The organism is Sphingoaurantiacus capsulatus, assembly GCF_042648405.1.
GTDB classification, from domain to species: domain Bacteria; phylum Pseudomonadota; class Alphaproteobacteria; order Sphingomonadales; family Sphingomonadaceae; genus Sphingoaurantiacus; species Sphingoaurantiacus capsulatus.
The window spans coordinates 274282-331034 of sequence record NZ_JBHRXV010000003.1; the positions used below are offsets into that span (position 1 = coordinate 274282).

Sequence of the window (56753 nt, forward strand, 5' to 3'; positions counted from 1 at the left end):
CTGGGCGAGGCCGACGCGCGCGCCATCGGCCGCGGCTTCGGCACGCGGGTGCGCCGCGCCGGCGGCAATCGCGTTTCGGTCGGTTATGACGGCCGCCTGTCGTCGCCAGCGATGGAGGCGGCGCTTGTCGAAGGTCTGCGCGCTTCGGGCTGCGACGTGGTGCGCATCGGCCTCGGGCCGACGCCGATGCTCTATTATTCGGTGTACGCGCTGAAGTGCGACGGCGGCATCATGATCACCGGCAGCCATAACCCGCCCGATTACAACGGCTTCAAGATGATGCTCGGTTCGGCGCCCTTCTACGGCGACGATATCCGCAACATCGGCGAGCTGGCGGCGGCGGGCGACTGGGAAGACGGCGCCGGCGGTGTCGAGAGCGTCGATATCAAGGAACAGTATGTCGACCGGCTGCTGCAGAATTTCGACGGCCAGGCCTTCAACATCGCCTGGGACGCCGGCAACGGTGCGGCGGGCGAGATCCTCGAAATGCTGGTCGCCAAGCTGCCCGGCAAGCATCACCTTCTCTACACCGAGATCGACGGCACTTTCCCCAACCATCACCCCGATCCGACCGTCGAGGCCAATCTCGTCGATCTGAAGAAGGTCGTCGCCGACCATCAGCTCGACTTCGGCATCGCCTTCGACGGCGACGGCGACCGCATCGGGGCGATCGACGGCAAGGGCCGCGTCGTCTGGGGCGACCAGTTGCTGATGGTGCTGTCGGAGGCGGTGCTCGCCGCAGTGCCGGGCGGCACGATCATCGCCGACGTGAAGGCCAGCCAGGCGCTGTTCGACCATGTCGCGGCGCGCGGTGGCAAGCCGCTGATGTGGAAGACCGGCCACTCGCTGATCAAGGCGAAGATGAGGGAGGTCGACTCTCCGCTCGCCGGCGAGATGAGCGGCCACATCTTCTTCGCACATGATTATTATGGCTTCGACGACGCGCTCTACGCCGCCGTGCGCCTGATCCGCGCCGTCTCGCAACTCGGCGGCTCGCTGACCCGCCTGCGCGACGCGATGCCCGAACTGGTCAACACGCCGGAGATGCGCTTCCAATGTTCGGAGGAGCGCAAGTTCGAGGTGGTGAAGGAGGTGCTCGCCCGCCTGAAGGCCGCCGGTGCGCAGATCGACGAGACCGATGGCGCGCGCGTCAACACCCCCGACGGCTGGTGGCTGCTTCGCGCCTCCAACACGCAGGACGTACTGGTCGCCCGCGCCGAGGCGAACAACGAGCCGGCGCTGAAGCGACTGATGGCGGAAATCAACGCGCAGCTTGAGGCGTCGGGCGTCGCGCCAGTGGAAGTCGACCACTAAATCATTGATTTATCTCGCATCACACAATTTATTGTGCAGTGCACAAAAATGCATTGAAACGGAAACAATCCGGGCTTATGTTGCACCGCAGCATAGCCGTCGAAATATGCGGCTGACCTGAAACGATCTGGAAGGATAGTATCATGGCTACCGCCACCAAGACCGAGAAGACCGCCGAGACGATCAAGGCGACCGCGCAGACCGCGATCGACCAGGGCAAGGCTGCTTTCGAGCAGGCCTCGACCCGCACCCGCGAGGCGATGGACCGCGGCGTGAAGTCGCTCGAGGAGATCAACGAATTCAACCGCGGCAACGTCGAAGCGCTCGTGCAGTCGGGCAAGGCCGCCGCGCAGGGCTTCGAAAAGCTGGCGCAGGGCGCCGTCGCGTTCTCGAAGAAGAACCTTGAGGAAGGCACCGCCGTCGTCCGCACGCTGACCGCCGCGAAGACCCCGAACGAGTTCTTCGCCGCCTCGAACGAGTATGCGAAGTCCTACTTCGACAGCCTCGTCGCCGAGATGTCGCGCGTCACCGAGACCTCGATGAAGGTCATGGGCGAAGTGTTCGAGCCGATCTCGAACCGCGCTGCTCTCGCCGCCGACAAGATCAAGACCGCGGCCGTCGCGCGCTAAGCGCTGACAGCTCAGTCTGACCGGAAGGGCGGGCGCCGCAAGGCCCCGCCCTTCTTCGTTTCGCGCCCGTGACCGCGCAACCTCTTGTCCCCGGGCGGCGGCGTGCCATATCATGGACGTTCCCAGAGCAAGCGTGAGCGAATTACCGGCGATGATCGATCCACGGCTGTATCCGATCACGATGGCGCGTCCCGACGACGCGGACGTCGGCGACGGCCAGACCGGCGTCGCCACCAAGACGGCGCCAAAGACCAAGCGCCCGTCGCTCTACAAGGTGCTGATGCTCAACGACGACTACACGCCGATGGAGTTCGTCGTCCTCTGCCTGCAGCGCTTCTTCCGCATGGATATGGAGGACGCGACGCGGGTGATGCTGCACGTCCACCAGAAGGGCGTCGGCGTCTGCGGCGTGTTCACCTACGAGGTCGCCGAGACCAAGGTGAACCAGGTGCTCGACTTCGCGCGTGAGCACCAGCATCCGCTGCAATGCACGCTGGAAAAGGCCTGAGCCTTCTACCGCCGGCGATCAGATCGCCACTTCGTTGAAATCCTCGAACAGCCGGTCGACGATCAGCTCGGCCGCCTCCACCGGTGACAGCCGCGTCGTGTCGATGCGGATTTCCGGTGCCTCGGGCGCCTCATAGGGCGAATCGATGCCGGTGAAGTTCTTCAGTTCGCCCGACCGCGCCTTCTTGTAGAGCCCCTTCACGTCGCGCTTCTCGGCATCGGCCAGCGGCGTATCGACGAACACCTCAATGAACTCGCCCGCGCCCATCAGGTCGCGCGCCAGCTGACGTTCCGCACGGAACGGCGAGATGAAGCTGGTGATGACGATAAGCCCGGCGTCAAGCATCAGCTTCGCCACCTCGGCGACGCGACGGATATTCTCGACGCGGTCGGCGTCGGTAAAGCCGAGGTCGCGGTTGAGGCCGTGGCGGACATTGTCGCCGTCGAGCGTGTAGGTGCGCCGGCCGAGCGCGTGCAGCCGTTTCTCGACGAGGTTGGCGATCGTCGACTTGCCGGCGCCCGACAGACCGGTGAACCACAGCACCGCCGGCCGCTGGCCGTTCATCGCGGCGCGCGCCGCCTTCGACACGTCGAGCGCCTGCCAGTGGATGTTGTGCGCGCGGCGCAGCGCGAAGTGGATGAGGCCGGCGCCGACGGTGGCGTTGGTCATCCGGTCGATGAGGATGAAGCCGCCGGTGTCGCGGTTCGCCTCATAGGGGTCGAAGGCGACCGGCTGGTCGACCTGCACATTGCAGGTGCCGATGGCGTTGAGGCCGAGCGTCTTCGCCGAGGCCTTCTCCAGCGTGTTGACGTTCACCTGGTGCTTGATCTCGGTCACCGTCGCCGTGACCGTCCGCGCGCCGATCTTCAGCCAATAGGGCCGGCCGGCGAGCAGCGGTTCGTCCGCCATCCAGATCAGCGTCGTCTCGAACTGGTCCGCGACCTCGGCCGGCGCGTCGGCACTGACGATCATGTCGCCCCGCGACACGTCCACTTCGCGATCAAGGGTCAGCGTCACCGACTGGCCCGTCACCGCTTCGGCCAGATCGCTGTCCTGCGTGACGATCCGCGCGATCACCGCTTCGCGGCCCGACGGCAGGATACGCACCCGGTCGCCCGGCCGCACCGCGCCGCCGGCGACCAGGCCGGCATAGCCGCGAAAATCGAGGTTGGGCCGGTTCACCCATTGTACCGGGAAGCGCAGTGGCGCGTCGCCGGCCGCCTCGGCCACCTCGACGGTTTCCAGATGCGCCATCAGCGACGGGCCGCCATACCAGGGTGTGTTCGGCGACGGCGCGGTGATGTTGTCGCCCTTGAAACCCGAAATCGGGATCGCGACCGGATCGGGCAGGCCGATCTCGGCGGCGAACGCGCGATACTCCGCGACGATGGCGTCGAAGACCGCCTGATCGTAGCCGACCAGGTCCATCTTGTTCACCGCCAGCACGATTTGGCGGATGCCGAGCAGCCCGACGAGATAGGAATGCCGCCGCGTCTGCGTCAGCACGCCCTTGCGCGCATCGACGAGGATAACGGCGAGGTCGGCGGTCGAGGCGCCGGTGACCATGTTGCGCGTATACTGCTCATGCCCCGGCGTATCGGCGACGATGAACTTGCGCCGGTCGGTCGAGAAGAAGCGGTAGGCGACGTCGATGGTGATGCCCTGCTCGCGCTCGGCGGCGAGGCCGTCGACGAGCAGCGCGAAGTCGATCTCCTGCCCCTGCGTGCCGTGGCGCTTCGAATCCGCCGCCAGCGCCGCGAGCTGATCCTCGAAGATCATCTTCGAATCGTAGAGCAGCCGGCCGATCAGGGTCGACTTGCCGTCGTCGACCGAGCCGCAGGTGATGAAACGCAGCAGCGACTTGTGCCGGTGCTGGTCGAGATAGGCGTCGATGTCCTCGGCGATGAGGTCGGAGATATGAGCCATCAGAAATAGCCCTCCGCCTTCTTCTTCTCCATCGACGCGGCCTGATCGTGATCGATCGCCCGCCCCTGCCGCTCCGAGGTGGTGGTCAGCAGCATTTCCTGGATGATCTCCGGCAAGGTGGCCGCCTCGCTCTCGACCGCGCCGGTCAGCGGGTAGCAGCCGAGCGTGCGGAAGCGCACCGTCCGCGTCTCCGGCGTCTCGCCATCGCGCAGCGGCAGCCGCGCGTCGTCGACCATGATCAGCAGGCCGCCCCGCTCCACCACCGGTCGCGGCGCCGCGAAATAGAGCGGCACGATCGGGATGTTTTCGAGGTGGATGTACTGCCAGACGTCGAGCTCGGTCCAGTTGGAGATCGGGAACACCCGGATGCTCTCGCCCGGCCGCTTCTTCGCATTGTAGAGCCGCCACAGCTCGGGCCGCTGGTTCTTCGGGTCCCAGCGATGGCTGTCCGAGCGGAAGGAGAACACCCGCTCCTTGGCGCGGCTCTTCTCCTCGTCGCGCCGCGCGCCGCCGAAGGCCGCGTCGAAGCCGTACTTGTCGAGCGCCTGCCGCAGCCCCTCGGTCTTCCACAGATCGGTGTGCAGCGAGCCATGGTCGAACGGGTTGATGCCGCGCGCCTCGGCCTCCGGGTTGCGATGGACCAGCAGCTCCATCCCCGCCGCCGCCGCGCTGCTCTCGCGCATCGCGTACATGTCGCGGAATTTCCACGTCGTATCGACGTGCAGCAGCGGGAACGGCGGCGGCGCGGGGAAGAAGGCCTTCCGCGCCAGATGCAGCATCACGGCTGAATCCTTGCCGATCGAATAGAGCATCACCGGCTTGGTCGCCTCGGCGGCGACCTCCCGCATGATGTGGATCGCCTCGGCTTCGAGGCGCTGGAGATGCGTTAGGCGGTGGCCGGCTGCCGCGGTCATGGCAATGTTCATAGCCCGGCCCGTGTCGGAGCGCGACCGCCTGTCCTCAACGGAGATTTTCTTGCCCGCGGCAAACCTTATTGCTGCGGCTCGCGGGTGGCTTCCTCGGCCGCCTGCGCCGCAGCCTGAATCTGCTCGCGCGCCTGTTCGATCGCCGCGGCTGCCTCTTCGCCGCCAACCGCCGCCGCCTGACCGATCAGCTCCTCGAGTGCGGCGGCCGACGCGGCGTTCAGTTCGGCGGTGGTGTCGATCTCGTCGCCCTCTTCTGCCCCATCGTCGTCATTCGACGCCGCGGCGGCGCGGGTACGAAGCTGCGGCAGCGCCTGCATCATGAACTTGCGCCAGGTCTCGGCCGGCAGGCCGCGGCCGGTCACGCCGTTCATCGGCGAATTGTCGTCGTTGCCGAACCAGACGCCCACAATGAGATCGCCCGCGAATCCAACGAACAGCGCGTCGCGGAAATTCTGCGTGGTGCCGGTCTTGCCATAGGCATCGACGCCGGGAAGCCGTGCCGAATTGCCGGTACCGCGCGCCACCGCGACCTCGAGCAGCTTCTTCATGTCCGCTGCCTCGGGGAAGCCGCGCGTCGCCCGCGCCGCACCGCTCACCCGCTCGCGCCAGCCCGGCTGGCGATCAGCGAGACCGATCGGCGTGATCGGATAGCGCTCGGCAGCGACGGCGGCATAGGCCGAGGTCAGTTCGAGCAAGGTCATCCGCGAGGTGCCGAGCGACAGCGCCGGCCACGGGTTGAGGTAGGATTTGACGCCGAGGTCGCGGGCGACGCGGATCACCTCGCGCGTGCCGACATCCTGGGTGATGCGCGCGGCCGCAACGTTGCTGGAGGCGGCGACCGCCCGATAGAGGGTGATGCCCGGCCCGCGATACTTGCCCTCGTCGTTGCGCGGCTTCCAGCCGTCGATCTCGACCGGCGTGTCGTCGACCGTCGAATTGGGGTCGTAGCCGTTCCGCAGCGCCGCCAGATAGACGAACAGCTTGAACGACGAGCCCGGCTGGCGCTTCGCCTGCGCGGCGCGGTTGTACTGATTGTCCTTGTAGCTGCGCCCGCCGACCATCGCGACGACGCGGCCGTCGGGGCGCATCGCGATCAGCGCGCCCTGATTGGCGTGCAGCCAGGTGCCCGGGCCGTCGGTCGCCTCGCGAACCACCTTCTCGGCGATCGCCTGGAGTTCGGGGTCGAGCGTGGTGCGGACGCGCACCTCGCCATAGTGCCTGCCATCCATCTCCTCGCGCGCCTGCCCCATCACCCAGTCGGCGAAATAGGAGCCGGTGGGGAGCTGCGGGCGGCCACGGGTGAAGGTCGCGGGGCGGGTGCGGTCGGCCTGCGCCTGCGTCAGCGTGCCGGCATCGACCATCGTCTGGAGAACGACTTCCGACCGGTCCTGTGCGCGCTTCAGGTGCCGGCTGGGCGCCAGCGCCGAGGGCGCCTTGATGATGCCGGCGAGCATCGCCGACTGGGCCAAGGTCAGGCTTTCAGGCTCGCGGTCGAAATAGGTGCGCGCGGCGGCGCGCAGCCCATAGGCGCCCTCGCCGAAATAGACGCTGGAAAGATAGCGCGACAGGATCTCGTCCTTGGTCAGCCAGGTTTCCAGCCACAGCGCGATGATCACTTCCTGCGCCTTGCGGCGGTAGCTGCGCTCGTGGGTCAGGAAAGAGGTTTTGGCGAGCTGCTGGGTGACTGTGGAGCCGCCCTGTACCACCTCGCCCGCCTGCATGTTGGCGAGGAAGGCGCGGCTGAGGCCGCGAATGTCGATGCCGATATGATCGTAGAAGCGCCGGTCCTCGGTCGACAGCACCGCATCGATAACGTGCGGCGGCAGCTTCGCGATATCGACCGGCTCTTCCTTGAAATCGCCGCGCCGCGCGAACGGCGTGCCTTCGTCGTCGAGCAGCACCAGCGCCGGCTGGTCGAGCGGTTCGAGCGCGCGCCCCAGCGGCGCGGTCCACGCCAGCCAGGCGACCATCAGCACGAACAGCGCGAACAGGCCAGCGAAGATGCGCTTCCACGGCAAGCGGCGCTTGGCCGGCGGCTGGCCCTGCGGGTCGATGCCCTCGAGCTCTGGATCGTCGGCGACGGGGGACGAAAACGACATGGGCGTCCTCAATACAGGCCCGCGATGCGCGCCGCCAGCGGCCGTATCAGTGCGCCGCCTTGGGCGTTTCCATCAACTCGACGAGCACGCCACCCATGTTCTTCGGATGGACGAAGATCACCGGGGTGCCGTGCGCGCCGATGCGCGGCTCGCCGAGCACGGTGGCGCCCTTCTCCTTCATGTCGGCGGCGGCGACATGGATGTCGGCGACCTCGAAGCACACATGATGCTGGCCGCCGGAAGGGTTCTTTTCGAGGAACTTGTGGATCGGCGAGGCTTCGCCCAGCGGCTCGATCAACTCGATCTGGCTGTTCGGCAGGTCGACGAAGCAGACGCGCACGCCCTGCGGCGGCAGGTCGAAGGCATCGTGGATCTTGGTTGCGCCAAGCAGGTCGCGATACGTCTTCACCGACTCCTCGATCGAGGGCGTGGCAACGCCAACGTGATTCAGGCGGCCGATCATCAGGCGATTCCCCCGGACTGTTCGTCGTGACGGATGCGCTATGCCGGGGCGGAAAGGTGCATGCAACGGGCGTTTTGGCGCGCTTTCCGGCCCCTTAATCATGAAAAACGCACAAGGAGGGGGCTACCCCTCCACAGGGGGATTGCTAAGTCGCCGCCTTCGCGCCTACGAAAAGGGAAGCCCCGCTGCGATTTGCCGAGCAAACGGCACCCGCAGAGCAGGCTTAGAACTTCGGAGTGGGAGGACTGAATGGCCGAAAAGAAACCCAACGCGCTTCAGACCAAGCTGACCCCGTCGGCCGAGCTCGGCGCCGTCGTCGGCACCGGGCCGATCGCCCGTGGCGAGTGCGTCAGCAAGATGTGGGAATACATCAAGAAGAACGACCTCCAGAACCCCGCCAACAAGCGCGAGATTCTGGCTGATGCCAAGCTGAAGCCGATCTTCGGCGGCAAGGACAAGGTGTCGATGTTCGAGATGAACAAGCACCTGGCCGGCCACCTCAAGTAGGATTTGGCCGCGCGCTGCCGCCAAGGCAGCGACGCCAACGAGAAAGCCCGGCTTCACCGCCGGGCTTTTTCATTTTGAGGAGGAGCGCCGCCTCAATTGTAGTTGAAGGTGATGTTGATCGTGCCGTTGTATTGGCCGGTCGTCGTCGTCGTGGTCAGCGGGATCGAGCCGCCGATGCCGAAGGTGCCCGTTCCGGCTGCCCCCGCTGCCCCGCTGAGCGTCAGATTACCGGTCGGACTGCGCGTCCAGGTCAGCGCCAGCGTCTGCGAGCCCCCCACGCGGGTCAGCGTCACCGGGTTGGCCGGCGACACCGAAATGCCGATCACCCGCCCGCCCTCGCCATCGACGGTGAACTGAGCGCGCGAGGCGGCCGTGCCGATCAGCACCGCGTCGCCTGCCGATTTGGTGCGCGCGCCAGTGGTCGCGTTGACGAGGATATTGCCGCCCGTCGCGGTGGGTTTGAGGATCGAGCCGAAATTGAGGTCGCTGACCTTGGTGATCTTGAGCGACCGGTAGACGGTCATCGTCGCATTGGAGTCGGTTCCCGGCGTTGCGGGTGGCGCCGGCGCGACCGAAACGCGGACGTTGATCTGCGACGTTGCTGCCCCCGACGCCGCCGCCGACTCATCGCCTTCGACCGGCAGGTCACCGCCGACGAAGAAGGTCTTGTTGACGTTGCGGCCGATCGGCTGAAGCTGGAAGCTGATCGGGCTGCCGGCAGCGGGGGCGGAGACCAGGGTCGCGGTGCCCGATGCGACGGTGAAATTGACCATCGGGTCGGCGCGCAACGTCGAGGTGCCGGTGTTGCCGACCCGCACATTGACCGTCGCGCCATCGCATTGCGCCACGGTACCGGTGCACCGCACCGTGACGGTGAAGCGCACCGGGGTCGTCGTGGTGATCCGCGCGCCGCCGCCGGTCTTGGTCACCGCGCCTGTGCTGGGGTTGATGGTGAAGGTGGTGAGGCCGCTGGTCGCCGCCGCGACATTGCCGAGCGCGAGAGCGGTGATCGACTGGATGGCGATGGTCTGTGCGGCCGCCGGGGTCGCACCGGCATAGAGCATGAGCCCGACCAGCCAGAGCAGGTACCGCAAACGCCTCATCGCCGGCACTTTCCATTGCGGCGCCGCCACGCCTGAACCTCGTGAGAATAGATACGACGAACGAGGCCGCGAAGTTGCCTTCTATTTTTACGGTCGGTCATTGCGCGGGCTTCTCGGCGCGCGCGAACTCGACGGTGGCGAGAACGTCGGGGACGAAGCCGCCGTCGGGCGGCACCGCGAAGGCGATCTTGCCCGTCAAGGTCATGCCGAGCCGCGACGCCTGCGCGGTATCCAGCTCGAACGTGTAGCGGCCGGTGGGCAGTCGCTCGAACACGACGCTGCCGTCGAATTCGGTGGTTGCCTCGGTCACCTTGCCGTCCTCGCGCACCGCGCGGACCTTCACCGACGAAAGACCGGTGAGGCGCCCGCCGCCGTCACGGAAGCGCACCCGCGCCAGCACCTCGCCGACCGGCTTCAGCGGGTAGAGAATCTCCGAGACGACGCCGGCGCGCGGCGTGAATTCGATCGTCGACGGCGGCGAGGCGACATAGGGGTTGTCGATATTGTCGAGATTGACCTCCAGCCGCGCCGTCGACGCATAGCCGAGGCCGGTGACGAGCGTCGTGCCGCTCTCGCCCGTCACGGCTTCCTCGCCACCGCCGGTCAGCGCTACGCCGGCCACAGGCTCGTCGATCTTGGGGTCGAAGCGGTCGTCGCCGTCGCGGTCGATGAAGGCGCGCAACGCCGCGTTGCCGCCGATGCCGGGGCCGGGGCGGGTCATCCGGTAGCGGCCGGCAAACGGGTCGTGGACGAGGCCGAAGGCGAGCTGGACACCCACCCGCCATTCGTCGCGCGGCGTCACATAGTCGCCGGCAAAGGACAGGTCGGCGAACGGCAGCCGCAGGATCGCGCTCGCCTGGAACGAGGTATCGCTGCTGCCGCCGAACGAGTGGCCGACGCCGAAGCGCAGCGCCAGCTTCTCCGAAATGTTGCGGTCGGCGGTGATCGAGGCGGAAGTGACCTTCAGGTCGGGCACCAGATCATAGTCGACGGTGCCGCGCAGCTGCCAGGGCAGCCCATAGCTCGATGCCGCGAAGTTGCCGACCCAGCGCTCGATCGTCGGCGCGCCGCCCGGCAGGGTGGTGCGATCGAAGTCGACACCCGCCGATAGCAGCATCACCTTGGTGGTGGTCGACGTGCGGAAGCCGCCGATCAGCGCCACCCGCCCGTCGGCGAATTCGTCACGCTGGGCGCGGAGCGAAAAGGGGAAGGTCAGGCCGAGGGTCGGGCCCACACTGAAGTCGAAGGTCGCCTCGCTGTGGCGGACGAGTTCGCGGCCGTCGCCACCCGTCGGTAGCGATTCGTCGATGAACCCGCCGCCATATTCGACGTGGCGAAGGATCGTCGACACGCCGAGCGGCGTACCGGCAACGCCGAGGCCGGCGGCACGCCCCCCTTCATCGTCATGGGCGGCATCGAGCTGCACCGCATAGCCGAGCAGCGAGGTGCGCAGGCCGAGCGTGCCGAGCTTGCGGTCGCCTCCATCGGTGGCGCTCGGTGCATAAAGCGCCATGCCCCCGACGACAGTCAGCGTCTCGGTAAGGCCGTGCGCAACATTGGCGGTGACGCGCAACGCGCCGACGCCGGGGTTCAAAGACAGGCCGTCGTCACCGCGCAGGTCGACCAGCGGCACGTCCTGCTCGACTGCGCCGACCTCGACGGTCGTCTCGCCCTTGGCCAGCGCGCCGCCGGCGACGTTGATGACGCGCGTCTCCTCCGAACGCTCGCCGCGCGGGCCGTAGGAGACGATGCGGATGACGTTGACGCCGCGCACCAGCGGCACGCTGAGGAACTCGTATCGCCCCTGCACCGGCGTCTGCTGGCCGCCGCGCAGCACATCGTTGATATAGAGTTCGACGTCATAGCCGATCGGCAGCTCGCCGCGCAGGTCAACGCGGTCGAACACACTGGTCTGTTCGAGCGGCGCGCTGGTGATCGCGATGCCGCGGCCGCCGACGCTGCGCGGGCCGAGCGCCAGCGACGGCGTATAGACATCCCCAAAGCCGAAGCGGGAGGCGCGCAGCGGCCCGAGCAGGCCGCGATCACGGTCGCGCCGCTCGAAGGTGAAGCGCGACGCGGTCGGCCGCCCGCGCTCATCGGAGCCGACATAGCCCTGGAAGCCCATGTACAGCAGGTCGGCGCCGGCGCGGATGTCATAGCGGTAGCGAAAGCGCGGCGAGGTCGCCTCAAGGCTGCTTTCGAGTGCGATATCGAAGCCGGGCAGCGACCAGAGGCCGGGCTTGGTTCCCGCCCACAGCAGGTCCTCCTGCACGTCGATGTCGGGCCGCAGCTCGCGCATTCGGCCTGAACGCGCCAGCTTCGCCTGGATCGGCAGCTCCTCAGTGGCGGTCAGCGCGACGACCAGCGCCTCGTGATCGGTGACGATGCGCAGCGGCAGGATCTGCTCGATGAACTTCACGCTGAGGAAGATGTCGGTGAGCGCCACGTCCGCCGCACCCGCTGGCACGGTGAAGTTGCGCCCGTCGACACGCGCGGTACCGGTCGCGAGATCGACGAGGAGCGAGCGCTGGCCATTGCCCAGCCGCCCGACGATCCGCCGTTCGCGCGGCAGCACATCGACATTCAGGTCGAGCAGGCGCGTCAGCTCGCCGATCGGCAGCAGCACGACGCCGTTACGCTCATAGGCCTGGATCGAATCGGAGAGCGTGGCGCGGTCGAGCGTCAGCTCGAACAGCAGCACTTCCTCCTCGGCGAGGTCGACGGCCGCGGCAGGCGGCGGGGGCGCCGGAATCGGATCGGCCGCGGCGAGCTGCTGCTGCGCGCGCGCGGGTACGGCCGCGGCGAGCAGCAAGGCAAGCGCGGCGGCCCGCTTCACGGAACTTTGATAGTCGTCCTCGCCAGCTGTTTGCCGGGCGCAACGTCATCGTCGCGGAACACGACCTCCAGCTCTTCGCCGGGGGCGGGCGCGCGAGTCAACTGAACTTGCAGGGTACGACGGGCAATCTCGGGATAGACGCCGACACCGCGCACGAACCCGAGCGGATTGCCCGAGCCGCGCTCGGCGGCGCCACGAATTTCAACGTTGCCGAAAAGCGAACTGGCACCGACGCGAACCAGATCGAGCGACAGCACCGGCGTGCGTCGCGGCTGCGAATTGCCGTCGGGCGCGATCTGCTCGTAGGTCAGCTTGACGTTCTCGACGCCCGCGCGCACGTCGGCCGGGCCGACGCGCAGGATCAGCGGGATCGACACGCCAAGCACCGAGTTGACCCGAAAGCGCAGCTCGCCTTCGCTCGCCGCCGCGGCTTCCTCGGCGGTGATGCCGGCATCGGCCGGGGGCACGGCGGTTATCGTCAGATGGGTGCGATACTCGCCCTGCGGCACTTCGGCGGGCGCGCCGGCGCGGATGCGGATCGTCTGGCCCTTGCCCGGCAGCAGGCGGGCGCGGCGCGGCGTCGTCAGCATCATTTCGCGCGCCGACTTCAGCTGGTCGGCGACCGGCTTGTATTCAGGATGCTGCTCCAGATCCGACATCGGCACGATCTGCCCATTCGGCAGCATGATGCGGTCGATCAGCTGAATATCGAAGGTGCCAGCATCGGTACCTTGATTGTAGATGTAGACTGACGAGGTGCGGCCGAGACTGTTGAAGACAACACGCTTCGGCGAAATGTTGATGTTGGCGCTGACCGCGAGGTTCGCGGGCACGTCGGGCGTCTGCGCAACCGCACCCGGCGCGGCGAACAGCGCCACACCCGCAAGCAGGCTGCCGGCAATGAGACGGGCGCGATGGCGCGCGAGAGCCATCCGGACGCTACGATCGACGCGCTTCATGCCACCCCCCGGCGGTACCCTCCACCCTGCCTGACGCAGGGCGTACGCAACCTACAGCAGCGCCACCACCCCGGCAAGCGGCGTGGCAAGGCCGAATTTCAATCAGTTATATTGGGCGACGACCGCCATGACGCCGGTGAGTTCACCCGAGGTGACACTGGCGCTCGCCAGCGTAACCTGCCCGCCCACCGCGAAGCTCAGCGTCCCGCCGCCGGCGAAGGTGCCGCCAAGAAATTGCGGGCCATCGGAGAGATTGTTGGTCGTCGTCAGCAGCGCGGTCTCCGCCCCGCCGCCGTTGCGCGCCAGATCGACCGTCTGCGGCACGGTAACCGAAATCGCCTGCCCCGCCTCGCCGGACACCGTGAAGGTCGCCTGCGCCGCGGCCGGGACCGCCGCGGAGAGCGACGTCACGCTGGTCCGCGACAGCGCGCCGGTCGGCCCCGTGGCCGCCGTCGAGCCGGTCGGCGCGACACGCGACGCCGTTGCGGTGGCCGACGCCGCGGAAGCTGCCGCGCTGCTGATCCCCGCCGGCGCGATGCTCAACGCCGCGGCCAACGGGGTCTGCAACGCGAAGACGAGGTCCTGCGAGCTGGTAATCGCCGCCGGCTGGTCGATGCGCGTCGTCGCCGAGGTGCGCGACATCGCCACCATCGCAGACGACTGCACCTGCGCGAACGCGGGTGCGGTGACGGCGACAATGGCCATCGTGATCAGCGGACGCGGAACGGAAGCCTTCATGGTTCCTCGCATCGATCGGCGGCGAACCGGCGCAATCTAACTTGCGCCGGTTTCACCGACTATCGCCTAATTGTAGGCGACGGTGACGTCGAAATTGCCGGTATAGTTGCCGGTAACCGTCGCGTTGGTCACCGGGAACGAGCCACCGACGCCGAAGGTCGCGGTGCCGGCCGAGCCGAGCGTGCCGCTGATCGTGCCGGTCGCCGCCGACGTGGTCGGGGTGACGGTGATCGTCTCCGCGCCGCCCGAGCGGGTCATGTTGAACGTACCCGGCACGGAGACCGAAAAGGTCTGTGCGCCTTCGCCGTCGACCGTGTAGGTCGCGCGGCCCGAGGTCGAGGTGGCGAGCGCACCGCCGCCGGCGCCGCTGATGGCGCGCGCGCCGCTCGTCGCGTCGATGGTGACGGTGTTGGTGCCGACAGCGGCCGACCGGACGACCGAACCGAACGCGATGTCGGTGTTCTTGGTCAGGGTGATCGCCTGGACGACACGGCCCGTGCTGGTCGTCGACTGAGTAGCCGAGGCCTGCGCGAACGCGGCACCCGACGTCGCCGCCATCGCAACGGCAGCCGCAAACGCAATCTTATTCATAAGCCCCCAACAGCCTCCAAAAGCATGTCGACAGACCGGATGGCCGCCACCACGTGGATCTGCAAAAACGTCACCCGGCAGAATACGCCTTGCCCACGGAGCCCTTACATCTGCCCCGACTACCGGAAAACTACGGTGTGGATATCCGATCCGGATGCAAAGAAACAGCAATTTAACGGCAGTTACTGTGCCGTAATCTTTAAACCACTGAATCTGAATGCAATTCAAAATGTAAAAAAGTGCAAAATCTTCCAAGCGGCGCTCATATTGACGACGTACCGTCGCCGATATCGAACGGCTCGCCGAGTCGCCGCCCAAAGAAAGGGCCGGCAACCGCCGGCCCGAAGTCATGCATTAAGGGTCAGAGAAAGAAGTACGCAACCTACTCGTATCGGAGCGCGTGGATGGGATTGGCGCGTGCGACTTTGAGCGCGTGGCCGACGATCGTGCCCGCGGCGATCACCATCGCCAGCAGCCCGGCACCGATGAACAGCATCGGGTTGAGCGAGATGCGCGTGTCGAAGCCGTTCAGCCAGTCACGCATCAGCCACCAGGCCACCGGCCAGGCGACGAGGTTGGCGATGATGACGGGCTGGCTGAACTGCCATACCAGCAGCCGCACGATGTCGCGCGTCCGCGCGCCCAGCACCTTGCGGATGCCGATCTCCTTCGTCCGCCGCTCGGCGGTGAAGGCGGCGAGCCCGAACAGGCCGAGGCAGCCGACGACCACCGACAGCAGCGCGAACGCCGCAAAGGTTTTCGCCCGCGCATCCTCGGCTTCGTACAGCTCCTGGATGATGTCGTCGCTGAACTCCGCCTCGAACGGCACGTCGCTGGTGATCGTCTTCCACGCCGCCTCGATGCGCGCGCGCACCTCGGCCGGGTTGCCGTCGTAGCGCGCCATCAGGAAGGTGTGGCCGATCTCGGTATTGAGGAACATGATCGGGTCGACCTGGTCGCGCACCGAGCGGAAGCGCGAATCCTGCACGACGCCGACGATGGTCACCGGCACCAGCCCGAACTCATTGTCGACGAGGCCGGCGCGCAACGTCTTGCCGACCGCCTCCTGCGGCGACTTGAAGCCGAGGCGGCGGATGGCGAGCTCGTTCATCACCACATTGGTGCCGCGCGCCGCCAGCGCCTGCTGCGATTCAGGCGTCGCCGGGAACGGGATCGTCGCATCATCGGCAGGCCGCGACGGATCGAAATTGCGCCCCGCCAGCAGCTTCACCCCCATCGCCTGGAAGAAGCCCTCGTCGATCGGATAGATGCCGATGACCACCGGCTCCGGATTGCCGGGCACCATGATGCCGGTGTTGTTATTGTTGTCGGTGGCGACGCCGATGCCGGTGCGGCCGACGGCGGTCACGCCCTCCACCCGCTTGATACGCTCGGTCACCGCCTCGCCCTTGTTGATGAGCTGGTAGCGCGAGAGATTGTCGACCTGGATGATGCCGTCGCGCTGATAGCCCGGATCGGCGGTGCGGGCGTAGACGGTCTGCGCGTAGACGACCGCGGTGCAGATGATCAGCCCGATCGACACCGCGAACTGCGCCACCACGAGGAGGTTGCGCAGCCGCCCCGACCCCGGCGTTTCCGCCGACGACTTGTTCGCCTTCAGCACCATCGCCGGCTGAAAGCGCGACAGGAAGAAGGCAGGGTACAGCCCGCCGACGACGCCGACGACCAGCACCAGCAGCAGCACCGGTGGCAGGATGCCGCCCTCGCCAAGGTAGCTGGTTGCGATATCGGCATCGAGGAAGCGGGCGAAGGCCGGCATCAGCAGCTCGACGAGCGCCAGCGCGACCACCATCGCCAGCGCCGCGACGATCACCGATTCCCCGACGAACTGGATGATGAGCTGCCTCCTGTGCGCGCCGAGCACTTTCCGCAGCGCCACTTCGCGCGCGCGCTGGCTGGCCCGGGCGGTGGCGAGGTTGGTGAAGTTCACCACTGCCATGCCGAGGATCAGCACTGCGATGACCGCGAAGGTGATGATCGACTGGCGGTCGTTGCCCGGCCGCATCGCGCCGAGCTGCGCCTTGCCGAGGTGCACGTCGGCGACGTTGACCAGATGCCAGTCGGCTTCGTCGCCGGCGTTGAAGCGCGCCTCGCCGGCATTCTGGTCGGGGATCGCGCGCTTTTCCCAGGCCGGGAGCTGCGCCTCGATCGCCTTGGCGTCGCTGCCCGCCTTCAGCTTCATGTAGACATGACCATTCTGGCAGCCCCAGCAGGTCATGAAATTCGGCTCCTGCGCCATGTAGCTGTTCATGTCGACGCGCACGATAGCCGCCATCGCCATGTGCGAATTCTTGGGCAGGTCCTTATAGATGACGCCGACGCGATGATCGGTGGTGATGCCCTTGCTGATCAGCGACAGCGTCTTGCCGATCACGTCTGTGCTGCCGAAGCGCCGGATCGCCTCGCCCTCGCTGAGCGCGATGGTGCCGGGATGCTCGAGCGCCTCGGGGTCACCGGCGACAACCGGGAATTCGAGCACGTCGAGCAGGTCGCCGTCGGTATACATATAATCTTCGGTCGACGAGGCGACGCCGTCCTTCGTCGCTACCGGTACCGAGGGGAGGACGTAGACCTCCTGCTCGATCTGCGGGAAATCCTTCTTCAGCGACTTCGACGAGATATAGGGCGTCATCTGCACGAACCCCGGATCGCCGTTCGACGGGTTCGGATACCAGGTCTGCAGCTGGTAGAGATTTTCCGAATTGGGAAGCCAGCGGTCGTAGCTGAGCTCGTAGCGCACGAACATCAGGATCATCAGGCAGGCGGCCATGCCGATGGCAAGGCCGCCGATGATGATGGCGCTGTACGTCTTGTTCTTGGCCAGCGAACGCAAACCCACGGTCAGATAGTTGCGCCACATGGCCCGTCTCCCTCTCGTGACTATCCCCGGAAAAGATCAGCACCGGCGGGCGCGGGCCCGCCGGTGCTGCGAAGGTTACTCGTAACGCAAGGCGTGGATCGGGTTGGCCCGGGCCACCTTCAGCGCGTGGCCGACGATGGTGCCGGCAGCGATGACCATCGCCAGCAGGCCCGCCCCGACGAACAGCGCCGGGTTGAGGTCGACGCGGGTGTCGAAGCCGTTCAGCCAGTCCCGCATCAGCCACCAGGCGATCGGCCAGGCGATCAGGTTGGCGATGATGACGGGCTGCGAGAACTGCCACACCAGCAGGCGCACGATATCCTTGGTGCGGGCGCCGAGCACCTTGCGGATGCCGATCTCCTTCGTGCGGCGTTCCGCGGTGAAGGCGGCGAGGCCGAAGAGCCCGAGGCAGCCGACCACGATCGACAGGCCGGCGAAGGCCGCGAAGATCGTCGCGCGCGCTTCCTCCGCCTCGTACAGCTCCCGCACGATGTCGTCGCTGAACTCGGCTTCGAACGGCACTTCCGGCGCGACGCGCTTCCACACCGCCTCGATGCGGGCGCGGACGTCGCTGGGGTTGCCCTCATAGCGGACCAGCAGCTGGCCGTGGCCGAACTGGTTCAGGAGGAACATGATCGAGTCGACCGGTTCGCGAACCGAGCGGAAGCGCGAGTCCTGGACGACGCCGACGATGGTGACCGGCACCACGCCGCCATATTCCTCGTCGACCAGCGCCGCCTTCAGCGTCTTGCCGATTGCCTCCTGCGGCGTCTTGTAGCCAAGGCGCTTGGTCGCCAGCTCGTTCATCACCACGTTGACGCCGCGAGCCGCGAAGGCGCGCTCCGCTTCCGGCACTTCCGGGAACGGCGTGGTGGCATCGTCCATGGCGCGGCTGTCGTCGAACGTGCGGCCGGCGAGCAGCTTGATGCCCATGGTGTCGAAGAAGCCGCTGTCGACGGCATAGTTGCCGATCGACACGGGTTCGGTGCGGCCGGGCATCTGGATGCCGGTGTTCGAGTTGTTCTGCGTCGCGATACCGATGCCGGTGCGGCCGATCGACTTCACGCCCTCGACGTTGCGGACCTCGTTAAGCAGCGTGTCGATCATCGGCTGCAACTGGCGGCGGCCGACGCCGTCGATCTGCATCAAGCCGTCACGCTTATAGCCCGGCTCCGCAGTGCGGGCGTAGACGGTCTGCGCGTAGACCACGGCGGTGCAGATGATCAGGCCGATCGACACCGCGAACTGCGCGACGACGAGGATGTTGCGAAGACGGCCCGAGCCGTGCGCATCGGCGCTCGACTTGTTGGCCTTCAGCACCTTCGCCGGTTGGAAGCGCGACAGATAGAAGGCCGGGTAGAGGCCGCCCGCCGCACCGACCAGCAGCACGAGGCCGATGATCGGCAGCAGCAGGCCGCCTTCACCGACATAGGACATGGTGAAGTCGGCGTTGAGGAAGGCGGCGAAGGCCGGCATCGTCAGCTCGACTAAGGTCAGCGCCAGCAGCATTGCGAAGGCGGCGACGAGGATCGATTCACCGAGGAACTGCAGGATAAGCTGGCTGCGGTTGGCGCCGAGCACCTTGCGCAGCGCCACTTCGCGGGCCCGCTGCGACGCGCGGGCGGTGGCGAGGTTGGTGAAGTTCACGCACGCCATGCCGAGGATCAGCGCCGCGACCACCGCGAAGGTGATGATCGAGGTCCGGTCGTTGCCCGGCGTCATGGCGCCGTCCTGCGCATGGCCGAGGTGGATGTCGCGGATGTTGACCAGCGCGAAGTCGGCAAAGTCACCCTGGTTGAAGCGCTGCCCGCCGAAAATCTGGTCGGGGATGTTGCGCTTTTCCCAGGCGGGAATCTGCGCGTTGAGCGCGGCGACATCGGTACCGGGCTTCATCTGGACGTAGAGCCAGCCCGACTGCCAGCCGAAGGAGTCGAGGAAGTTCGGCTGGTCGACCCAGAAGCTTTGCGGGTCGTAGCGCGCGATCATATCGCCGGCAAAGTGGCTATTCTTCGGGATGTCCTTGATGATGCCGGTGACACGATAGTCGACCGCCTTGCCCGAGCTGACGAGGGTCAATGTCTGGCCCATCGGCTCTTCGGCACCGAAGCGCTTGGCGGCTTCGGTCTCGGTCAGCACCAGCTGGCCCGGCTGGGCGAGCGCGGTGTTGGGATCGCCCTTCACGAAGGGGAATTTCAGGATGCTGAAGATGTTGCCGTCGGTGTAACGCATCGCCTCGGGCGACGGCGAGGCTTCACCGTTGCGGATGACGACCGGACCCGAGGACTGCAGGTAGATCGCCTGCTCGATCTGCGGGAAATCCTTGGTCAGCGCGCCCTTGCTGACGAAGGCCGACATCTGGAGGTTGCCCTCCTCGCCGGTGTCCGGATCCTTGTAATAGGTCTGGAACTGGTAGGCGTCCTCGGCCCGCTCGAGCTTCTGGTCATAGGTCAGCTCGTAACGAACGAAGAGCAGGATCATCAGGCAGGCGGCCATGCCGATGGCGAGGCCGAAGATGTTGATGAACGTGTAAGTCTTGTTCTTCGCCAGCGCGCGCAGCGCGACGGTCAGGTAGTTACGCCACATCTTCGGGCTCCCTGCTCGATGTTCTTGTCAGGCGCCGCGCGTCAGGCGGCGCGGCGCTGCTCGACGAGCACGCGGCCGTCGAGCATGTTGACGACGCGCCCCGCGAAGTCGGCGTGCGACGGCGAGTGGGTCACCATCACGATCGTCGAGCCTTCCTGGTTGAGGCGGCGAAGCATCTGCATCACCTCCTCGCCGTGCGCGGTGTCGAGGTTACCGGTCGGCTCGTCGGCGAGGATCATCGCCGGCGAACCGACGACGGCGCGCGCCACGGCGACACGCTGCTGCTGGCCACCCGACAGCTGGCTTGGCCGGTGCTTGGCGCGGTGCGCGATGCCGACCTTGTCCATCACCGCGTCGACACGCGTGCGGCGGTCGGCGGCGGAGATATCGTGATAGAGCAGCGCCAGCTCGACATTCTCCCGAACGGTCAGCTCGTCGATCAGGTTGAAGCTCTGGAAGATGAAGCCGATGCCCGCCTTGCGGACCTTGGCGAGGTCGGCTTCCGGCAGGCCGGCGACGTTCTTGCCCTGGAAGATATATTCGCCGCCGGTCGGGCTATCGAGCATGCCGATGATGTTCAGCAGCGTCGACTTCCCGCAGCCCGACGGGCCCATGATCGCGACGAACTCGCCGTCGGCGATGTCGAGGTCGATCGAATCGAGCGCCGTGGTCTCGACTTCCTCGGTACGGTACGCCTTGCTCAGGTTGCGCATCGAAAGCATGTGGTTTCTCCCTTAAATTCAGTCGCTCGATTCGATGTCGAGCTGATCCTTGTCGGTCAGGCCGGTGTAGGGCGAGGTCACGACCTTCTCCCCGGTCTCAAGGCCGTCGAGCACCTCGATGAACTGCGAATTGCGGCGGCCGAGGCGGACGTTGCGCTTCTCGGCGCTGCCGCCGCCGGGCGAGACGACGAACACCCAATTGCCGCCGGTGTCGTTGTAGAAGCTGCCCGCCGGGATCAGCGTCGCCGGCGTCGGATCGCCGAGCGTCAGGCGCGTCTGGATGGTCTGACCGCGCTGAATGCCGGTCGGCTCGTCACCGGTGAAGGCGAGGTCGACCTCGAACTCGCCGTTGCGAACTGTCGGGTAGATCTTGACGACCTTCAGCGCATAGCTCTTGCCGCCGACATCGACGCTGGCCTTCTGTCCGACCTGGACGCGGCCGAGGTAGAATTCGTCGACGCCCGCCACGAGCTTGTTGCGGCCCGGCGAGTCGATCTGGCCGAGGCGTTCGCCGCGCGCCATCGACTGGCCGACCTGCAGCGTGAAGCCCGAAAGCTGTCCGGTGACCGGCGCGCGCAGGTTGAGGCTGTCGAGGTTGGTGCGCGCGACGTCGAGGTTCTTCTGGAGCGTCGTCGCCGAGGCGCGGAGCTGTGAAAGCTGCGTCGCCTGCAGCCGCTCGTCGGTGCGCTGGCTTTCCAGCAGCACGTCCTTGCGGCTGGCGTGGTAGCCATATTCGTCCTTGGTGTCGTTGAAGGTCTTGCGCGGGACCCATCCCTTTTCGACCAGCGCGCCGTCGCGATCGAGCTGCCGCTTCAGCCGTGATAGCTGATAGTCGGCCTCGACGAGGTTGCGGCGGCTCTCCAGCCGGTTGCGCTCGAGCGCCAGTTCCTGGCCGCGCATGATGTTCAACTGCTCGGTGACCTGCGCCTCGCGCGACAGCACGTCGAGCTGAAGCTGCGCGTTCGACATGATCGCGAGCAGCTGGCCCTTCTGGACGTTGGCGCCGTCCTCGACGAGCAACTGCTCGACCCGGCCGCCCTCGATCGCATCGAGGAAGATGGTGAGCGACGGCGTCACCCGGCCGCGCAGCGGCAGGAAGTCCTCGAACACGCCCTTCGATACCGTCGAGACGGTGATGCGCGAGGCGTCGACCGTCTGGCTGTCGCCGGTCGGCGCCAACATGAAGAAGCCGACCAGCGCGATCGCCGCGGCGCCGCCGCCGATCATCATCTTCACACGCTGCGACAGGCCCTTCTTCTCGACGACCTTGTCCATCCCGCTGCCCGAAACGGCGCGGTCTTCCTTCTTCATGGTCACGACGCTCATCTCGTCCGACACCTTCAGACGGCGGGGAGCATCGAGGCCGACAGCAGCGCGACGCTGCACAGCAGCGTGGCGACCGTGCAGGCCATGGTGCGGATCGACAGGCTGGTCATCACTTCTCTCCAAATCGCGGGCGGACGGGCCGCCGTTCATGCCCTTCGTTCAGCAGGGAGCGTGCCAAATCGGCAAGTGTTTGATTTTTCTCATTTCATATCTCTGAAGCTTAAGCAGTGTCCGCGAGCGACTGTTCATTTACGGACAGGCCGTGTACGCAGCCGGACATGGCCGACGGCATTGCCCTCATCGTCGACGACGATCCCGACATCCTCCTCGCGGGGCGCATGCTGCTCCGCTCGACCTTCGCGCAGATCGTCACCGCCGGCGATCCCGCCGCGGTGCCGGCGCTGGTGCAGGAGCATCGGCCCGACGTCATCCTGCTCGACATGAACTTCTCGCGCGGGGCGACCAGCGGCGAGGAGGGATTCCGCCTGCTCGGCGAGATCGTCGCGATCGATCCCGAGGCAGTCATCATCGTCATCACTGCGCACGGCGGCATCAACATCGCCGTCGAGGCGATGAAGCGCGGCGCCACCGACTTCGTGTCGAAGCCCTGGGCCAACGAGCGCATGCTGGCGACGGTGAAGACCGCCGCGGCGCTGCGCTCGACCCGCCGCACCGCCGACGTCGAGCGCCAGCGCGCCACCGTGGTCGCGACGCCGGTCGCCGGCGGCGAGACGCCGCTGCTCGGATCGTCGGCGGCGATGCAGCGGGTGATGTCGCTGATCGAGCGCGCCGCGCCGACCGACGCCAACGTGCTGATCCTCGGCGAGAACGGCACCGGCAAGGAGTTGGTCGCGCGCGAGCTGCACCGCCGCTCGCGCCGCGCCGACAAGGTGATGGTGTCGGTCGACCTTGGTGCCGTCGCCGAAAGCCTGTTCGATTCCGAGCTGTTCGGCCACCTCAAGGGCTCGTTCACTGACGCCAAAGCCGACCGTATCGGGCGGCTGCAGGCGGCGGACGGCGGCACGCTGTTCCTCGACGAGATCGGCAACCTGCCGCTGCATCTGCAGCCGAAACTGCTGACGGCGATGGAGCAGCGGAAGGTAACGCCGGTCGGCAGCAACAAGCCGGTGTCGGTCGATATCCGCGTCGTCTCGGCCACCAATTTGTCGCCCGGCCAATTGGGCGACGAGAGCATCTTCCGGCAGGATCTGCTGTTCCGCCTCAACACCGTCGAGATCGTGCTGCCGCCCTTGCGCGAGCGCCGCGAGGACATCCCCGTTTTGCTCGACCACTATCTGACGCTCTACGGCCGCAAATACGCCAAGGAGCTGAAGCCGGTGCCCGCCGACGTCATGGCGCAGCTTCGCGACTATGACTGGCCGGGGAACGTGCGTGCGCTCCGCCACGCTGCCGAGCGCGCGGTCATCCTGTCGGCCGGCGACAGCTTCGCCATCGAGGACTTTCCGCTGCCCTCGGCGCAGCGCGCCGCGCGCGTCGAGCTGGCCTCCACCGAGGATTTGAACCTCGACCGGCTGGAGCGGCAGACCGTCGAGCGCGCGCTGAAGAAGCACGGCTGGAACATCTCGCTCGCCGCCACCGAACTCGGCCTCACCCGCGCCTCGCTTTATCGCCGGATGGAGAAGTTCGGGCTGTGAGCGTCGCGCGGTGATCTTCGACCGCATCTTCTTGCTCGGTCTCGCCTGGCGGCTGATCGGGCTGGTGCTGGCGCTCGCCGCGCTGGTCTATGTCGCCGTTGCCCCCGGCCTCCACGCCGCGACGCTCGTCGCCTGGGCGATCTGCGTCGGGCTGATCTCCTCGCTGTGGGGCTATGTCCAGCGCACCAATCAGGAGCTGGCGCGCTTCGTCGAGGCACTCAACCACGCCGACTTCTCGGCGAGCTTCGGCCATCGGCGCGAAGGCTTCGGTTTCGAAGAACTCGGGCAGGCGATGAACGCCACCGTCGCCAAGCTGCGCGAAGAGCGCGCGCGGTCACAGGACACCAACCGCACGCTCGCCGCGCTGGTCGACGAGGTGCCGATCCCGCTGCTGACCGTCGATGCCGACGGCCGGGTCGAGCTGCTCAACAAGGCCGGACGGCGGATGTTCAGCCAGTATAAGGCGACGCAGCTCAGCGACATGGTCGCCTATGGCGAGCGCTTCGCCGAGGCGCTGGCCGACGCGCCGGTCGGCGAGCGGCACAGCGTCCAGCTGCTCATCGACGAGACGCCGCAGACCGCGTCGCTGTCGGTGTCCGACGTGCGCCAGCCGCGCGGGCTGCCGCTGCGCCTGATCGCCGTGCAGCCGATCCAGGGCGAGCTCGACCAGGTTGAGATGAACGCCTGGCGCGATCTCGTCCGCGTGCTCACCCATGAGATCATGAATTCGGTGACGCCGATCACCTCGCTCGCCAAGACCGCCGCCGAGGTGATCGCCGAGGTCGACGACGGCCGCGACGAGCGCATCGGCGACGCGCGCGCCGCGATCGAGACGGTCGCCCGCCGCGCCGACGGCGTGATGCATTTCGTGCAGACCTATCGCCAGATCAGCCGCGCGCCGCCGCTACGCAAGCAGACCATCCTTGCCGCCGAGCTATTCGGTGAACTGGCGCGGCTGTTCAGCGCCGACTTCAGCCATGTCGAGCTCGCCGCCGAGGTCTCGCCCGAGCATCTCGAGCTCTACGCCGACACCGATCTGATCGCGCAGGTGATCATCAACCTGCTGCGCAACGCCGCCGAGGCGAGCATCGGCCATGCCGCCACGCCGCGCGTCGCGCTGCGTGGCCAGCGCAACCGCCATGGCCGCACCGTTATCGAGGTCGAGGACAACGGCCCCGGTGTCCCCGCCGACAAGACGGCGGAGATGTTCCTGCCCTTCTTCACGACCAAGGCCACGGGCACCGGTGTGGGACTCAGCCTCGCCCGCCAGATCGTGCTCGCCCACGGCGGCTCGCTGACCTATCAGCCCGCCGAAAACGGCGGCGCGCTGTTCCGGATCGTCCTTTAGTCGACGAGCACAACGCCCGCGACGCCCGCCAGCAGCAGCAGCAACACCGAGCAGGCGGCGATCACGATGAGGGGTCGGGCGCCCTGCCGCAGCAAATCCTGCATCGGCGAACGGATGCCGGTCGCGGCCACCGCCGCGGCAAGCAGCGCGGTCGCGGCACCACCGCCCCAGGTGGTCACCTCGGCAGGCACGGGCAGCAGCGAGTTGAGCGCCGCCACCACGAAAAAGCCGATGACGAACCACGGCAGCACCGATGCCGCGCCGCCGCTCTTCTCACCGCGCGGCAGATAGAGCGCGACGATGGCGAGCGCCGGCGCCAGCAAGGCGACACGCGTCAGCTTGACGATCGCGGCGGTACCGCCCGCTTCCGGGCCGACCGCGTAACCGGCGCCGAGCGCCTGCGCGACGTCATGGATCGAGGCGCCGAGCATGAAGCCCGCCTGCCGATCGCTCAGATCCAGCAGATGCGTGAGGATCGGATAAGCGAACATCGCAAAGGCGCTCGCCGAGGCGACGCCGACCAGCACCAGCGCCAGCTGCGCCCGGTTGACGCGCTTCTCGCCAAGCAACGTCGCGAAGGCGAGCGCCGCCGAAGCGCCGCAGATCGCCACCGAGCCGCCCGCCAGCGTGCCGAACGCCGCGCCGAACCCCATCGCCCGGCCGAGCAGCGCGCCGGCCGCGACGGTGATGCCGACGATCGCCGCCAGCGCGATGAAGGCGGCGGGGCCGATATCGGCCATCTCGCCGACCGTCACGCGCAGACCGACCAGCACGATGCCGACCCGCAGCAAGGTCCGCGACGCGAAGGCGAGCCCCGGTCCCAGCCGCTCGTCACCGCCAAGGAAGTTGAGCGCGAGTCCGACGAGCAGCGCCATCAGGGTGAGCGGCGCGCCATAATGATCGGAGAGATAACCGGCGGCGAGCGTCGCCAGCACGGTGACGATCAGGCCCGGCAGCAGCGTCCGCCAGCCCTTCGGCGGCGCCTCGTCGACGAGATCGCCATACAGGTCGGCCGCCTGCGGAAACGACGTACCGCGATTCTGCACCATCTTGTCCCCCGCCCGCTTTTGACCCGTTTTAGAGATTTTCTTGGGACGCGAAAGCGTTGGCTCCGGCTACGCAACGACCCCGATCCTGTTCCGATAGTTTTGCTTGGGGCCGGCAAAGATTCGGCCCGCTGGACGGCTCCCGTTCAGGTGATGAGACTGATCCTACCGCCGCTCGGTCTGAACTCGAGCGGAGGGCATCAACGCAGTTCGTGCCATCGTCCGGAAGGGATGACGACATGTACAGTCCAGCTTTCATGCTGCCGCCGGCGCCCGACGATCGCCGCTGACGCGGCACCGATCTTTCCCCGATCCTGACAACTCATCCGGCCCGCCTGCCGTGCGGGCGGGCCGGCTCTTCGACGAGGTTTCCCCGTGACTGTCGCCACGCTCGAACGCCCCGCTGCCGCCTCGAAGGCACCCGATGTCCGCGCCGTGCCGCTCGGCCCCGTCCTCGGCGCCGAGATCGAGGGCGTCGACCTGACCCAGCCGCTTGACGCTGCTGCGGTCGCCGCCGTCCGCGCCGCGCTGCTGAAGCACAAGGTCATCGTCTTCCGCGACCAGGACATCAGCCACGACGATCATCTGCGCTTCGGCCGCTATTTCGGCGACCTCGAAGGCCATCCGGTGACCGCGACCGTGCCCGGCTATTCCGAGATCCTGCACATCGAGGCCGCCGACGGCATGAAGCTCAACGAGCGGATCGCGCCGATCGTCCGCGCCGCCAACAAATGGCACACCGACGTCACCTTCCGGCCGGCGCCATCGCTCGGCGGCATCCTGCGCATGCGCAAGATGCCCTCGGCAGGCGGCGATACCTTGTTCGCCGACATGGCCGCCGTCTATCGCGACCTGCCCGATGATCTGAAAGCGCGCATCGCCGGCCTCTCCGCCGAGCATGATATCCTGCAGAGCTTCGGCTACCGCGTCGACGAGGCGAAGCGGCAGGCGCTGCGTGCCGAATATCCGCCGCAGGCGCACCCGGTCGTTCGCACCCATCCCGAGACCGGCGAGAAGACGCTGTTCGTGAACCATGTCTTCACGACGAAGATCATCGGCCTTCCGGAAGCGGATTCGACGGAGCTGCTGGCGCAGCTGATCGAGCGGGTGAAGGCGCCCGAGTATCAGGTGCGGCTGCGCTGGACGCCCAACGCCATCGTGTTCTGGGACAACCGCTCGACGCAGCATTACGCCGTGCTCGACTATTGGCCCGAGGAACGCGTCGTTGAGCGCGTCACCGTTGTCGGCGATCGGCCGTTCTGATGCGGACCCGTGCCACCACGCGCCGCCAGCGCGGCGAGCAGTTGCTCGCCTGGCTCGCCTTTGCCACCGCCGCCGCCGGCGCGGCGCTGCTCACCCTGATGCCCCCGCACTGACAGGAGCCTGACATGATCGCGACTCCCGCCACCGCCCTCATCATCCCGGGCATCGACGGTTCCGGCCCCGATCATTGGCAGACCCGCTGGGAAGCCGAGCGCGGCGACTGCCGCCGCGTCGACCAACGCGACTGGGCGGAGGCCGAGCCCGACGAATGGACCGGCTCGCTCTACCGCGCCGTCCGCGGCGCGCCGGGCGATGTGGTTCTCGTCGCGCATAGCCTCGGCTGCCTGCTCGTCGACTATGCGACCGCGCTGTTCGGGCAATGGCAGGGCCGCATCCGCGGCGCGCTGCTCGTCGCCCCTTGCGATCCCGAGCGGCCCGGCGTCCGTGAGGCGATCGGCCGCTTTCCGGCGGCGCGCACCCCGCTCCCCTTCCGCACCATCGTCGTCGCCAGCGAAGACGACGGCTACGTCAGCCTCGACCGCGCGCGCTGCTTCGCCGAGCGCTGGGGCGCGAGCTTCGTCGAGGCCGGCAAACTCGGCCACATCAACGCCGCGTCGGACCTCGGCTCGTGGGGCTTCGGGCAGGTGCTGCTCGATGGCCTCCTCGGCGGCAGCAACGCGACGGCGGTCGCCCGCGCGGCCGAACTTCGCGCGCAGCGGATGACGGACGATGCCTGGTTCGGATGCCGACCGAACTAGCGTAGCGGTGCGCTTGCCGCCGCCGCCGCAGCCGCTAAAGCTGCGCGGCGATGCTGTCACAACGCACCCGCTACGCGCTCCGTTCGCTGATCATGCTGGCCGGCGGCTCTGCCGACGCGCCGCAGCAGATCGCAACGATTTCCGCGACCGAGCGGGTGCCGCGCAAGTTTCTCGAGCTGATCCTGCTCGACCTGAAGCGCGCCGGCATCGTCGAATCGACCCGCGGCCGCAGCGGCGGCTACCGGCTGGCGCGTGCGGCAAAGGACATCTCGTTCGGCGAGGTGATCCGCCTGCTCGACGGGCCGCTGGCGCTGGTCCCTTGCGCCAGCCTGACCGCCTATGCGCCCTGCGGCGACTGCCAGGACGAGGTGACCTGCGCCATCCGGCGCGCCGCGCTCGTGGTGCGAGAGGAAAGCGCGCGGGTGCTCGACGGCTTCTCGCTGGCCGATGCCGTCCGGCGCGAGGCGAATGCGATAGCTGCGCTTTAGCCTCCCCCCAGTCTTTATTGTTTGTCTACCGGAACGGTAGAGTATTCTATGCCTTCCAAGGGAAAGCCAGACGGCCCTGGAGGGAACATGCGCCGCCGACATCAGATTGCCCCGTCGCTTCTAGCTCGTGCGTCCAGTCATTCCGCCAGCATCGCGCGATGTCGGGCCAGCGTGATGATGACCGCCACGGCCTGACCGCCCGACCCAGTTTTCAGCTTTCGATCAGTGACCACGGACGGCGGCGAAGGCCGCGCGCCCGGCCGCTGCCGCATGCCCGCGGCAGCCCAGCCATAAGGAATAAGACGTGACCTTCCGCACTCTCCTCATCGCCAGCAGCGCGCTCGCCGGCCTTCCGACCCTCGCCCTGGCGCAGGAAGCCGCCCCCGCCGAAGCCGCGCCGGCCCCCACCACGCAGGTCGCCGAGGCGGCCTCCACCTTCACCGGCGACGAGATCGTCGTCACCGCCCGGCGTCGTGAGGAGACCGCGCAGGAGGTGCCGCTGGCGATCTCGGTCGTCACCGCCGACAGCATCGAGGCCACCGGCAACTTCAATATCGTCAAGCTGCAGCAGCTTGCGCCGACCCTGCAGGTTTATTCGTCCAACCCGCGCAACACCGCGGTCAATATCCGCGGCCTCGGCGTGCCGTACGGCCTGACCAGCGACGGCTTCGAACAGGGCGTCGGCATCTATGTCGACGACGTCTATAACTCGCGCGTCGCGTCGGCGACCTTCGACTTCCTCGACGTGCGCCAGGTCGAGGTGCTGCGCGGGCCGCAGGGGACGCTCTACGGCAAGAACACCACCGCCGGCGCGATCAACATCACCACCAATCAACCGACCTTCGAGTTCGAGGGCCGGGCCGAGGTGACCTTCGGCAATCTCGACTACAAGCAGGCCAAGGCGGCGGTGTCAGGGCCGCTGTCGGACAAGCTCGCGGCGCGCATCGCGGTGGCGACCACCAGCCGGCGCGGTACGGTCTTCAACACGCGCACCGACCGCTACATCAACGAGCAGGACAATCTCGGCGTCCGCGGCCAGTTGCTGTTCAGGCCGAACGACGACCTCAGCCTCACGCTGGCGGGTGATTACAGCCGCCAGGAGCCCGAATGCTGCGGCACCGTGTTCGTCCGCACCGGACTCACCCAGCGCCCGCTCAATCGCCAGTATGCCGCGCTCGCGGCCGCGCAGGGCTACACCGTCGTCAGCCGCAATCCCTTCGACCGGCTGACCGACATCGACGCCAGCCTGCGCGCGGGCAACCAGATCGGCGGCGCGTCGCTGAAGGCGGTGTGGGATCTTGGCGCGGGCACGCTGTCCTCGATCACCGCCTGGCGCTTCTGGGATTGGAAGCCGGAGAACGACCGCGATTTCACTGGCCTCGCGATCGTCTCCAAATCGCAGAACCCGTCGCAGCAGGACCAATATTCGCAGGAATTCCGCTACAATTATTCGGGCGAGAAGGCCGACTTCGTCGTTGGGCTGTTCGGCTTTGATCAGCGGATCGACACGCAGGGTCTCGAACAGCAGGGCCTCGCCGCCAGCCGCTGGAACCTCGCGCCGTCGGCCGATCCGGCGAACATCGCGAACAATCCGGCGACGCTGAACGGCCTGTCGGCGATCAACACCCAATATCTGAAGAGCACCAGCGCCGCCGCGTTCGGACAGGTTAGCTGGAAGCTCACCGATGCCTTCACCGTCCAGCCGGGCGTCCGCATCAACTATGACAAGAAATCGGGCTTTTACCAGCGCCGGGTGCTCGACGCGGCGGGGGTCGATGTCACGACGCAGCCGGCGAGCGCGATCCGGACGGCGCGGCTCGGCGTCTATCAGGCGCAGATCAGCGAGCCGTCGGTCAGCGACTGGAACTTCAGCTACGACCTCAACCTCAACTACGCACTCGCCGACGATCTGCTCACCTACGCAACCTATGCCAAGAGCTTCAAGACGGTCGGCATCAACCAGAACGGCCTGCCGACCGACGCCGCCGGCAACCCAATCCTGGGGGCGGGCGTCATCAAGCCCGAATCGGTCAACCACTTCGAGGCCGGCCTCAAGACGCAGTTCTGGGACCGCAAGGCGACGCTCAACGTCTCGGCGTTCCTGACCGACATCAAGAACTACCAGGCGACGGTGACCAACGGCCAGCTCGGCGTCCTGCGCGGCTACCTCGCCAATGCGGGCAAGGTGCGCTCGCAGGGTGTCGAGGCCGATTTCTCCATCCGTCCGAGCGAGCGGTTCACCGCCTATGCGAACGGCGCCTACACCGATGCGAAATATGTCCGCTTCGTCGATGCGCCTTGCCCGCCCGAACTGTCGGGCGGCACCGCCGCCACGGCGGCGAATCCGGCCAGCGCGCCGGGCACCCCGGGCGGCTTCAGCCCCGCCAATTGCGACATCTCCGGCCAGCGCCTCCCCGGCGTCTCGGAATGGGCCTTCTCCTACGGGGCCGAGGTCAATGCGCCGGTGACGCTGCTGGCCAAGGAAGGGCAGGCCTATCTCGGGATCGACGGCAACTACCGCTCTGGCTTCTCCTCGAACCCGTCGCAGTCGATCTACACCAACATCGAGGGCTACGCGGTCACCAACTTCCGGGTCGGATTCCGCACCGAGGCGGGGATCGATCTGTTCGGCTGGGTCCGCAACGCCTTCGACACCAATTATTTCGAGTTGCTGCAGGTCGCCCCGAGCAACGTCGGCCTCGTCGCCGGGCAGCTTGGTGATCCGCGCACTTACGGCCTGACGATCAAGGCACGTTTCTGATCGTCTCACCGGCCTGAAAGAAAAGCTTCTCGCTGAACTCGTTGACTTCCGGCCCGCCGCCCGTAGAACCGGCGGCGGGCCACGCCGTCCCAACGCGGCGCGTGCTCTCTGAGAGGAGAGTTACATTGACGAATACCCCGCCAGCCGTGCGTCCTGCACGGCCGTACTTTTCTTCCGGCCCGTGCGCGAAGCGCCCCGGCTGGTCCCCCGACAAGCTCAACATCGAGGTGCTTGGCCGTTCGCATCGGTCGAAGCTCGGCAAGACGCGTCTGAAGCACGCGCTCGATCTGACGCGCAAGGTGCTGCAGGTGCCCGCCGGCTACCGCATCGGCATCGTGCCGGCGTCGGACACCGGCGCGGTCGAGATGGCGCTCTGGTCGATGCTCGGCGCCCGCCCCGTCACGCTGCTCGCATGGGAGAGCTTCGGTGAGGGCTGGGTGACCGACGTCGTCAAGCAGCTGAAGCTCGATGCCAACGTCATGAAGGCGCCCTATGGCGAGCTGCCCGACCTGACCCGCGTGCAGCAGGACCACGACGTCGTCTTCACCTGGAACGGCACCACCTCGGGCGTGCGCGTGCCGAACCGCGACTGGATCCGCGACGACCGCGAAGGGCTGATGATCGCCGACGCCACCTCGGCGGTGTTCGCGATGCCAATGCCGTGGGACAAGCTCGATGTCGTCACCTACTCCTGGCAGAAGGTGCTGGGTGGCGAAGGCGGCCACGGCGTCTTGATCCTGTCCCCACGCGCCGTCGAGCGGCTGGAAAGCTACAAGCCAGCCTGGCCGCTGCCGAAGATCTTCCGCATGACCAAGGGCGGCGAGCTGATCGAAGGCATCTTCGAGGGCGAGACGATCAACACCCCGTCGATGCTCGCGGTCGAGGATTATATCGACGCGCTCGAATGGGCGGATTCGATCGGCGGGCTCGACGAGCTGATCGCGCGGTCGGAGGCGAACGCGCAGGCGCTCGACCGCTGGGTGCAGCGCGCGCCGTGGATCGACCATCTCGCCGGCGATCCGGCGACGCGATCGAATACCAGCGTCTGCGTGAAGGTCGTCGACCCGGCGTATGCCGCCAACCCCGATGTGCCGAAGAAGATCGCGTCGCTGCTCGAGAAGGAAGGCGTCGCCTTCGACATCGGCGGCTACCGCGATGCCCCACCGGGGTTGCGCATCTGGTGCGGCGCGACGGTCGACACCGCCGACGTCGAGGCGCTCGGCCCCTGGCTCGACTGGGCCTTCGCCGAGGTCACCTCCAAGCTCTGATCCACAGATTGTCATCCCCGCGCAGGCGGGGACCCACTCACTAACGATCACGGTGCTCGAAAGTGGGTCCCCGCCTTCGCGGGGATGACGGAAAATAAAGGGGATTCCCCATGCCCAAGGTCCTGATTTCCGACAAGATGTCTCCCAAGGCCGCCGAGATTTTCCGCGCGCGCGGCGTCGAGGTTCACGAGAAGCCCGGCCTGACCAAGGACGAGCTGCTCGCCATCATCGGCGACTATGACGGCCTCGCCATTCGTTCCGCGACCAAGGTGACGAAGGAAGTGCTCGCCGCCGCCACCAATCTAAAGGTGGTCGGCCGCGCCGGCATCGGCGTCGACAACGTCGACGTGCCCGGCGCCTCGGCGCGCGGCGTCGTTGTCATGAACACCCCGTTCGGCAACTCGATCACCACCGCCGAGCATGCCATCGCGCTGATGTTCGCGCTCGCCCGCCAGCTTCCCGAGGCCGACGCCTCGACCCAGGCCGGCAAGTGGGAGAAGAACCGCTTCATGGGCGTCGAGGTCACCGGCAAGACGCTCGGCCTGATCGGTGCCGGCAACATCGGCTCGATCGTCGCCGACCGCGCGCTCGGCCTGAAGATGCGCGTCATGGCCTATGACCCCTTCCTGACGCCCGAGCGCGCACAGGACCTCGGCATCGAGAAGGCGTCGCTCGACGATGTGCTGGCGCGTGCCGACTTCATCACCCTGCACACGCCGCTGACCGACAGCACGCGCAACATCCTCAGCCGCGAGAATCTCGCCAAGACCAAGAAGGGCGTGCGCATCGTCAACTGCGCGCGCGGCGGCCTCATCGACGAGGCAGCGCTGAAGGATTTGCTCGACAGCGGCCACATCGCCGGCGCCGCGCTCGACGTGTTCGTCGAGGAGCCGGCGGAGAAGTCGCCGCTGTTCGGCACGCCCAACTTCATCTCGACCCCGCACCTCGGCGCCTCGACCACCGAGGCGCAGGTCAACGTCGCGATCCAGGTCGCCGAGCAGATGGCCGACTTCCTGATCAGCGGCGGCGTCACCAACGCGCTCAACATGCCGAGCCTGTCGGCCGAGGAGGCGCCGCGCCTCAAGCCCTACATGGCGCTCGCCGAGGAGCTGGGCTCGCTGGTCGGCCAGCTCGTGTCGGAGGAAGTGCGCGGCGTGACGGTGGAGGTCGAGGGCGCCGCCGCCGAACTCAACATGAAGCCGATCACCGCCGCGGTGCTCGCCGGGCTGATGCGCCAGCATTCGGACACGGTGAACATGGTCAACGCGCCGCATCTGGCGCGCGAGCGCAACATCGACGTCGCCGAGGTCCGGCACGAGCGCGAGATCGACTATCACACGCTGGTCCGCGTTACCGTCCGCACGCCCGAGGGCGAGCGCTCGGTCGCCGGCACCCTGTTCGGCAATGTGATCCCGCGCCTCGTCGAGATCTTCGGCATCAAGGTCGAGGCCGATCTGAAGGGCTCGATGCTCTACGTCGTCAACGAGGACAAGCCGGGCTTCATCGGCCGCCTCGGCACTACGCTCGGCGAGGCCTCGGTCAACATCGGCACCTTCCACCTCGGCCGCCGTGCGGCGGGCGGCGAGGCGATCGTGCTGCTGTCGGTCGACGAGCCGGTCACCGAGCCGCTGATGTGGACCATCTGCCGCCTGCCGGGCGTGCGGACGGTGAAGTCGCTCAACTTCTGACGGACAAGCGTCGCTCCCGCCTTCGCGGGGGCGGCGCTTTGGGATATGACGCCCGCGACATGACTGACCCGATCACTCAGGGCCTGCTTCCCGAAGGCCTCCGCGACCGCCTGCCGCCGCAGGCGGAAGCCGCCGCCAATCTGCTCCGCGGCCTCCTCGATTGCGTCGCGGCGCATGGCTATGAGCGCGTCCAGCCGCCGCTGGTCGAGTTCGAGGACAGTCTGATCGGCCGCCTCGGTTCGGCGCGGAAGCAGGATTTGCTGCGCTTCATCGACCCGGTGTCGGGCGCCAATCTCGCGCTGCGCCACGACATGACCGGGCAGGTCGGCCGCATTGCCGCCACCCGCCTCGCCCACATCGCCCGCCCGCTGCGCCTCGCTTACGGCGGCCCGGTGCTGCGCGTGCGCGGCGACCAGCTCCGCCCCGAGCGCGAGGCACTGCAGGCCGGCGCCGAGCTGATCGGTCGCGACAGCGTCGCCGCCGTCGCCGAGGTGCTGAAGCTCGCCGTCGAGGCGCTCGCCCAGACCGGGCTCACCGGCCTCACCGTCGACATCACCCTGCCCGAGTTCGTCGCCGAACTCGCCGCCGGCCCCTGGCCACTGGAACCGCTGCAACTCGCCGAGGCGCACCGCCTGCTCGACGGCAAGGACGTCGCCGGCCTCCGCGCGCTCGGTGCCGACCGCTACGAGACGCTGATCGCCGCCGCCGGTCCCGCCGCGCCGTCACTTGCCAAGCTGCGCGCGCTCGGCCTGTCGGGTCGCGCCGCCGCTATGCTCGGCGATGCCGCCGCGATCATCACCGCGCTCGGCGACACCCCCGCCACGCTCGACCCGACCGAGCGCCACGGCTTCGAATTCCAGAGCTGGATCGGCTTCTCGATCTTCGCCGCCGGCGTGCGCGGCGAAGTCGGCCGTGGCGGCGCCTACACCATCGTGCATCCGAACGGCGACGAAGAACCCGCCGTCGGCTTCTCGCTCTACGTCGACGGCCTCGTCGACGCGGGCCTCGGCGAAGTGAAACACCGCCGCATCCTGCTACCGCTCGGCACCGCGCCCGAGGTCGGCGCCAAACTGCGCGCCGAGGGCTGGGCCACCGTAGCGGCGCTCGAACCCGACGCCGATGCGCGCGCTTTCAGGTGCACGCACCGCTGGTCGAACGGGCGCGTCAACGAGGCGGTTTGAGCGCGGCCTCGATAAATTCGCGGATCAGCCGGAAGCTTCGGCGGTCGGGCTCACCGCTCGCCGCGCCATCGCCCGGCATCATTGTGTGAACTTTGACATCAACGCCGGCTGCTTTCAGCTGATCGGCGAAGGTATCGGCCGACGCAGTTCGCGATTTCGAGTCTTTGAAATTGGCGAAGAAAACCCGCGGCACGTTCGGCGACGCGAGATGGACCTCAGGCACAAGCGCGGCGACCACCGCCGCATCGCCGCTCCAGTAGGAGCCGCTCGGCGCCTTTGCGCGTTCGGTGGCAAGCTCAGCAGCCGACATCAGGCCGCCATCGAGAAACATGGCAGCACGGAGCGCTTCGAAATCGAGCCCCGCCGACCGTAGATAGGTGGGGTCGGTCGCGAGCAGCCCTGCGAGGTGGACGCCGAAGCTATATCCCGTCAGCGCGATCCGGCTCAGGTCGAGCCGTTCTTTTGCAGCATTGGCCACGACGAACTGCAACGACCGCCGAACGGAATCCATTTCACCGCCAAGCGTCTTGGAGTCTCCCTTGATGCTGACCACAGCAATCCCGCGATCCGTGAGCGCACGGATGAGTTCTTCGGTTACATAGTTCCGGTGCCGCGAACTCGTATCCGATGCATCGAACAGCAGGGTGACCGGCGCAGAGCCGCTCCCCCGGCCACGATACACCCTAATCGTTTCCTCCTTCGCCTCGCCGTAGCGCAGCGTTCGCCCGGTCGGCGCCGGCCGCATGACCTCGCCGCCGAACAGGTCGCCCTCCGTAACCTGAGCGCGAACGCCAGCCGCCGGCATCAATGCGACCAATGCCACGAGAATTAGCGACTTCAGGCTCCTCATCGGACGTCCTCCGTAGACCGATCGCCCCCGATGCTATAGCTGCACGGCGCGAATTCAATCACGGTAGGAATCGTCAATTGGCCAACGTGGTGGTGATCGGCGCCCAGTGGGGTGACGAGGGCAAGGGCAAGATCGTCGACTGGCTGTCGAGCCGCGCCGATGTCGTGGTGCGCTTCCAGGGCGGCCACAATGCCGGCCATACGCTGGTCGTCGGCAACCAGACCTACAAGCTGTCGCTGCTCCCCTCGGGCATCGTGCGCGGCACCCTGTCGGTGATCGGCAACGGCGTGGTGCTCGATCCGTGGCACCTGAAGGAAGAGATCGAGAAGCTGCGCGCGCAGGGCGTCGAGATAACGCCCGCCAATCTGCGCATCGCGGAGACCTGCCCGCTGATCCTGCCGTTCCACCGCGATCTCGACGCGCTGCGCGAGGATGCGTCGGGCGCCGGCAAGATCGGCACCACGCGCCGCGGCATCGGCCCGGCCTATGAGGACAAGGTCGGCCGCCGCGCGCTGCGCGTCTGCGATCTCGCCCACCTCGACCAGGCGGGGCCGCAGATCGATCGCCTGCTCGCGCACCACAATGCGCTGCGCGCCGGCTTCAACGTCGAGCCGATCGACCGTGCGCAGCTGATCGCGGAACTGGAGGCGATCGCGCCGTTCGTGCTGCCCTACGCCCATCCGGCGTGGCTGGCGCTCAACGAGGCGCGCAAGGCCGGCAAGCGCATCCTGTTCGAAGGCGCGCAGGGTGTGCTGCTCGACGTAGACCACGGCACCTACCCGTTCGTCACTTCGTCGAACGTCGTCGCCGGGCAGGCGGCGGCCGGATCGGGCCTCGGCCCCAATGCGATTGGCTATGTGCTGGGGCTGGTGAAGGCCTATACGACGCGTGTCGGCTCGGGGCCGTTTCCCACCGAGCAGGACAATGAGATCGGCCAGCGGCTTGGCGAGCGCGGCCATGAATTCGGTACCGTGACGGGCCGCAAGCGCCGCTGCGGCTGGTTCGACGCGGTGCTGGTCCGCCAGTCGGTCGCGGTCTCGGGCGTCACCGGCATTGCGCTGTCCAAGATCGACATCCTCGACGGCTTCGACGAGGTGATGATCTGCACCGGCTACAAGCTCGGCGACCGCACCCTCGACTATTTCCCCGCGCACCCGAGCGAGCAGGCCGCCGTCGAGCCGATCTACGAGCGGTTCGAAGGCTGGCAGGGCTCGACCGCCGGCGCCCGGTCATGGGCGCAGCTTCCGGCGCAGGCGATCAAGTATATCCGCCGCATCGAGGAACTGGTGAACTGCCCGGTGGCGCTGGTCTCGACCAGCCCCGAGCGCGAGGATACCATCCTCGTCCGCGATCCGTTCCAGGACTAAATCTGATCGTCATCCCCGCGAAGGCGGGGACCCCGTCCAAACAGGAAAATGCCCGCTCCGCGGGCGCCGCTCGCCGTGCTGGGTTCCCGCCTTCGCGGGAATGACGGGGTGATTAAACCGTCGGCTTCTGCACGAAGCCGCTGGCGACGATGCCCTTGGCGGGCATCGCCTCGACACCGTCGACCTTCGCTATCATCGGCCCCTCATGTGCGCGGCGGATGAAATCCTCGACCGCCGCCGCCTCGCCGACGATCAGCGCTTCGACGCTGCCGTCGGTTCGATTGCGCGCCCAGCCGTCGAGGCCGAGGCCGCTGGCGGTCTCGACCGCCCACGCCCGATAGCCGACGCCCTGGACGCGCCCGGTGATGCGCAGCCGCCGCGCGACATGCCCGGCGGGCAGCACGCCCTCAGCCAATCTGCGCCCGGTGCAGCAGCTTCTGGTCGGCAAGCACCAGCGCCATCATCGCCTCGGCGACCGGCGCGGCGCGGATGCCGACACAGGGATCGTGGCGGCCCTTGGTGACGATCTCGGTGGCCTGGCCCTCGCGGGTGACGGTCTCGACCGGCGTCAGGATCGACGAGGTCGGCTTGAGCGCGATGCGCACCACCACCTCCTGCCCCGTCGAGATGCCGCCGGCGACGCCGCCCGCATGGTTCGACAGGAAGGTCGGCCCATTGGCGCCGGGGCACATCGGGTCGGCATTCTCCTCGCCGCGCAGGCGCGCCGCGCCGAAGCCGTCGCCGATCTCGACGCCCTTCACCGCGTTGATGCTCATCATAGCCGCCGCCAGCTCACCATCAAGCTTGGCATAGAGCGGCGCGCCCCAGCCGGCGGGTACGCCGGAAGCGACGCATTCGACCACGGCGCCGAGCGACGACCCCGACTTGCGCGCCGCATCAAGCGCGGCTTCCCATTCCGCCGCCACGATCGCGTCGGGACAGAAGAAGGGGTTGTTGTCGATCTCGGCGTCGTCGAAGCGATTGCGGTCGATGGCGATGCCGCCCAGCTCGACCAGATAGGCGCGGATGCGCACTTCCGGGATCACTAGTCGCGCGACGCCACCCGCCGCCACCCGCGACGCGGTCTCGCGCGCGGAACTGCGCCCGCCGCCGCGCGGGTCGCGGAAGCCATATTTCGCGTCATAGGCATAATCGGCGTGGCCGGGGCGATACTTCGCCGCCACCTCCGAATAATCCTTCGATCGCTGGTCAACATTCTCGATCTGCAGCGCGATCGGCGTACCCGTCGTCCGGCCTTCGAACACGCCCGACAGGATACGCACCTCGTCGGGCTCGCGGCGCTGGGTGGTGAAGCGCGACTGGCCGGGGCGGCGCTTATCGAGCCACGGCTGCAGATCAGCCTCGCTCAGCGTCAGCCCCGGCGGGCAACCGTCGACCACCGCGCCGATCGCCGGCCCGTGGCTTTCGCCCCAGGTGGAGAAGCGGAAGACCCGCCCGAAGCTGTTGAAACTCACGTGCCGGACTCCATGAATTCGATGCGATTGCCGAAGGGGTCGTGAGTGAAGAAGCGGCGGCGCCCCTCCACGGGCGCATCGTCCTGCGCCTCGAAACCCGCGGCCGCCAGCCGGTCGCGCAGCGCCTCGAGCCCGTCGGTCGCCAGCGCGACATGCGCCTTGCGTGCCGCCCGGAAATCCTTCTCGACGCCCAGATGCAGCTGCTGTGCGCCGATCTCGAACCAGCAGCCGCCGCGCGCCGCCATGTCTGCCGGCTTGTCGATTTCGGTGAGGCCGAGCAGCTCGCCGAAGAAGCGGCGACCCGCCACCTCGCCATCGGGCGGGATGGCGATCTGGACGTGATCGATGGCCAGGGCCATCAGGCCAGCGCGATGTCGGGCGCGTCCTCGGCCTTCATGCCGATGACGTTGTAGCCGGCATCGACATGGTGGATCTCGCCGGTGACGCCGCTCGACAGGTCGGAGGCCAGATACAGCCCGGCACCGCCGACCTCGTCGATGGTGACGTTGCGGCGCAGCGGCGAGTTGAGCTCGTTCCACTTCAGAATGTAGCGGAAGTCGCCGATGCCGCTGGCGGCCAGCGTCTTGATCGGCCCGGCGGAGATCGCGTTCACGCGGATGTTGTCGGGCCCCAGGTCCATCGCGAGATACTTCACGCTGGTCTCGAGCGCCGCCTTTGCCACGCCCATCACATTATAGTGCGGCACGACCTTCTCGGCGCCGTAATAGCTGAGCGTCAGCAGCGAGCCGCCGTTCGGCATCAGCGGCGCGGCGCGCTGCGCGCAGGCGACGAAACTGTAGGCCGAAATGTTCATCGTCATCAGAAAGTTGTCGAGCGTGGTGTCAACATACTTCCCGCGAAGCTCGTTCTTGTCCGAAAAGCCGATGGCGTGGACGAGGAAGTCGATCGTCGGCCAGCGGGCGGCGAGCCGCGCGAAGGCGTCGTCGAGCTTCGCCATGTCGGAGACGTCGCATTCGAGCAGGAAGTCGCTGTCGACCTCCTCGGCGAGCGGGCGCACGCGCTTTTCCAGCGCCTCGCCTTGATAGCTGAACGCCAGCTCCGCCCCTTGCGCATTCAGCGCCTTGGCGATGCCCCAGGCCAATGAGCGGTCGTTCGCCACGCCCATGATCAGCCCGCGTTTTCCTGCCATCAGTCCGGCCATCAGTCGCATCCCGTCGGTTTGTCTTCGGCTTCCTCTAGTCGGTTTTTGGGCGTTTGCGCCAGCGCGGCGTTCAACTCGGCGCCCAGCACGAAGCCGAGGCCGACGATCCAGAAAAAGATCAGCGAGATCATCACGCCCGCCAGCGACCCGTAGGTAAGATCGTAGGGGGCAAGGCTGCCGAGCACGAGCGGCAGCAGCATGGTGGTGAGGATCCACACCGCCGTGGTCAGCACCGCGCCCGGCCATTTCGGGCAGCCGGCGCGAAACTTCATCGGGGTGAGCGACACGAACAATATGTAAAGTGCGACGAACAGCGCGATGATCGGCGCAATGCGGCCCCAGGCGATGAGCGACAGCGCGTCGTCCGCCCAAGGGATGATGAATTCGACGAACTGCTCGACGCCGGTCAGGATCACCTGCGCAGTGAAGGCGATCAGCATCAGGATCACCGATCCGATGATCAGCGCGAAACTGCCGAGGCGATAGCGCCAGATCGGAAGTCCGCCGCCGCGCACTTCATAGGCGCGCCGCAGGATGTCGCGGATCGTCTCGATGAAGCTGCCGACCGACCACAGGCCGACGACGATACCGAAGGTGAGCAACTGCCCCGACCGCGCGGTCAGCACATCGCTGATCGGCTTCGCCAGCAGGTCAGCGACGTCCTTGGGGAGCGTCAGCAGGAAATTGTTGATGGCGATCGACACATCGTCGCTCTGGCCCGCCACACCGGCGATAGCAGCGACGATGATGAAGAAGGGGAACAGCGTCAGGAGAGACAGATAGGCAAGGTTGCCCGCGTGGATGAAGCCATCCTCCCACGTATGCGACAGCACCCGGCTGCCGATCGCGAAGGCACGGCTGAATCGGTTCCGGCAATAGCCGAGTGCACGGGCGAAGCGGCCGATTTCGGCCGCGACTTCTCCCGGGATGCTGTCAGGTGCTGCTGCCATTCCGTCCTTGTCGACCAGCCTAGTCGACGCCAAGCCCCGCCCGCGGGTTGTGCGCCTTGCCTTCCACCCAACGCTCCGCAAAGTCACGAAGCTCCGCATCGTCGGCGGGAAGTTCGATCATCAGCGCGACGAACTGGTTGCCGCGCTCGCCGCCGGCCTTGGTGAAGCCCTTGCCGCGCAGGCGCAGCACCTTGCCGCTGCTCGATCCGGCCGGGATCGCGACCACCACCGGGCCATCGACCGTCGGCACCTTCACTTTGGCGCCAAGCACCGCCTCGTCGAGGCGCACCGGCAGCTCCATGCGCACGTCGTCGCCGTCGCGGGTGAAGAAGCGGTGGCCGGCGATGTCGAGCGTGACCAGGGCGTCACCCGCGCCGCCGCCGCCGCTTTCGCCCTGCCCGGCCAGCTTCACCTGACGACCGCTGGCGAAGCCCGCCGGCAGCTTCAGGTCGATGGTCTTGCCGTTGCGCAGCGTGATCCGCTGCGGCTCGAGCCGCGCCGCCGCCTCGAACGGCACCGACAGGCGATAGGCGACATCGGCGCCCTTCGCCGGCGGACGCCGCCGCAGCTCGTCGAAATCGAAGCCGAAGCCGCCACCGCCGCCGGCGCGCCGGTTGGCACGGCCGAACAGCTCGGAAAACAGGTCGCTCGGGTCGCCGCCGAACTCGAAGCCGCCAGCACCTCCGCCTTGCGCGCCGGTGCGGGTGTAGGGGCCGCCCCCACCGCCGAAGCCGAACGGTGCCTTGGGGGATCCGCTCTCATCGATCTCGCCGCGGTCATATTGCGCGCGCTTGTCGCTATCGCTCAGGATCGCGTAGGCGGCCGACACCTCCTTGAAGCGCTCGGCGGCCTTGGCGTTATCCTTGTTGCGGTCGGGATGCGATTCCTTGGCGAGCTTGCGATACGCCTTCTTGATCTCGTCATCGCCCGCCCCGCGCGCGACGCCCAAAGTGGAATAGAGATCCTTCATCGTTCGTCAGTCACCACAGGCTGGGAGCTAAATCTACTGTTACACAGCAGCAACACGGCAGAGATAGGCACCACAGCGCCCGTCGAAAAGGTCTAACGCTTCGCGCTCGACCATGGCGCCACGGCTATGCGTTGCCCCGATGGCTGCCGGACATTAAGCAGGCGCCATGTTCGCCACCATCCCCGAAAGCCCCTTCGAGCTGTTCGCCGCCTGGTTCGCCGAGGCGAAGGCGTCGGAGCCGAGCGACGCCAACGCCATGGCGCTTGCCACCGCCACGCCCGACGCACGACCGTCGACGCGGATCGTACTGTGCAAGGGTTTCGACGAGCGCGGCTTCGTCTTCTATTCGAACCGCGAGAGCCGCAAGGGCGAGGAGCTGACCGCCAATCCGCAGGTTCACCTCGACTTCCACTGGAAGTCGCTGAGGCGCCAGGTGCGCATCGACGGCCTCGCCGCGCCGGTCAAATCGGCCGAGGCCGACGCCTATCACGCCAGCCGCCCGCGCGACTCGCAGCTCGGTGCCTGGGCCTCGGAACAGTCGCGCCCGATGCGCGACCGCGACACCTTCGAGCGGCGGATGGCCGCCTTCGCCGCCAAATATGAAGGCCGCCCGGTGCCGCGGCCGAAGCACTGGATCGGCTGGCGGGTGACCCCGTCGCAGATCGAGTTCTGGCAGGACCGCCCCAACCGGCTGCACGACCGGCTCGTCTACAGCCGCACCGCCGAGGGCTGGTCGACCGGGCTGCTGTTCCCGTGACCAGCCATCTCGAGGCGCGCGGCCGGCTGACCCGGCGGGCGGCGCTCGCCTCGGTGGCGATGGCAGTGGCGCTGGTTGGCCTCAAGAGCTGGGCAGCGGCGAGCACCGGATCGGTGGCGATGCTCGGATCGCTCGCCGACAGCGCGCTCGACCTGCTCGCGTCCCTCGTGACCCTGATGGGCGTCGGCATCGCCGCGCAGCCGGCGGACGCCGAACATCGCTTCGGCCACGGCAAGGCGGAGGCCATCGCCGCGCTGTTGCAAACGATGCTGATCGGACTGTCGGCGCTCGCCATCGGCTGGCGGGCCGGCGCCGCCTTCGCAGCCCCCGCCGCACCCGCGGCGCCCGAACTCGGCATCGGCGTTTCGCTGGCGGCGATCGCCGCGACCCTCGCGCTGGTCAGCTATCAGCGGAAGGTCGCGCAGGCGACCGGCTCGCTCGCCATCCATACCGACCAGCTTCACTATCAGTCGGACCTGCTGCTCAACGTCTCGGTGATCGCGGCACTGCTGCTCGATGCGGGCCTCGGCCTGCGCGGCGCCGATGCGGCTTTCGGCCTGTTCATCGCGCTCTACCTCGTCACCGGCGCCGCGCGGTCGGCGCGCGCGGCGCTCGACATGCTGATGGACCGCGAATGGCCGGCCGAACGGCGGGAGCGGCTCGACAAACTGCTTGCCGGCCACCGGCTGGCCGGCGGGGTGCATTCGCTGCGCACCCGCACCAGCGGCGCTACCGATTTCATCCAGTTCCACCTCTGGCTCGATCCGGCGATGAACGTGCGTGACGCGCATGCCGTGGTGGACGAGCTGGAGCGGCTGATCGAACGCGGTTTCCCGCACGCCGAAATCCTCATTCACGTCGACCCGGCCGGCAATATCGACCGCGACGACCAGTTCTTCGACACGCCGGAGCCCAATCGATGACCGCCGACCTGCCCTTCTTCCAGATCGACGCCTTCGCCGACCGCCCCTTCCAGGGCAATTCGGCGGCGGTGATGCCGCTCGACGCCTGGCTCGACGATGCGACGCTGCAGGGCATCGCGATGGAGAACAACCTGTCCGAAACCGCCTTCATCATCCCCGACTCTTCGGGCGAGGCCGACTATGAGCTGCGCTGGTTCACGCCGGCCACGGAGGTCGAGATGTGCGGCCATGCCACGCTCGCCAGCGGCCACCATGTGCTGTCGCGCGAGCCGGCGATGGCCGAGGTGCGTTTCCGCACCCGCCATGTCGGCGTGCTGATCGTCGGCCGCCTCGGCGACAAGCTGCGGCTCGATCTGCCGGCGTGGCTGTCGGCGCCGGTCGATGGTGCGGCGCTCGCCGCCGCTTTCGGGGCGGCGCCCGAAGCGGTCTACCGAACCACCGATGCCGCCGAACCGAGCCTGATGGCGGTGTTCAGCGATGCGACGACCGTCCGCTCTCTGGCGCCCGACTTCCGCGCCGTGGCCGCACTCGGCGGCGTGCTGGCGATGGCAACCGCGCCCGGCGACGACGGCGTCGACATGGTCAGCCGCGTGTTCGCGCCGGCCGCCGGCATCGACGAGGATCCGGTCACCGGATCGGCGCATGCGATGATGGTGCCGTATTGGGCGGAGCGGCTCGGCCGGAACAGCTTCACCGCCTTCCAGGCGTCGAAGCGCGGCGGCGCGATCGACTGCACGCTTGCCGGAGACCGCGTCCTGTTGGATGGCCGCTGCGTCACCGTGATCGAAGGTATTTTCCGGATCTAGGCCGCGTCGGCAAGTGCGCTGACGGTGCGCTTGATCCAGCCGCCGCCGAGCACCCGGTCGCCCGCATAGGCGACGCAGGCCTGCCCCGGCGCGACGCCATATTCGGGACTATCGAAGCGGACCTCGCCGCCGACCCACCGCGCCGGCACCGGCGCGGCGGTCGAGCGCACCTTGACCTCGACGGCCAACCCCTCGGGCGGCACCGCGCCGCCGAGCCAGTTGACCTCGGACAGTTCGGTCGCGGCGATGCCCAGCGCCTCGCGCGGGCCGACCACCAGCCGTCGCGCCTCGGGGTCGAGCCGCACGACGTACAGCGGATCGGCCTGCCCGCCGATCTCGATGCCGCGACGCTGACCGACCGTGTAGTGGATCAGCCCCTTGTGCCGGCCGAGCACGCGCCCGGTCAGGTCGACGATGTCGCCCGCCTCGCCCGCTTCAGGCCGGAGCTTGCGCACGATGTCGGCGTAATTGCCGTTGGGCACAAAGCAGATGTCCTGGCTGTCGGGCTTGGTCGCGACCGGCAGGCCGAAGCGCTCGGCGTGCGCGCGCACCTCGGTCTTCGGCATGCCGCCCAAGGGAAAGCGCAGATAATCGAGCTGCGTCTGCGTCGTCGCGAACAGGAAATAGCTCTGGTCGCGCGTCGTGTCGGTCGCCCGGTGCAACTCGGCGCCCGCCGGCCCCATCAGCCGCTGCACATAATGGCCGGTCGCAAGGCAATCGGCGCCGAGGTCGCGCGCCACGTCGAGCAGGTCGCGGAATTTCACCGTCTGGTTGCAGCGCACGCAGGGGATCGGCGTCTCGCCGCGCGCGTACGCATCGGCGAAATCCTCGATGACCTTCTCGCGGAACAGGCTCTCGTAATCGAGCACATAGTGCGGGATGCCGATGGCTTCCGCGACGCGGTGCGCGTCGTGGATGTCGCTGCCGGCGCAGCACGCGCCCTTCTTCGCGAGCGCAGCGCCATGATCGTAAAGCTGCAGCGTGATGCCGATCGTCTCGTACCCCGCTTCGGCGCACAGCGCGGCCACCACCGAGGAGTCGACGCCGCCTGACATGGCGACGACGACGCGGGTGGCCGCGGGGGGCTTGCCGGTCACGAGATCGATCATCGCCGCCGAGGTAGCGAGTGAATGCGCCATCCTCAAGGCCGGACCCGAAAGCGGTTTAGCGGCATTTTACCGTGGGGCTTTAGGCTTCGGTAAGGGTTGCGGTCGTATGACAGCCGCATCGCGTTGAGGATGCGGCGTTGAGGTTAGGAATGCTCGAGAACCAGAAATTCAAGCCCGCCTCGGTCATCGGGCCGCTTGGCGAAGCGCTGACGCTCGACAGTCTGCCGCCGCCCGACACCACTCGGTGGGTCGTGCGCCGCAAGGCGGAAGTGGTGGCGGCAGTGACCGGCGGGCTGCTCACCGCCGACGAGGCGTGCGAGCGCTACAACCTCAGCTTCGAGGAATTCGCGTCGTGGCAGCGCGCGGTCGATCGCGCCGGCATGCCGGGGCTGCGTGTCACCCGCGTCCAGCACTACCGGACGATTTTCGACGCCTGATTGCTTTGACAGCGCGCAGGTGGGCGCCGGGCGGCTAAGGTCGCCGGCATGACTGATACCCCCGACGGCTTCTTCGCCCTTCCGCTCGACTTCGGCTTCATCGGCGTCAACGGGCCATTGTTTGCGCGCCCGATGGAGGACGGCCGGCTGAAGCTCGGCTTCCGTGTCGAGGAGCGACACTGCAACCCGATGAAGATCGCGCATGGCGGGATGATGGTGACCTTCGCCGACATGCAGCTGCCGCTCGGCATCCGCTTCCAGGGCGACCTTCCCGACACCTTCCTGCCCACGATCAACCTATCGGTGGACTTTCTCGGCTCGGCCAAGCTCGGCGCCTGGGTGGAGGGCGAGACGCAGCTGCTGCGCCGCACCCGCAACCTCGTCTTCGCGCAATGCCTGATCACCGCCGACGGCGAGCCGGCGGTGCGCGCCAACGGCATCTTCAAGATCGCTGGTGAGATGAAGTTCGGCGGCCGAAAGTTCGCCGAACTGTTCAAGCGCGACTAGCCGGCGGTCGCGCCTTACTGCTTCCTGATCGGCACCGGCGGGCCGCCGCATTTGGAGAAGTCGCCCGCCGCGCAGGCCTTCACCGCTGCCTGATAGTCGGCTTGCGCCTTGGCGTTGCGCGCCTCGACCTCGGCGACCTTGCGGCGATGCTCGTCGAGCTGGCGCTGGTAGTCGGCCTGCACCTGCGCCGCGGCGTTGAGGCGCGCGGCCTCGGCCGCGACGATGCCGGCATTGAGATTGGCGACCGCGCCGGTCTGATCATCGACCGGCTCCGGCGGCGGCGCGGGAGCCGCCGCGACGGCGGCGGGGGCGGCGATCGCCTTGGCGATGTCGGCGGCGACTTCCGCGCCGGGTGCAGGCGGTGTCGCCGGCGCGGCGGGAGCTGCTTCGGCGACCGGGGTCGCGACGATCGTCGGCGCGGCCGGGTTGGCGACCTCGGACGGCTCCATCACCGGCGCGTTGCTGATCCGGCTCGGCGTCCAGCTGCTTTCCATGACGGTGTAGCCACGCGACCGTTCGTGGGCCATGCCCGCCTGGCGGCGGCTTTCGGCCGACTGCTGGTCGGGATAGCGCCAGCAGCTGACCGGCCGGCCGCGCACCTGCGGCGCCGTCTCGCTGAGCGCGGCGCCGACCTCGCCGAGGTCGATCGCCCCGGTTCCGACCATGCGCACCGGCGTGAACACGAAATTGCCCGCGCGGTAGGTGGGCGGGTCGGCGTAGCAGAAGGCATAGGTGTCGTTCGACTGCGCCACGGCGGGCACGGCCGCGACGGCGGCAAGGCTGGTCAGCATGGCAAAGGCAAAAGCGCGCACGACAGTCCCCCGAAACGTCATGAAGCCGGCATAGCCCGCCATGACCGGTCTGCTCCTGTCAAGCGGATCGGCCAAGCGTGAGCGAAAACGACGCGGGGCGGAAACGACCATTGCCGCCCCGCCCCGAACCGTTCTGCCGAAGGCGGCCTCAGCGCGCGAACTGGCGCGCCTTGGCGAAATTGTCGACGAAGTCGTTGATCACTTCCTTCGACAGCTCGGCATAGGCCGCGCGCTCTAGATCCTCCGGGCGCTCCGAGGCGCTGACCGCGACCGACTCACCGGCCGCCGTCACCAAGCCCCCGGGCTCCGTCGGCAGCGTCGGCTTGAACGCCTGGCAGGAGTTGAAGCCATAGCCATAATAGCAGGCGAGGCGCAGGTCGTAGCCGGCGGCGACGCCGCTCGGCTCGGCCGCGCGCGTCCAGCGATAGTACCAGAGCGACTGGCCGGTCTTCACCCACACCGCGGTGGCGTCGAGCGTCACCGCATAGGAGCGGGTGTTCACGCTCGCCTCGATCGGCGCGAGATAGGTGCGCGCGATAAGGGCACGGGCATCTTCGGTCAGCGGCAGCGGCGTTGCCGAGAAGCCGCTGGCGTCGGTGCGGAAATAGGTGCGTTCCCAGCGGGCATCGGCGCCGAGCGTCTTCTGCGACTTCTCGAGCGAGTTGACCTGGAACAGCACCTGCGCCCCGAGCGTGCTCGCCACCTGCGCGGCCGAGGCGTCGCGCGACATCTCGCGCTGCAGCACGTTCCACGAGATGACATTGTAGCCCGCGCGGGTCAGCGCGCGCTCGATCTCGCCCATCTCGACGCCGCAGTTGGTCTGCAGGATCGTGCCCGCGGCAGCCGCGCCGCCGGTCGCCTGGTTGGCGGTGTTGTTGACGCAACTGTCGGGCGCGCGAACCGCGACGGTGGTCGCGCGGCCGGCGAGCTGGTTGTAGGCGGGCGTCGCGATGACTTCCGGCGCCTGCTGGCCCTGCGCGCTCGACACGAAGCGCGAGCTGACCTTGTAATATTCGTAGGACGGACCCGACGAGCAGCCGTAGAGCGCAAGCGCGCCGGCAGCCGCGGTGCCCAGCGCGATCACGCGCATCATATATTCATGCATGGCCTATTCCCCCAGAAAGCTCAGAACCCAGAAAGCTCAGGACAGCGTCCACTTGAACGGAAAGTCGCGCTTCACGCCGGTCTGCGACCCGGCCAGCTTGCCGGTGTCGTTGTAGGCGTTCATGTTCACGCAGTCGGCGGGAAGCTGGAACTTCACCGTCGCGCCGGGCGCGACCGCGCCGATCGACAGCGGCGACCAGTTGCCGGCGCCGTCGCCGCATGGCTGGTAGTCAACGCGGGTGATCGTGCGTCCGGTGTAGTTGCTCAGCGATGCCTCGACGGGCAGCGGCGCGACATATTCGGTCGTCGTGGCGCAGGCGCCGAGCAGCGTCAGGCCGCCGCCGAACGCGACAGCCTTGGTAACAATAGAGCGCATGGAGTTCCCCTCCCTTGATTCGCCTCACGAAACAGTTGCGCGTTCTGACGGCGCTTCGTCTCAAGGGAGTTTTGCGCACGGGCGGGAGGGGTCGCATCACCCGAATGGGTTAGGGGAAACGAAAAGGGCGGCGCCGTCGCCGGCACCGCCCCTGTCCGATGGATTGCCGGTCGGGTCAGGCCGCGACGGCGGCGACCTTCACGGGGTGGATCACGTCATCGGGATCGCGCAGCACATAGCCGCGGCCCCAGACAGTCTCGATATAGCTCTCGCCGCCGCACGCCTGGCTCAGCTTCTTCCTGAGCTTGCAGATGAACACGTCGATGATCTTCAGTTCGGGCTCGTCCATGCCGCCGTAGAGATGGTTGAGGAACATCTCCTTGGTCAGCGTGGTGCCCTTGCGGAGCGACAGCAGCTCCAGCATCGCATATTCCTTGCCGGTCAGGTGCACGCGCACGCCATCGACTTCGACCGTCTTGGTGTCGAGGTTGACGCCCAGCTTGCCGGTACGGATCACCGACTGCGAATGGCCCTTCGAGCGGCGGACGACGGCATGGATGCGCGCCACCAGCTCCTCGCGGTGGAACGGCTTGGTCACATAGTCGTCGGCGCCGAAGCCGAGGCCGCGGACCTTCGACTCCATCTCGCTGGTGCCTGACAGGATCAGGATCGGCGTGCCGACCTTCGCCACCCGTAGCTTCTTCAGCACGTCATAGCCGTGCATGTCGGGCAGGTTCAGGTCGAGCAGGATGATGTCGTAGTCATACAGCTTCCCGAGATCGACGCCCTCTTCGCCGAGGTCCGTCGTGTAGACGTTGAACCCCTCGTTCGAGAGCATCAGATCGATGCTGCGCGCGGTGTTGGCATCGTCCTCGATCAGAAGAACGCGCATTTGGTATTCCCCCTGGCTTCGCGTCGATTCCCCCCGGAAGCGGACGCGCGGGTCAATCGTTAACCCTGTTTGTTTACGTACACAAAGGTTAACGCGAGGTAAAAGGTTAACGATCCGAATCTGTTGCGCGGCTGCAACGTCCCGGCTTCGCCGCGCCGAACAAGGGATTGCGGCCGCGCCTGTTGCATTTGACAGCGCTTCGGTTGCGGCGCCGTGCCGCTATGGTGCCGCGCAACCGGCATCCGCGAGGGAAGGCAGCATGGCCTACGAACATATCACGCTCGACGAATCGGACGGCGTCGCGACGCTGACCATCAACCGCCCGCAGATGCTGAACGCGCTCCACACCGGCGTGATCGGCGAGATGATCGACGCGGTGGACAAGCTGCGCGACGAAGCCAGCTCGCGCGTCCTGCTGCTTACCGGCGCCGGTCGCGGCTTTTCGAGCGGCGCCGACCTCGCCAACACCGGTGGCGCTGTGCGCTCGGGCCCGATCGACGCCGGCTTCGTGCTCGAGACTCATTTCAACCCGCTGCTGGAGCGGCTGTTCGCGCTGCCGATGCCGTTCATCACCGCGGTGAACGGCCCGGCCGCCGGTGCCGGCTGCTCCTTCGCGCTGGCCGGCGACATCGTCATCGCGGCCCGCTCGGCCTATTTCCTCCAGGCGTTCATCAACATCGGCCTCGTCCCCGACGTCGGCTCGACCTGGCTACTCCCGCGCCTCGCCGGCAAGGCGCGCGCGCAGGCGATGATGATGCTCGGCGAGCGCATCCCGGCGGAAACCGCCGAGGAATGGGGCATGATCTGGAAGTGCGTCGACGACGACCAGCTGATGCCGACCGCGCAGGAAATCGCCGCCAAGCTCGCCAAGGGACCAACCCGCTCCTACGCGCTGATCCGCCAGGGCATCCGCGCCTGCATGGACACCAGCCTCACCGAAGGCCTGATGGTCGAGCGCCGCAACCAGATGATCGCCGGCCGCACCGCCGACTTCGCCGAGGGTGTCAGCGCCTTCCTTCAGAAGCGCCCGGCGGCGTTCAAGGGCAAGTAACGCAAGCGTTTGACAAGCGCGGCGACGCGGCTGACCTTCCTTTCCCGAATGGGGGAAGGACCATGTTCAGATCGCTCCTCGCCGCGCTGGTCGGCCTGCTGATGACCGCGGCGCCGGCAGCGGCCGACGACTTCGCCGCGTTCGACGCCTTCCTCGCGCAGTTCCGCAAGGAGAAGCGCATCCCCGCGATGACCGCCGTTATCGTGAAGGATGGCCGCATCGCCTGGCAGGCCGCCTACGGCACCTCGGACGACGAGGGAGAGATCGCGACGACCATGGACACCGTGTTCTGGATCGCCTCGGTCTCGAAGCCGATCTCAGCCGCCGCTGTGCTTGCGGAAGTAGATGCGGGCCGCCTGTCGATCGACACGCCGATGACCGCCGACCCGCGCTGGCATGCACAGTGCGAATGGATGCGCGGCACCGACATCCCGTTCGGCGGCGGCGACAAGGATGCCGGTGGCGAGATTCCGCCGGTCAATTGCGAGCGCAAGTGGACCTTGCGCGACCTGCTGTCGATGCGCGTCAACGGCGACGGCAGCCGCTTCGTCTACAACCCGATCGCCTATGCCCGGCTGAGCCGAATCGTGACCGGCTCGGGCGGCCGCGAATTGCGCGACATCGTCCGCGACAATATCCTCAAGCCGGCCGGCATCGACCATACAGCGCTCGGCTGGCAGGACGAGAAGGGCGGCCTCGCGCTCGCCCGCATGGCCCCGCCGTTCAAGATGACCGACGACGGGCCGCGCAAGACCGTGTTCCCCGACGACGACTTCCGCGGCGCGGCGGGCGTCTACACCAGCGCCGCCAACCTTGCGAAGTTCGACATCGCGCTCGACGCGGGCAAGCTGCTGTCGCCAGCACGTACCGCGCAGCTTCTCGGCAGGACGCCGCAGCGTGATGGCTATGATTGGGGCTGGTTTCGCCAGGACTGGCAGGGCCAGCGGCTGGTCTGGCATTCGGGCTGGGAGCCCGACGCCTATTCGGCGATGTACCTGAAGGTGCCCGACAAGCGGCTGACGCTCATCGTCCTCGCGAACACCGAGGGCCTGTGGTGGGGCAATTCGCTGGTCCGTGCCGAGATCGAGAACAGCCTCGTGGCGAAGCGCTTCCTCGAAAGCTTCGCGCGCTAACCCTGCTGGGCCTGCCCGCGGGCGCGAACGCCCTCGCGACGCCGCTCGATCTCCTCGGCGGTGACGCCACCGTTGGCGCGGGCGCGCTCGGCTTCGAGTGCGAGGCCGTCGCCGAAGCTGGCGGCGAAACCGTCGTCGATCAGCTTCTTGTAACCGACCAGCATCTCGGGGACGGTCGTCAACATGTCCGCGGCGAGCTTCTTCGCCGTCGGCAGCAGCTCGGCCTGCGACACCACGCGGTTGACCAGCCCCCAGTCGGCTGCCTGCTGCGCCGAGAGGAAATTGCCGGTCAGCGACAATTCCTTGGCGCGGTAGATGCCGATGGCGCGCGACAGCTTCTGGCTCAGCCCCCAGCCCGGCATGATGCCGACCCGGGCATGGGTGTCGGCGAAGCGCGCGGTGTCGGCGGCGATCAGCACGTCGCAGGCCAGCGCCAGCTCGAACCCGCCGGTGATCGCGACACCGTTGATCGCGCCGATCACCGGACCTGAGAATTGCGCGATCGACTTGACCGGATCCTCGACATCAACCGCGTCCGAAATGCTGGCGCCGCCGCCCAGCTCCTTCAGGTCGAGCCCGGCGGTGAAGGCGCGCTCGCCGGCGCCGGTCAGGATCAGCACGCGGATATCGGGATCGACTTCAAGCTCGCGCACCGTGCGTGCGAGCGAGGTGCGCAGCTCCGCCGACAGCGCGTTCATCGCCTCGGGCCGGTTGAGCGTGACCACCGCGTAGCCGTCACCGCGTTCGACCTGAAGCACCGCCATCATTCGCCTCCTTTGTAACGACCGAGAAAGGCCGCCGCGTGCGACGTCAGCCGCCCCTCCGCGATGGCGCTGCGCAGGCCCGCCATCAACTGCTGATAGAACCAGATATTATGCTCGGTCATCAGCATGGCGCCGAGGATTTCGCCCGCCTTGATCAGGTGATGGAGATAGGCGCGGCTCCACTGGCCGCAGACCGGGCAAGCGCAGTCGGGATCGAGCGGCCCACTGTCGTCCTTGTATTTGGCATTGCGCAGGTTGAGCGGCCCGGCGTGCGTGAACGCCTGCCCGTTGCGGCCCGACCGCGTCGGCAGCACGCAGTCGAACATATCGATGCCGCGCACTACCGCGCCGACGATATCGTCGGGCTTGCCGACGCCCATCAGGTAGCGCGGCCGGTCGGCAGGCAGCATCGCCGGCGCATAGTCGAGCACGCCGAACATCGCCGCCTGCCCCTCGCCGACCGCAAGGCCGCCGACCGCATAGCCGTCGAAGCCGATCTCGATCAGCTTCTCCGCCGAGACGCGGCGCAGGTCCTCGTACATCGAGCCCTGCTGGATGCCGAACAACGCCGCGACCTCAGCGTGCTCGGCACCGCTGTCGAAGCCATCGCGCGACCGCTTCGCCCAGCGCATCGACCGCTCCATCGAGGACGCCGCCTCCTCATGCGTCGCCGGATGCGGCGTGCACTCGTCGAACGCCATGACGATGTCGGTGCCGAGCAACCGCTGGATTTCCATCGAACGTTCGGGGCTCAGCATGTGCCGCGAGCCGTCGAGGTGCGAGGCGAACTGCACGCCCTGCTCGCTCATCTTCCGCAGCTCGGACAGCGACATCACCTGATAGCCGCCGGAATCGGTGAGGATCGGCCGGTCCCAGCCCATGAACTTATGCAGGCCACCCAGCGACGCGATGCGCTCGGCGGTCGGGCGGAGCATCAGATGATAGGTGTTGCCGAGGATGATGTCGGCGCCCGAGGCACGAACCTCGGCGGGGCGCATCGCCTTCACGGTGGCGGCGGTGCCGACCGGCATGAAGGCGGGCGTGCGGATGTCGCCGCGCTTCATGCGGATGACGCCGGTGCGCGCCGCACCGTCGGTGGCGTGAATGTCGAACTCGAAACGGGGCTGCATGCGCCGCGCTTTAGCGAAGCGGCGCGGCCTTGTCGCCTATTGGCGCTGCGGCGGATCGGGCAGGCGCTGCCGTTCGTCGCGCTGCTGCTGGCGCAGCGGCTGTGATTGCAGCAGTTCGCCACGGGTCACGAAGCCGTCCTTGTCGACATCGAAGCGGCTGAAGCGGCGCTCCAGCTCGGCGGTGAACTCCGCCGCCGAAATGCTGTCGTCGGCATCGCGGTCGAAGTCGAAGCGGCCGGGCAGCGCCGACACGTCGCCGAGCCAGGTCGCCGACCATTGCGACAGTTCGAGCAGCCCGAGCTTGCCGTCCTTGTTCTGGTCGGCGAGCCCGAACATGCGCAGCGTCCCGTGACGCGATTCCTCGCGACTGGTGCGGCCGTCGCCGTCGCTGTCGAAGCCGGCGATCAGCACCCCGACCGGCGCGACGCTGCGCCCGACCAGCGGCCCGGCGCCCGCCGGCGGCGCCACGGGCTGTGCATACGCCTGCGCCTGCGCGGCACCCGCCATCATCACCGCCACCGTGCAGAGCCACAAACGCATTCGCATACCCCTCATCTACGCGCGGCGGCGCAGCTTTCCCTTACGGCAGCAGCAGGCTGGAGTCGCCATAGCTGTAGAAGCGATAGTCGTTGGCGATGGCATGCGCATAGGCGCGCTGCATCGTCTCCAGCCCCATCAGCGCGCTGACCAGCATGAACAAGGTCGATCGCGGCAGGTGGAAATTGGTCATCAGCCCGCCGACGGCGCGAAATTTATAGCCCGGCGTGATGAAGATGGCGGTGTCGCCCGCGAATGGCCGCACCACGCCATCGTCCCCCGCCGCGCTCTCGATGAGCCGCAGCGAGGTCGTGCCCACCGCGATGATCCGCCCGCCCGCTGCACGCACCGCGTTCAGCCGGTCGGCGGTCGCCGCATCGATGCGGCCCCATTCGGCGTGCATGCGATGGCCTGCGGTATCGTCGGCCTTCACCGGCAGGAAGGTGCCCGCGCCGACATGCAGGGTCAGCGTCGCCCGCCCGATGCCCGCCGCGTCGATCGCCGCGATCAGCTCCGGGGTGAAATGCAGCCCGGCGGTCGGCGCCGCGACCGCGCCCGGCTTGTCGGCGTAGAGGGTCTGATAATCCTCGGCATCGCGCGCGTCGGTCGGCCGCTTGCCGGCGATATAGGGCGGCAGCGGCATGGTGCCCGCCTCGGCCAGCGCCTGCTCCAGCGGCACGGCCGCCTCGAAACGCCAGAGGATCGAGCCGTCGTCGCCGCGATCCTCGACCACACCGGCCAGCCCCGCGCCGAAATCGACCCGGTCCCCCAGCTTCAGCCGCTTGGCGTTCTTAACGAAGGCCTGCCAGCGCCAGGCGTCCTCGCGCTTGTGCAAGGTCACCCCGATCTTCGCCTCGCCGCGCCGCCCGTGAAGCTGCGCCGGGATCACCCGCGTATCGTTGAACACCAGCAGATCGCCGGCGCGCAGCAGCCCGGGCAGGTCGCGAACGCCGCGATCCTCGAAGCCATCGCGGCGGACGAGGAGCAGCCTCGCGGCATCGCGCGGACTGGCCGGCCTCAGCGCGATCTGGTCGGTCGGCAGTTCGAAGTCGAAATCGTCGACGCGCAGGTGCGCCTCCCCACCCTTATCGTCACCCCCACGAAGGCGGGGATCCATTAACTCTAGCATCGGCGGTAGTGGATTCCCGCCTTCGCGGGGATGACGATTAATTCTTGGCAGCCGGAGCCGGGGCGGCTGGGGTCTGCGGTGCGACCGGCGCCACGGCGATGGTCGGCGGCGTCTTCGCGGGCGGCGCGACGTTATCCGAGCCGATCGACGCCTTCAGGATCTTCGACGGGTTGGCCGGCGGCTCGCCCTTCTCGATCGCGTCGACATATTCCATGCCCTCGAACACGCGGCCCCAGGCGGTGTATTCGTTATCGAGCACGAAGTTCGGCCCGAGCATGATGAAGAACTGGCTGTTGGCGCTGTCGTTGCCGGCGGCACGCGCCATCGAGGCAACGCCGCGCATGTGCGGGATGTCGTTGAACTCGGCCTTCAGGTCGGGAAGATCCGACCCGCCCGAGCCCTCGCCCTTGGGATCGCCGCCCTGCGCCATGAAGCCGTCGATAACGCGGTGGAAGATGAGGCCATCATAAAAGCCGCGGCGGGCGAGCGTCTTGATGCGCTCGACATGCGTCGGCGCCTTGTCGGGGCGCATCAAGATGCCGACACGACCGCCGGTGGACAGGTCGAGATACAGCACGTTCGCAAGATCGAGCGCCGGCGCGGCCGGGGCCGCGGGCGTCTGGGCGGCGGCCGCCGTTGCGAACAGGAAACCGAAAAGCAGCGCGACGAGCTTGCGCATGAGCTCTCCCCAATAAGCGCCAAACAGTGCGGCGCCTGTATCAGCGCCGCGGGCCCAAGTCACCGCGTCGCGGCGACGCGCTCCGCCACTTCCTCGGCAATCAGCGCCGGGACGAAGGGAGCGATGTTGCCACCATACATCGCGATCTCCTTAACCAGACGTGACGCGATCGGCTGCAGCGCGACGTCGGCCATCAGGAAAACGGTCTCGATATCGGCGTTGAGCTGCTGGTTCATGCCGGCCATCTGGAACTCATATTCGAAGTC

The 56753-nt window shown here is 67.5% G+C and carries 53 protein-coding genes (2 of these 53 only partly in view); 21 read left to right on the forward strand and 32 right to left on the reverse strand.

Annotation, left to right across the window (positions count from 1 at the left end):
* The 3 genes from pgmG to clpS form a co-directional block, all read left to right on the forward strand.
* A protein-coding gene (gene pgmG, locus ACFOMD_RS04715; protein ID WP_380857597.1) for a phosphoglucomutase/phosphomannomutase PgmG crosses the window boundary here: on the forward strand, positions 1-1314 show its 3' portion. It extends 66 nt beyond the left edge of the window; 1314 of the gene's 1380 nt are visible here — the last part of the coding sequence; the start codon falls outside the window, past its left edge; it ends in the stop codon at positions 1312-1314.
* Positions 1315-1457: 143 nt separating this feature from the next.
* Positions 1458-1943 (forward strand): phasin family protein, encoded by a 486-nt coding sequence (locus ACFOMD_RS04720; RefSeq protein WP_380857600.1) that lies wholly within the window; start codon positions 1458-1460, stop codon positions 1941-1943.
* A 181-nt stretch (positions 1944-2124) separates the two neighbouring features.
* Positions 2125-2451, forward strand: a complete 327-nt coding sequence (gene clpS, locus ACFOMD_RS04725) for an ATP-dependent Clp protease adapter ClpS (protein ID WP_380857888.1) — start codon at positions 2125-2127, stop codon at positions 2449-2451.
* Between the two features lie 18 nt (positions 2452-2469).
* Here clpS and cysN read toward each other — a convergent pair whose 3' ends face one another.
* The 4 genes from cysN to mce form a co-directional block, all read right to left on the reverse strand.
* A complete protein-coding gene (gene cysN / locus ACFOMD_RS04730) occupies positions 2470-4377 on the reverse strand; it encodes a sulfate adenylyltransferase subunit CysN (protein ID WP_380857603.1) in 1908 nt (635 codons plus the stop codon).
* The gene (gene cysD, locus ACFOMD_RS04735) at positions 4377-5291 is read right to left on the reverse strand and encodes a sulfate adenylyltransferase subunit CysD (protein ID WP_380857606.1); all 915 of its coding nucleotides are present in this window, start codon (positions 5289-5291) and stop codon (positions 4377-4379) included. The genes cysN and cysD overlap by 1 nt, the downstream gene beginning before the upstream one ends.
* Before the next feature lie 77 nt (positions 5292-5368).
* Positions 5369-7402 carry a transglycosylase domain-containing protein gene (locus ACFOMD_RS04740; RefSeq protein WP_380857609.1) on the reverse strand — a complete coding sequence of 678 codons (2034 nt, stop codon included), beginning with the start codon at positions 7400-7402 and terminating at the stop codon, positions 5369-5371.
* A gap of 46 nt (positions 7403-7448) precedes the next feature.
* A complete protein-coding gene (mce, locus tag ACFOMD_RS04745) occupies positions 7449-7868 on the reverse strand; it encodes a methylmalonyl-CoA epimerase (RefSeq protein WP_380857891.1) in 420 nt (139 codons plus the stop codon).
* 246 nt (positions 7869-8114) lie between these two features.
* Between mce and ACFOMD_RS04750 the strand changes: the two genes are divergently transcribed.
* On the forward strand, positions 8115-8372 hold the full coding sequence (locus ACFOMD_RS04750) for an SWIB/MDM2 domain-containing protein (protein WP_380857612.1): 258 nt from the start codon (positions 8115-8117) through the stop codon (positions 8370-8372).
* 92 nt (positions 8373-8464) lie between these two features.
* On the opposite strand, the gene ACFOMD_RS04755 is transcribed toward ACFOMD_RS04750, so the two are convergent.
* The 9 genes from ACFOMD_RS04755 to ACFOMD_RS04795 form a co-directional block, all read right to left on the reverse strand.
* The gene (locus ACFOMD_RS04755; protein ID WP_380857615.1) at positions 8465-9475 is read right to left on the reverse strand and encodes a DUF4402 domain-containing protein; all 1011 of its coding nucleotides are present in this window, start codon (positions 9473-9475) and stop codon (positions 8465-8467) included.
* A gap of 97 nt (positions 9476-9572) precedes the next feature.
* Positions 9573-12311: a hypothetical protein gene (locus ACFOMD_RS04760; RefSeq protein WP_380857618.1), complete on the reverse strand. Its 2739-nt coding sequence runs from the start codon at positions 12309-12311 to the stop codon at positions 9573-9575.
* On the reverse strand, positions 12308-13243 hold the full coding sequence (locus ACFOMD_RS04765; protein ID WP_380857621.1) for a hypothetical protein: 936 nt from the start codon (positions 13241-13243) through the stop codon (positions 12308-12310). Before ACFOMD_RS04765 ends, ACFOMD_RS04760 begins: the two co-directional genes overlap by 4 nt.
* Before the next feature lie 129 nt (positions 13244-13372).
* A complete protein-coding gene (locus ACFOMD_RS04770; RefSeq protein ID WP_380857624.1) occupies positions 13373-14008 on the reverse strand; it encodes a DUF4402 domain-containing protein in 636 nt (211 codons plus the stop codon).
* Between the two features lie 66 nt (positions 14009-14074).
* Complete coding sequence (locus ACFOMD_RS04775; protein ID WP_380857627.1) at positions 14075-14599, reverse strand: DUF4402 domain-containing protein; 525 nt, start codon at positions 14597-14599, stop codon at positions 14075-14077.
* Between the two features lie 382 nt (positions 14600-14981).
* A complete protein-coding gene (locus tag ACFOMD_RS04780; protein ID WP_380857630.1) occupies positions 14982-17480 on the reverse strand; it encodes an FtsX-like permease family protein in 2499 nt (832 codons plus the stop codon).
* Positions 17481-17555: 75 nt separating this feature from the next.
* Complete coding sequence (locus ACFOMD_RS04785; protein WP_380857633.1) at positions 17556-20063, reverse strand: ABC transporter permease; 2508 nt, start codon at positions 20061-20063, stop codon at positions 17556-17558.
* Between the two features lie 41 nt (positions 20064-20104).
* On the reverse strand, positions 20105-20785 hold the full coding sequence (locus ACFOMD_RS04790) for an ABC transporter ATP-binding protein (RefSeq protein ID WP_380857636.1): 681 nt from the start codon (positions 20783-20785) through the stop codon (positions 20105-20107).
* Between the two features lie 18 nt (positions 20786-20803).
* Entirely contained in the window at positions 20804-22111 is a 1308-nt protein-coding gene (locus ACFOMD_RS04795) for an efflux RND transporter periplasmic adaptor subunit (protein WP_380857639.1), read from the reverse strand.
* 278 nt (positions 22112-22389) lie between these two features.
* Between ACFOMD_RS04795 and ACFOMD_RS04800 the strand changes: the two genes are divergently transcribed.
* Positions 22390-23766, forward strand: coding sequence for a sigma-54-dependent transcriptional regulator (locus ACFOMD_RS04800; protein ID WP_380857642.1), 1377 nt, complete (start codon positions 22390-22392; stop codon positions 23764-23766).
* Positions 23767-23776: 10 nt separating this feature from the next.
* Positions 23777-25114, forward strand: a complete 1338-nt coding sequence (locus ACFOMD_RS04805; protein ID WP_380857645.1) for a sensor histidine kinase — start codon at positions 23777-23779, stop codon at positions 25112-25114.
* Here the strand turns inward: ACFOMD_RS04805 and ACFOMD_RS04810 are convergent.
* Positions 25111-26163, reverse strand: a complete 1053-nt coding sequence (locus tag ACFOMD_RS04810; protein WP_380857648.1) for a YeiH family protein — start codon at positions 26161-26163, stop codon at positions 25111-25113. The two genes, ACFOMD_RS04805 and ACFOMD_RS04810, sit on opposite strands and share 4 nt — an antisense overlap.
* Positions 26164-26535: 372 nt before the next feature.
* On the opposite strand from ACFOMD_RS04810, the gene ACFOMD_RS04815 reads away from it, so the two are divergent.
* The 7 genes from ACFOMD_RS04815 (at position 26536) to ACFOMD_RS04845 (ending at position 35567) form a co-directional block, all read left to right on the forward strand.
* On the forward strand, positions 26536-27423 hold the full coding sequence (locus ACFOMD_RS04815) for a TauD/TfdA dioxygenase family protein (RefSeq protein ID WP_380857651.1): 888 nt from the start codon (positions 26536-26538) through the stop codon (positions 27421-27423).
* A 125-nt stretch (positions 27424-27548) separates the two neighbouring features.
* Positions 27549-28181 carry an RBBP9/YdeN family alpha/beta hydrolase gene (locus ACFOMD_RS04820; protein WP_380857654.1) on the forward strand — a complete coding sequence of 211 codons (633 nt, stop codon included), beginning with the start codon at positions 27549-27551 and terminating at the stop codon, positions 28179-28181.
* Between the two features lie 50 nt (positions 28182-28231).
* A complete protein-coding gene (locus ACFOMD_RS04825) occupies positions 28232-28669 on the forward strand; it encodes an RrF2 family transcriptional regulator (RefSeq protein WP_380857657.1) in 438 nt (145 codons plus the stop codon).
* Positions 28670-28973: 304 nt separating this feature from the next.
* Positions 28974-31430 carry a TonB-dependent receptor gene (locus ACFOMD_RS04830; RefSeq protein ID WP_380857660.1) on the forward strand — a complete coding sequence of 819 codons (2457 nt, stop codon included), beginning with the start codon at positions 28974-28976 and terminating at the stop codon, positions 31428-31430.
* A gap of 125 nt (positions 31431-31555) precedes the next feature.
* The gene (locus tag ACFOMD_RS04835; RefSeq protein WP_380857663.1) at positions 31556-32698 is read left to right on the forward strand and encodes a phosphoserine transaminase; all 1143 of its coding nucleotides are present in this window, start codon (positions 31556-31558) and stop codon (positions 32696-32698) included.
* Between the two features lie 110 nt (positions 32699-32808).
* On the forward strand, positions 32809-34386 hold the full coding sequence (gene serA, locus ACFOMD_RS04840) for a phosphoglycerate dehydrogenase (protein ID WP_380857666.1): 1578 nt from the start codon (positions 32809-32811) through the stop codon (positions 34384-34386).
* Between the two features lie 59 nt (positions 34387-34445).
* Positions 34446-35567 (forward strand): ATP phosphoribosyltransferase regulatory subunit, encoded by a 1122-nt coding sequence (locus ACFOMD_RS04845; protein WP_380857669.1) that lies wholly within the window; start codon positions 34446-34448, stop codon positions 35565-35567.
* On the opposite strand, the gene ACFOMD_RS04850 is transcribed toward ACFOMD_RS04845, so the two are convergent.
* Positions 35551-36417, reverse strand: coding sequence for a hypothetical protein (locus tag ACFOMD_RS04850; protein WP_380857672.1), 867 nt, complete (start codon positions 36415-36417; stop codon positions 35551-35553). The genes ACFOMD_RS04845 and ACFOMD_RS04850 overlap by 17 nt on opposite strands.
* Before the next feature lie 77 nt (positions 36418-36494).
* Between ACFOMD_RS04850 and ACFOMD_RS04855 the strand changes: the two genes are divergently transcribed.
* Entirely contained in the window at positions 36495-37784 is a 1290-nt protein-coding gene (locus ACFOMD_RS04855) for an adenylosuccinate synthase (RefSeq protein ID WP_380857675.1), read from the forward strand.
* A gap of 112 nt (positions 37785-37896) precedes the next feature.
* Here ACFOMD_RS04855 and ACFOMD_RS04860 read toward each other — a convergent pair whose 3' ends face one another.
* Genes ACFOMD_RS04860 through ACFOMD_RS04885 form a run of 6 tightly spaced genes read right to left on the reverse strand, consistent with a single transcriptional unit; the run spans position 37897 to position 42341 of the window.
* Positions 37897-38199, reverse strand: coding sequence for an acylphosphatase (locus ACFOMD_RS04860; RefSeq protein WP_380857678.1), 303 nt, complete (start codon positions 38197-38199; stop codon positions 37897-37899).
* On the reverse strand, positions 38192-39259 hold the full coding sequence (aroC, locus tag ACFOMD_RS04865) for a chorismate synthase (protein ID WP_380857681.1): 1068 nt from the start codon (positions 39257-39259) through the stop codon (positions 38192-38194). Before aroC ends, ACFOMD_RS04860 begins: the two co-directional genes overlap by 8 nt.
* Complete coding sequence (locus tag ACFOMD_RS04870) at positions 39256-39618, reverse strand: VOC family protein (RefSeq protein WP_380857684.1); 363 nt, start codon at positions 39616-39618, stop codon at positions 39256-39258. The genes aroC and ACFOMD_RS04870 overlap by 4 nt, the downstream gene beginning before the upstream one ends.
* On the reverse strand, positions 39618-40421 hold the full coding sequence (gene fabI, locus ACFOMD_RS04875; protein WP_380857686.1) for an enoyl-ACP reductase FabI: 804 nt from the start codon (positions 40419-40421) through the stop codon (positions 39618-39620). The genes ACFOMD_RS04870 and fabI overlap by 1 nt, the downstream gene beginning before the upstream one ends.
* Positions 40421-41371 (reverse strand): YihY/virulence factor BrkB family protein, encoded by a 951-nt coding sequence (locus ACFOMD_RS04880; protein ID WP_380857688.1) that lies wholly within the window; start codon positions 41369-41371, stop codon positions 40421-40423. The genes fabI and ACFOMD_RS04880 overlap by 1 nt, the downstream gene beginning before the upstream one ends.
* Before the next feature lie 19 nt (positions 41372-41390).
* Positions 41391-42341, reverse strand: coding sequence for a DnaJ C-terminal domain-containing protein (locus ACFOMD_RS04885; RefSeq protein ID WP_380857691.1), 951 nt, complete (start codon positions 42339-42341; stop codon positions 41391-41393).
* A 166-nt stretch (positions 42342-42507) separates the two neighbouring features.
* Here ACFOMD_RS04885 and pdxH point away from each other — a divergent pair, with 166 nt between their 5' ends.
* From pdxH to ACFOMD_RS04900, 3 genes are read left to right on the forward strand one after another with little or no spacing between them, the layout of a single operon-like run.
* Positions 42508-43098 (forward strand): pyridoxamine 5'-phosphate oxidase, encoded by a 591-nt coding sequence (pdxH, locus tag ACFOMD_RS04890; RefSeq protein WP_380857694.1) that lies wholly within the window; start codon positions 42508-42510, stop codon positions 43096-43098.
* Positions 43095-44021: a cation diffusion facilitator family transporter gene (locus tag ACFOMD_RS04895; RefSeq protein WP_380857697.1), complete on the forward strand. Its 927-nt coding sequence runs from the start codon at positions 43095-43097 to the stop codon at positions 44019-44021. Before pdxH ends, ACFOMD_RS04895 begins: the two co-directional genes overlap by 4 nt.
* Positions 44018-44827, forward strand: coding sequence for a PhzF family phenazine biosynthesis protein (locus ACFOMD_RS04900; protein WP_380857700.1), 810 nt, complete (start codon positions 44018-44020; stop codon positions 44825-44827). Before ACFOMD_RS04895 ends, ACFOMD_RS04900 begins: the two co-directional genes overlap by 4 nt.
* On the opposite strand, the gene mnmA is transcribed toward ACFOMD_RS04900, so the two are convergent.
* Positions 44824-45936, reverse strand: a complete 1113-nt coding sequence (mnmA, locus tag ACFOMD_RS04905) for a tRNA 2-thiouridine(34) synthase MnmA (protein ID WP_380857703.1) — start codon at positions 45934-45936, stop codon at positions 44824-44826. The two genes, ACFOMD_RS04900 and mnmA, sit on opposite strands and share 4 nt — an antisense overlap.
* Before the next feature lie 149 nt (positions 45937-46085).
* On the opposite strand from mnmA, the gene sciP reads away from it, so the two are divergent.
* Positions 46086-46373, forward strand: a complete 288-nt coding sequence (gene sciP / locus ACFOMD_RS04910; protein WP_380857706.1) for a CtrA inhibitor SciP — start codon at positions 46086-46088, stop codon at positions 46371-46373.
* Positions 46374-46421: 48 nt separating this feature from the next.
* Positions 46422-46880 (forward strand): PaaI family thioesterase, encoded by a 459-nt coding sequence (locus ACFOMD_RS04915; RefSeq protein ID WP_380857709.1) that lies wholly within the window; start codon positions 46422-46424, stop codon positions 46878-46880.
* A 14-nt stretch (positions 46881-46894) separates the two neighbouring features.
* Here ACFOMD_RS04915 and ACFOMD_RS04920 read toward each other — a convergent pair whose 3' ends face one another.
* From ACFOMD_RS04920 to ctrA, 4 genes are all read right to left on the reverse strand, one after another.
* Positions 46895-47671, reverse strand: coding sequence for a hypothetical protein (locus ACFOMD_RS04920; protein WP_380857712.1), 777 nt, complete (start codon positions 47669-47671; stop codon positions 46895-46897).
* 169 nt (positions 47672-47840) lie between these two features.
* Positions 47841-48797, reverse strand: a complete 957-nt coding sequence (locus ACFOMD_RS04925) for a hypothetical protein (RefSeq protein WP_380857715.1) — start codon at positions 48795-48797, stop codon at positions 47841-47843.
* Positions 48798-48833: 36 nt separating this feature from the next.
* Complete coding sequence (locus tag ACFOMD_RS04930) at positions 48834-49172, reverse strand: hypothetical protein (protein WP_380857718.1); 339 nt, start codon at positions 49170-49172, stop codon at positions 48834-48836.
* Between the two features lie 175 nt (positions 49173-49347).
* Positions 49348-50064: a response regulator transcription factor CtrA gene (gene ctrA / locus ACFOMD_RS04935; RefSeq protein WP_380857721.1), complete on the reverse strand. Its 717-nt coding sequence runs from the start codon at positions 50062-50064 to the stop codon at positions 49348-49350.
* Positions 50065-50323: 259 nt separating this feature from the next.
* On the opposite strand from ctrA, the gene ACFOMD_RS04940 reads away from it, so the two are divergent.
* Both ACFOMD_RS04940 and ACFOMD_RS04945 read left to right on the forward strand, forming a co-directional pair.
* Positions 50324-51115 (forward strand): enoyl-CoA hydratase-related protein, encoded by a 792-nt coding sequence (locus tag ACFOMD_RS04940; RefSeq protein ID WP_380857724.1) that lies wholly within the window; start codon positions 50324-50326, stop codon positions 51113-51115.
* 62 nt (positions 51116-51177) lie between these two features.
* Positions 51178-52248, forward strand: a complete 1071-nt coding sequence (locus tag ACFOMD_RS04945) for a serine hydrolase domain-containing protein (RefSeq protein ID WP_380857727.1) — start codon at positions 51178-51180, stop codon at positions 52246-52248.
* Here the strand turns inward: ACFOMD_RS04945 and ACFOMD_RS04950 are convergent.
* From ACFOMD_RS04950 to coaD, 6 genes are all read right to left on the reverse strand, one after another.
* Positions 52245-53015: an enoyl-CoA hydratase gene (locus ACFOMD_RS04950; RefSeq protein WP_380857730.1), complete on the reverse strand. Its 771-nt coding sequence runs from the start codon at positions 53013-53015 to the stop codon at positions 52245-52247. The two genes, ACFOMD_RS04945 and ACFOMD_RS04950, sit on opposite strands and share 4 nt — an antisense overlap.
* The gene (gene tgt, locus ACFOMD_RS04955; RefSeq protein ID WP_380857733.1) at positions 53012-54142 is read right to left on the reverse strand and encodes a tRNA guanosine(34) transglycosylase Tgt; all 1131 of its coding nucleotides are present in this window, start codon (positions 54140-54142) and stop codon (positions 53012-53014) included. The genes ACFOMD_RS04950 and tgt overlap by 4 nt, the downstream gene beginning before the upstream one ends.
* Before the next feature lie 36 nt (positions 54143-54178).
* Positions 54179-54682, reverse strand: coding sequence for an EF-hand domain-containing protein (locus ACFOMD_RS04960; protein ID WP_380857736.1), 504 nt, complete (start codon positions 54680-54682; stop codon positions 54179-54181).
* A 40-nt stretch (positions 54683-54722) separates the two neighbouring features.
* Positions 54723-55748, reverse strand: coding sequence for a tRNA preQ1(34) S-adenosylmethionine ribosyltransferase-isomerase QueA (gene queA / locus ACFOMD_RS04965; RefSeq protein ID WP_380857894.1), 1026 nt, complete (start codon positions 55746-55748; stop codon positions 54723-54725).
* Between the two features lie 97 nt (positions 55749-55845).
* A complete protein-coding gene (locus tag ACFOMD_RS04970) occupies positions 55846-56487 on the reverse strand; it encodes a peptidylprolyl isomerase (RefSeq protein ID WP_380857739.1) in 642 nt (213 codons plus the stop codon).
* 59 nt (positions 56488-56546) lie between these two features.
* Positions 56547-56753 carry the 3' end of a pantetheine-phosphate adenylyltransferase gene (gene coaD / locus ACFOMD_RS04975; RefSeq protein WP_380857742.1) on the reverse strand. 282 nt of this gene lie beyond the right edge of the window, so 207 of the gene's 489 nt are visible here — the last part of the coding sequence; its start codon lies beyond the right edge, outside the window; its stop codon occupies positions 56547-56549.

Bases quoted from the DNA above. Each gene is read 5' to 3' on its own strand.
- ACFOMD_RS04755 (WP_380857615.1), bottom strand. From the start codon at position 9,475: ATGAGGCGTTTGCGGTACCTGCTCTGGCTGGTCGGGCTCATGCTCTAT.
- ACFOMD_RS04940 (WP_380857724.1), top strand. From the start codon at position 50,324: ATGGCCTACGAACATATCACGCTCGACGAATCGGACGGCGTCGCGACG.
- cysD (WP_380857606.1), bottom strand. From the start codon at position 5,291: ATGACCGCGGCAGCCGGCCACCGCCTAACGCATCTCCAGCGCCTCGAA.
- ACFOMD_RS04790 (WP_380857636.1), bottom strand. From the start codon at position 20,785: ATGCTTTCGATGCGCAACCTGAGCAAGGCGTACCGTACCGAGGAAGTC.
- ACFOMD_RS04750 (WP_380857612.1), top strand. From the start codon at position 8,115: ATGGCCGAAAAGAAACCCAACGCGCTTCAGACCAAGCTGACCCCGTCG.
- ACFOMD_RS04930 (WP_380857718.1), bottom strand. From the start codon at position 49,172: ATGCGCTCTATTGTTACCAAGGCTGTCGCGTTCGGCGGCGGCCTGACG.
- ACFOMD_RS04950 (WP_380857730.1), bottom strand. From the start codon at position 53,015: ATGATGGCGGTGCTTCAGGTCGAACGCGGTGACGGCTACGCGGTGGTC.
- ACFOMD_RS04960 (WP_380857736.1), bottom strand. From the start codon at position 54,682: ATGCGTTTGTGGCTCTGCACGGTGGCGGTGATGATGGCGGGTGCCGCG.
- ACFOMD_RS04720 (WP_380857600.1), top strand. From the start codon at position 1,458: ATGGCTACCGCCACCAAGACCGAGAAGACCGCCGAGACGATCAAGGCG.
- ACFOMD_RS04900 (WP_380857700.1), top strand. From the start codon at position 44,018: ATGACCGCCGACCTGCCCTTCTTCCAGATCGACGCCTTCGCCGACCGC.
- sciP (WP_380857706.1), top strand. From the start codon at position 46,086: ATGCTCGAGAACCAGAAATTCAAGCCCGCCTCGGTCATCGGGCCGCTT.
- pdxH (WP_380857694.1), top strand. From the start codon at position 42,508: ATGTTCGCCACCATCCCCGAAAGCCCCTTCGAGCTGTTCGCCGCCTGG.
- ACFOMD_RS04845 (WP_380857669.1), top strand. From the start codon at position 34,446: ATGACTGACCCGATCACTCAGGGCCTGCTTCCCGAAGGCCTCCGCGAC.
- ACFOMD_RS04765 (WP_380857621.1), bottom strand. From the start codon at position 13,243: ATGGCTCTCGCGCGCCATCGCGCCCGTCTCATTGCCGGCAGCCTGCTT.
- cysN (WP_380857603.1), bottom strand. From the start codon at position 4,377: ATGGCTCATATCTCCGACCTCATCGCCGAGGACATCGACGCCTATCTC.
- ACFOMD_RS04810 (WP_380857648.1), bottom strand. From the start codon at position 26,163: ATGGTGCAGAATCGCGGTACGTCGTTTCCGCAGGCGGCCGACCTGTAT.
- tgt (WP_380857733.1), bottom strand. From the start codon at position 54,142: ATGCAGCCCCGTTTCGAGTTCGACATTCACGCCACCGACGGTGCGGCG.
- ACFOMD_RS04880 (WP_380857688.1), bottom strand. From the start codon at position 41,371: ATGGCAGCAGCACCTGACAGCATCCCGGGAGAAGTCGCGGCCGAAATC.
- ACFOMD_RS04775 (WP_380857627.1), bottom strand. From the start codon at position 14,599: ATGAATAAGATTGCGTTTGCGGCTGCCGTTGCGATGGCGGCGACGTCG.
- fabI (WP_380857686.1), bottom strand. From the start codon at position 40,421: ATGGCCGGACTGATGGCAGGAAAACGCGGGCTGATCATGGGCGTGGCG.
- ACFOMD_RS04770 (WP_380857624.1), bottom strand. From the start codon at position 14,008: ATGAAGGCTTCCGTTCCGCGTCCGCTGATCACGATGGCCATTGTCGCC.
- serA (WP_380857666.1), top strand. From the start codon at position 32,809: ATGCCCAAGGTCCTGATTTCCGACAAGATGTCTCCCAAGGCCGCCGAG.
- ACFOMD_RS04850 (WP_380857672.1), bottom strand. From the start codon at position 36,417: ATGAGGAGCCTGAAGTCGCTAATTCTCGTGGCATTGGTCGCATTGATG.
- clpS (WP_380857888.1), top strand. From the start codon at position 2,125: ATGGCGCGTCCCGACGACGCGGACGTCGGCGACGGCCAGACCGGCGTC.
- ACFOMD_RS04780 (WP_380857630.1), bottom strand. From the start codon at position 17,480: ATGTGGCGCAACTATCTGACCGTGGGTTTGCGTTCGCTGGCCAAGAAC.
- ACFOMD_RS04820 (WP_380857654.1), top strand. From the start codon at position 27,549: ATGATCGCGACTCCCGCCACCGCCCTCATCATCCCGGGCATCGACGGT.
- ACFOMD_RS04915 (WP_380857709.1), top strand. From the start codon at position 46,422: ATGACTGATACCCCCGACGGCTTCTTCGCCCTTCCGCTCGACTTCGGC.
- ACFOMD_RS04795 (WP_380857639.1), bottom strand. From the start codon at position 22,111: ATGAGCGTCGTGACCATGAAGAAGGAAGACCGCGCCGTTTCGGGCAGC.
- ACFOMD_RS04970 (WP_380857739.1), bottom strand. From the start codon at position 56,487: ATGCGCAAGCTCGTCGCGCTGCTTTTCGGTTTCCTGTTCGCAACGGCG.
- ACFOMD_RS04800 (WP_380857642.1), top strand. From the start codon at position 22,390: ATGGCCGACGGCATTGCCCTCATCGTCGACGACGATCCCGACATCCTC.
- mnmA (WP_380857703.1), bottom strand. From the start codon at position 45,936: ATGATCGATCTCGTGACCGGCAAGCCCCCCGCGGCCACCCGCGTCGTC.
- ctrA (WP_380857721.1), bottom strand. From the start codon at position 50,064: ATGCGCGTTCTTCTGATCGAGGACGATGCCAACACCGCGCGCAGCATC.
- ACFOMD_RS04920 (WP_380857712.1), bottom strand. From the start codon at position 47,671: ATGCTGACCAGCCTTGCCGCCGTCGCGGCCGTGCCCGCCGTGGCGCAG.
- ACFOMD_RS04785 (WP_380857633.1), bottom strand. From the start codon at position 20,063: ATGTGGCGTAACTACCTGACCGTCGCGCTGCGCGCGCTGGCGAAGAAC.
- ACFOMD_RS04885 (WP_380857691.1), bottom strand. From the start codon at position 42,341: ATGAAGGATCTCTATTCCACTTTGGGCGTCGCGCGCGGGGCGGGCGAT.
- ACFOMD_RS04740 (WP_380857609.1), bottom strand. From the start codon at position 7,402: ATGTCGTTTTCGTCCCCCGTCGCCGACGATCCAGAGCTCGAGGGCATC.
- ACFOMD_RS04925 (WP_380857715.1), bottom strand. From the start codon at position 48,797: ATGCATGAATATATGATGCGCGTGATCGCGCTGGGCACCGCGGCTGCC.
- ACFOMD_RS04945 (WP_380857727.1), top strand. From the start codon at position 51,178: ATGTTCAGATCGCTCCTCGCCGCGCTGGTCGGCCTGCTGATGACCGCG.
- ACFOMD_RS04825 (WP_380857657.1), top strand. From the start codon at position 28,232: ATGCTGTCACAACGCACCCGCTACGCGCTCCGTTCGCTGATCATGCTG.
- ACFOMD_RS04870 (WP_380857684.1), bottom strand. From the start codon at position 39,618: ATGGCCCTGGCCATCGATCACGTCCAGATCGCCATCCCGCCCGATGGC.